This window comes from Thermophilibacter sp., from assembly GCF_966187215.1.
The window spans coordinates 1-52,557 of sequence record NZ_CBIFYV010000003.1; the positions used below are offsets into that span (position 1 = coordinate 1).

A 52,557-nucleotide genomic window follows, 5' to 3' on the forward strand; every position below is an offset into this window, starting at 1 on the left:
CCGCCGAGGCGTTCGTCGAGGCCCTCGGGGCCTACGTCCGCTGGTACCGGGAGGGCCGGCTCAAGGCCTTCAGGGAGGGCGGCGCGAACGTGTACGACACGATCAGGGGGCGCAGGAAACGGCTGGGGCTGGCCGCGTAGGCCCGTCCAAGGAAATGTCCGAGGCCCCATCCGTCATGCCGTTGCCCACAAACACACCTTTTGTGGGCAACGAAAACACAGATGTGCCTTTTCTGGTCAGCGTGCTTCTCGACGAAGCACATGTGGCGGAGCCCTTTGGCCGGTGCGCATGGGTTAGCAAGACGCTCGCCGGGCTTCTCGCCGAATACGGGGCGCCACGTGCAGCACGCTTTCAGATTCACGCGACCTCGACGACGCGGCGTTGCTATGCTCAGTGTGTGGACGCGCCTGCGGGCGCGCGAGCGTCGACCAGGGAGGAATCGATCATGTTCTGTCCTCAGTGTGGTGCCCAGCTGCCCGACGGCAGCAAGTTCTGCGGAAAGTGCGGCGCCCAGATCGGGGGCGCGGCCCCGGTGCCCGGCGCGCCCGCGTCCCAGCCGGGCCCCATCGTGACGCCGCAGCCCAAGAAGGGGCTCGACCCCAAGGTCAGGCTCGGCATCATCGGAGCCGTCGTGGTCATCGCGGTGGCGGCGATCATCTTTGGCATCGTGAGCTGCGTGAGCGGCGGGCACGGCTCGGCGCAGGGTATCGCCGACGGCGTTAACTCGGCGTTCGGCAAGATGATTGACAGCGACTTCTCGTCCTCGTCGGTCACCGAGGGCATGAACGCCCTCATCGACCTCATGCCGCAGGAGGTCATCGACCAGGAGCTCCAGCAACAGGGGATGACGCGCGACGACCTCACCCAGATGCTCGAGAGCCAGCTCGGCGGCCTCGACCAGCTCTCGTCGTACATGGGCATGGTCGACATGAGCGTCTCCACGTCGGTTGGCGACCCGCTCGACGCCGACGAGCTCGAGGACGTCAACGACGACCTGGGAGAGTACGGCCTGGCCGCCACCGAGGGCAACCGCATCGTGGTGAGCATGCAGATCAGCGCCCTGGGCCAGTCCCAGAACCAGGACATGGACGAGCTGTGCGCCGTGAAGATCGGCGGCAGCTGGTACCTGTGGGGCGGCATCTAGTCCCTCCGCGAGACCGATTCCGTCGAGGCCGCCCCCGGGACGCTCCGGGGGCGGCCTCGCCGTGTCGCGGGACATGAGGGCGTGCCGAGAAGCCCGCGTGCTCGCCGCCGTTAGCGCTCGAGCTTGCGGACGACCTCGACCGCGGGGTCCACGAGCTCGGCGAACGCGTCGGCGTTCGCGGGGGAGCCGACGATGCTGCCGTAGTGGATCGGCACGGCGACGCACGGGCGCAGGGCGCTCACGAACGCCGCGGCCTGGCGCGGGTCCATCGTGTACGTGCCGCCGATCGGCACGAGCGCCACGTCGCAGCGCACGCCCCCGTTGTCGGGGTTCTGATCGGTGTCGCCGGCGCAGTAGTAGCGCGCGGGGTCGCCGTCGAGCTCGAGCACGTAGCCGAGCCAGCCGTTCTCACGCGGGTGGAAGCCCAGGCGCGCGGGCTCCACGTTGTACGCCGCCACGGCCTCCACGGCGAGCCCGGGCAGCTCGAGTCGCTCGCCGGCGCGCATGAGGCGGGTGTCGGCGGCGCGCGCGGAGAGCCCCGCCACGTCGTCGGCCATGCTGGCGGGTGCCACGAGCACGGTCCTCTCGCCCATCACGCGCTCGGCGTCCTCGGGCGAGAGGTGGTCGTAGTGGGCATGGGTGATCAGCAGGTAGTCCGCGTCGTGCGCGGCCTCGGCATCGGTCAGGTGGAAGGGGTCGAGGTAGGCGACGGTGCCGCCCGGCCCCTCGATGCGAATGGCGCTCTGCGTGAACACGCGGACGTTGGCGAGGTCGGTCGTGGGGCTCATCGGGACTCCCTTCGGGTCTGGTCACATCTGATTCTAGGTCGCGGCGCGCCTGCTACGCGCCGCCGTCGCCGAAGCGGCCCATGAGGGCGCGCTCGAGCCCGATGAAGGCGGGGTAGGGCGCGAGCTTGGCGAGCACGTAGAAGGCGCGCATGTACGGCGAGGGCACGCAGAGTGCCCGTCCCGCCCGCACGGCGCGCAGCGCCCTTCTCGCCACGCGCTCGGGCCGCTCGAAGCCGGTGAGGGCGGCCATGCGGCGCGCCACGTCGTCGGAGCGCACGTGGTCCATGAAGGCCGTGCGCATGAACTTGGGGCAGAGCGCCGTCACCGTGATGCCGCGCGGGGCCAGCTCCACGGCGAGCGCGCGCGAGAGGTCGAGCACGAAGCGCTTGGCCGCCGAGTAGACGGCGAGCTGCGGCTGCGGCACGAAGGCGGCCACGCTGGCCACGTTGAGGACGTGCGAGCCGGGGCCCATGCGGGGAAGCACGCGCTGCGTGAGCTCCACGGGCGCGAGCGCGAGCAGGCGCACCATGTCCGCGTTGTCGCGCGCGGGGATGTCCGCGAAGTCGCCGAAGCTGCCGAAGCCGGCGTTGTTGACGAGAAGGGCCACGCGGACGTCGGGGCGCGCGTCGAGCGCGGCGCCGAGGGCGTCGGGCGCCGACGGGTCCGTGAGGTCGAGCGCGAGCGGGCGGACCATCCCGGCGGCGGGCGCGGGATGGCGGGAGACGGCCCAGATCTCGTCGAGCGGACCGAGCGCGCCGTCCCCGAGCTGGCGCACGAGCTCCGCGCCGAGCCCCGACGAGGCTCCCGTCACGATGGCGACGCTGGTCATGGCTGCCTCCCAACACGCGGACCGCCCGCCGCGGCCCCTCGCTGTGGCCGATTATGCCCCGTTCCGGCCGGCGCGCCACGCCAGATAGCCGGTCGCGTCGTCGAAGACGGGCAGGCCCGCCCCGCGCGCGGCGTCCACGAGCTCGGCGTTGCGGGCGTTGCCCGTGCCGAACGAGCGCACGCAGCGGACGAGCGCCCCGCAGCCGAGAAGCGACGCGCGGGCCTCGGCGAGCCCGGCGTCCCCGACCGGCTCGAAGTCGGGCGCGAGCACCACCCGCGCGGCCAGGCTCTGCGCGAGCAGGCCGTCGGCGTCGTGGGCGTGCAGCACGCCGGCGGCGAAGGGGACGCCGGCGCGCGCCAGCGCGCGCATGGTCGCGGCGCCCGTCCCGCCGCCGGCCACCACGAAGACCTCGGGATCGCCCTCGGGTCGCGGCAGCTCCACGCTGCCGAACGCGGGGTCGTAGCGGTAGGGGGCGGGGCCCTCGTCGCCGCGACCCAGGTCGTAGAGCTCGGACACGAGCCCCGCGGTGAGGACCTCGTCGGGCGCCCCCTGGCGGAGCACGCGCCCGTCGCGCACGCAGACCACCCAGTCGGCGGCCTTCTGCGCGAGGTCGATCTCGTGCAGGGAGGCCACCACGGCGCAGCCGCGCTCGCGCGCGAGGCGCCGCAGCAGGGCGAGCACGTCGAGCTGCGAGCGAACGTCCAGGTAGGACGTGGGCTCGTCGAGCAGGAGCACGCGCGGCTCCTGGCAGAGGGCGCGGGCGAGCAGCACGCGCTGCCGCTGGCCGTCGCTCACGTGCGCGAAGTCGCGCTCGGCGAGCGCGTTGACGCCCGTGGCCGCCATCGCCGCGCGCACGGCGTCGCGGTCGGCCGCGCCGAGCACGCCGAGCCGCCTGGTGAACGGGTGGCGTCCCGCCTCCACCACGTCGCGGCAGGTGAGAAGCTCCGTCTGCGGGCGGCCCGTGAGCATGACGGCCATCTCGCGGGCGCGCTCGCCGTCGGCCAGCGCGCCGAGCGGGCGCCCGAGCAGCTCGACCTCGCCGCCGAGGGCGCGCAGCTGGCCGGCCACCGTGCGCAGGATCGTGGTCTTGCCGGAGCCGTTGGGCCCGATGAGGGCCACCACCTGGCCGGGCCGCACCACGAGGCTCACGTCGCGCACGAGCGGCGCGGAGCCGTGGCCCACGGCGAGGTCGCGCAGCTCGAGGGCGGGCGCGCCGTCCTTCTCGCCGCCCGCCGCACCGTCCCGCGGGCGCGGGTCCCTCTCGTCGTCGGGGCGCGTCACAGCGACCGCCTCCGCAGCATCAGGGCGATGACCACGGGCGCCCCGAAGACGGCGGTGACCGCGCTCACGGAGAGCTCGACCGGCGCGAAGAGCGTGCGGGCTATCAGGTCGCAGCCGCAGCAGAAGGCCGCGCCGGTGAGGAAGCACGCGGGCGTCACATAGAGCGGCCGCGACGCTCCCACGCCGCGGCGCGCCAGGTGCGGCGCGGCGATGCCCACGAACGACACCGGGCCGGCGAACGCGGCCACGCAGGCCGAGAGCAGGCTCGACACGAGCACGATCTGGAGGCGCAGGCGCCGCACGTTCACGCCCACGCTCTGCGCGTAGGGCTCGCCGAGCTGGTAGGCCCCGAGCGGCTTGGACAGCGCGAAGACCGCCGCGGCGCAGGCGAGCGTGACGGCGGCGACGATGCCCACGTCGCCCCAGGTGGCGCCCGAGAAGCTCCCGCGTGACCAGTTGTCGAGGTTCACGATGCTCTGGTCGTCGGCGAAGGCCACGAGGAAGTTGGTGACCGCCGAGCAGATGTAGCCCACCATGATGCCGGCCACGATGAGCATGCCCCGCGCGCGGACGCGCCGGGCGATGAGCAGCACCACGCCCATCGTGGCGAGCGAGCCGGCCAGGGCCGCCGCGACCTGCGCCCACGAGCCCATGACCCGGCCCGTCCCGAGCACCGCGATCATGACCACGGCCACCACCAGCTTGGCGCCCGACGAGACGCCCAGCACGAAGGGGTCGGCGATGGGGTTGGCGAAGAACGTCTGCAGCAGCAGGCCCGACAGCGACAGCGCCCCGCCCAGGACCAGCGCCTCGAGCGCGCGCGGCAGGCGGATCTGCCAGACGACCTGGCTGGCGGTGGCGGCGTCGGTGGGCCCGGCGGCGAGGATGCGGGCCACCTCCCCCGGGGTGGTGGCCACGCTGCCCAGGCAGAGGCTTGCCACGAAGAGCGCGAGCAGGGCGAGAAGGACCGCGAGGTCGAAGGCCGCGGCGCGCGCGGGCAGGGCGCGGTCCGGGGCGGCTTCTCTGCCGCGCGCGGCGCGACCCGCGGGCTCGGGTCCTTCTCGCCGGGCGCCCACCTAGGCCAGCCTCCAGAGGAAGCGGGTGGGCTCGCCGGTGCCCTCCAGGGCGCACCTGATGTCGGAGATGATCTCGGGCATGTCGGTCATGCGCTGGTAGAGCAGGGAGTCGCAGGCCCAGACGTCGCCGCTCTGGACCGCGCTGAAGTCGGCGAGCAGGCTGTTCTTGGCCACGAGGTCGGCGAGCGTGGCCACGCCGTCGTCGATCGTGCCGTTGTAGATGATGACGTCGGCGTCGCGCGCGCCGGCGTAGAAGGCCTCCATCTCCACGGTGACCGTGGTGGGCGAGGAGTCGGCGGCTCCCTCGGCGTCGAAGCTCACGTAGGTGCCGCCGGCGGCCTCGATCATCTGCGAGAAGTAGTCGCCGGCGCGGCGGGTCACCGCGGCGCCGTCCTCGTTGATGTAGAAGAACGCGACGGTGCGGCCGCTCGCGGGCTCGTCGGAGGCCGCCTCCACGCGGGACGAGACGTCGTCGAAGACCGCGGAGGCCTCGTCGGCGCGGTCGAAGAGCAGGCCCATGAGCTTGATCCACTCCAGGCGGCCGAGCATGTCCGGCTCGCGGCTCGACTGCTCCATGAGCACGGTCACGCCCAGCTCCTCGAGCTTGGAGCGGACCTCGGGAACGTGGTCGATGTTGGTGTTCTCGATGGCGAGCGGGCAGCCGGCGGAGGTGATGAGCTCGTAGTCGGGCGCGCGGTAGAGGCCGCCGTAGGCGATGCGGCCGTCCTCGAGCCGCGCGGAGAAGTCGTCGGCGGGGGAGTCCTCGGCGCGCACGGACGAGACGCCGATTGCGTCGAGCGCGCCGATCGCGTCCACGAGGCAGATCATGCCGGTGGAGACCAGGTAGACGTTGGCGAGCGGCTGGCGGATGACGGCGACGTCGTCGGCGAGGCCGTCCGGGGCGTCGGCGCCCTCCGGAACCACGAGCAGGCGGTCGCCGCTCGCGAGGCAGGCGAGGGCGAGGCCGCCGTCGTAGGTGTCGACGGTGAACTGCGTGGCGTGGGCGAGCGCGAGCGAGCCGGTGGGCTCGAGGCCGCAGCCGAGGTCGGTGTCGCGGAACGTCGCGTCGGCGTCCGCGGCGGGCTGCGCGGCGTCGCCCGTCTCGCCGGGCGCGTCGCAGGCGGCGAGGGCCGGCAGGGAGAGCAGCGCGGCGGCGAGAAGGCCGCGGCGGGTGATGGCGTGGTGCGCGTGGGGCATGGGACTCCGTCCGACGGGTGCGTGGCCTTCCATGATACGCGTCGCGCGTGCGACGGCGCGGCCCGGCCTCCGCGGGCGCGTGGGGGACGCGGAGCTCCGCGGGCTTCTCGCCCCGGTGCGCGACAGGGCTCTGACCTGCGGAAGGCAACCGGAGGTATACCAACGGTTGCCACCGATTTGGTGAAAAAGCATATCGGCGGTTGGTAGAGTGGCGTCGTGCGCGCCCCTATGCTCGGTGGTGCCGGCAGCAAGAGACGGCGGCCGCCCGCCGCCCCGACGACGACCGAAAGGCCACGCCATGAGCTTTCGCGACAACCTCCAGCACCTCCGGGCCGAGCGCAACATGACGCAGGAGCAGCTTGCCATGCTGCTGGGCGTCTCGCGTCAGAGCGTCACCAAGTGGGAGGCCGAGAAGAGCGTCCCGGACATGAGCCGGCTCATCAAGATGTGCCAGCTCTTCGACTGCACCCTCGACGATCTGGTGACCAGCGACCTCACCGGCCGTGCGGCCCGGCCGGGCGCCGCCGTGCCGGCGGCCGTGCCCGCGGGCCCGCCCACCGACGTCTGCGGCTTCGACGACATGCAGCGGCGCATGGCGCGCCGGGTGCCCTCGGGCGTCGCGGCGATCCTGGTGGGGTGCGCGATGGGCTTCCTTCTGGAGGGGGTGTCCGTCGTCCCCGGCGGCGACCCCGACACGCTGATGATCGTCCTCATCCTCGCGGGCGTGGTGGCGGGGCTGGCGTTTCTCGTCCCCGCGGGCATGGAGTACGCGGCGTTCCAGCGCGCGCACCCCTACGTGGAGGACTTCTACACCGAGGAGGACCGGGCGCGGGCGCGCTCCTCGTTCTCGCGCGCCCTGGTGGCGGGCGTGGCGGCAATCTTCACGGGCGCCGTCTGCATCTTCGCCTTGGGGGAGAGTCCCGCCACCGAGCGGTGGGGGCTCTGCCTGCTGCTGGTCTTCATCGCGGCGGGCGTGTGGCTCATCACGCGCTACGGGATGCTGCTCGGGCGCACCAACGTGGCCGAGTACAACAAGAGCGTCGCGGAGGACCTCGAGATCGAGGACATCATGAACGCGCAGATCGACGAGGAGTGGCGCTCGGCGCTGCTCGAGACCAAGCGCGCCAACGGGCGCGTCGCGGCGGTGTGCGGCGTCATCATGATTCTGGCCACGGTCGTGGGGCTGGCGCTGCTGTTTGTCCCGGTCTTCTCGTCGAGCGACCCGAGCGGCTTCGACCCCGTGGGCACGTCTGCCATGTGGTTCTGGGTGGCGTGGCCGGTGGGCGGCATGCTCTGCGGCGTGGCGACCCTGCTCATGAAGGCCTTTGGGGGCGAGCGGTAGGCGTCGCAGCGTGTGGTGGCTTCTGCGCGGTAGAATCGCACGCAGCGTCGTTCGGCAGGAAGGGGCTGCCATGTCCGTCGACCTCTCGTCCTTCTCGTGGACCCGCGAGCCCGCCGGCTGCGCGCTCGCGGCCGACGGCGCGCTCGAGGTGACCACGCGTCCGCACACCGACCTCTGGCAGCGGACCTACTATCACTTCCGCAATGACACCGCGCCGGTGCTGCAGACCGAGACCGACGAGCGGTTCCTCTCGTTCACCGTGCACTGCGACTTCTCGCAGGCGCGCCACCGCTTTGACCAGTGCGGCATCGTGGTCTACCTCGACAGCGAGAACTGGCTCAAGGCGTCGGTGGAGTACGAGGACGGTGTGATCGCGCACCTGGGGAGCGTCGTCACCAACGGCGGGTGGTCGGACTGGGCCACAACGGAGGTCGGCGCCGACGTGCGCGAGATGTGGTACCGGCTGAGCCGCCGCGAGGACGACTTCCGCGTGGAGTGCTCGCGCGACGGCGAGCGCTTCAGCCAGATGCGCGTGTGTCACCTGGCCGCGGGTGCGGGGCGCATCCGCTTTGGCGTGTACGCGGCGAGCCCGGAGGACTCGTCGTTCACGGCGCGCTTCGACGGCTTTGATCTGGGGCCGTGCGCGTGGGCGGCCCACGACGGCCAGGCGCCGGACGCGGACTGGGACGCGTAGCGGCGTGTCCCACGCTTTCTCGTCTGCCTCGGCTGTCCAAATTTCACACCTATTGTCTCTCTACGAGTTGATTAAGGGCTTTACCTGGGATTTCTCGGGCTCCTGCTCAAAAACGAAGCACTAGCTGTGAGGTTTGGTAACCTGAAGGATCCTGGCGAGAAGGCATGAGGACACCGTGGCGTTCCCTTGCCCTGCGCCAACTGGGAATCGGAGGACGATCGTCAGTGCCGGGGCCGCCCTCACGAGACCGGTGTGGCTGGGTGACTGGACTGAGATATCAGTGGTTTTCGGGAGTCCCCCAAAGTAGCGGGGCTCCGCACTGTCGAAAACCAGCAGGTCACAAAATGACACCCTTACAGCGATACTTAATCCAGGTCCACAGAACCACTGATTTCATCGACTCTTTCGCGCTTAACGGCTCAAAGTTGGAGCTCACCTCTATTCTCATCACACGGGGCGCATCCGAGCAAGACGAGACATCCACGAGAGGCGGCTCACGGTGCGCGTGGGCGGCGAGCTTGCCGTCACGGTGTACGGCGTGCTCATGTACGCCGACGGTTTCATCCAGCCGCTGCTCTACGGCATGTGCGACTCGCTGCAGCCCTCGATCGGTGCCAACTGGGGCGCGCGCCGCTTCGACCGCGTGCGCGCGATCGAGCGCTGCTGCCTCGTGTCGGCTGGTGCGCCAGGCTCTTCTCGCTCACCTACGTCATGCGCTGGGTCTCGTTTGCGGTGCAGAGCTACTTCCTGGCGGCCTGAGCGCGCGTGAGTGCGGAGGTCGTGTCCGTGCGCGATGATAAGGGTTTTGATGCACCGACGTGCCAAGGCAATCCGTAATGGTCGAGCGCTGAGGCCGGTCAGCGAGACTGTTGCACGTCAAGCACGCAGCCCTTGTCGGGTTGTTGGGTCTGCCTGCGGGAACGCACCGATCAAAGGAGGGAAGCTATGCCTGCTGCGCGCAGAACGTCTGCGCATCCATGCTGGGCACCGACGAACGCACGTAGGCGGAGGCGTCGCGTGTGACGATGGCCTTTGCCCCGAGCAGCTCGGCCGTCGCGCGCACGATGGCATCCTCGAGGTCGGGCTCGTCAGAGGAAAACGCCGCGTCAAGTACGGGAATTGTGAGCTCGGCAATCTCGACGAGCCTTCTGAACTCGTCAAGCCGGGAGCGCACGATTTTCTCGTCACGATAATGACGGCAGAGGATGTAGTAGGCATCCTTGATGCTTCCAGCGGGAATGACCGCCATCACGTCCTCTGACGACAGGATGCACTCCAGCAGGTTGACGGCGTCGAGGTGGGACGGCCGCGTGGCGCTCAGATAGTCGAGCACGATGTTGGTGTCGAGGACGACCCTAGTCAAAGCGGCTCACCCGCTCTGCGCTGAGAAGGTCCCGGTCAGAGATGGAGGGGTCCCACATGGGCTCCGCGGTCGTATCGGCCTCGATGGCCTGCGTGAGCCTCCGGAAGCGCTCAAGCCGCTCGCGTCGGCTTGCCGCCGCCTCGTCAGCGGGATAGATGACGACCCAGGGCTGGTTGTTCCTGAGCACGGTCAGGGGCACGCCGGATGCGTTGACCTCTGCGGTCAGCTCGCTGAACCGGTTCTTTGCTTCGCGCACGCCGACGGTCTCGCTCATGGTGCACCTCCGATATAGCTACATTATGCCATATGTGGCCACATCGGAGGTGCGCTGAGAGCTTTGCTGTTTTCGCCAGTCAATTTAGCATACACTTCAAAAGAAACCTGAAATAGCTATCAGGTATTTTGCGGTCTTCATAAAACCAAATGTATGCTAATTTGCGGCCAGTGGGCGCCGACTGACCGCCGACCGGCCGCCAGCCCACCATGCACCGACATGTTTGATTGAGAACACCTGTTCTGATACACTGCCACAAAGCAGCCGAGCCGAGGAGGCGCCATGGCGTACGACTTCAAGCGCGAGTACCGTGACCTCTATGTTCCCAAGACCGCGCCAGCGCTCATTGACGTTCCGGCCATGACTTTTGTCGCGGTGGCCGGGACGGGTGACCCCAACGTGGAGGGAGGGACCTATCAGGAGGTGCTCGGCCTGCTCTACGCCTTCTCGTATACGGCAAAGATGCTCAAGATGGGCCCGTGGCAGCCCGAGGGCTACTTCGACTACGTGGTGCCGCCGCTCGAGGGACTGTGGTGGGCCGGCGCCGGGGCCTTCGACGGCTCGCGCATTGCCGAGAAGGACGCGCTCTCGTGGGTCTCGCTCATCCGTCAGCCCGACTTTGTGACGCCCGAGGTGTTCGAACGGGTCTGTGACATGGTCGCCCAGAAGAAGCCTGAACTCGGCCCGGCGCTTGCTGCTGGTGAGCTGCGGCTTGTTCGATTTGCCGAGGGTCCGTGCGCGCAGGTCATGCACAAGGGCCCCTATGACGAGGAGCCCGCGACCATCGCGCGTCTCTCCGCGTTCGTTGCCGAGAAGGGCCTGGTGCCGGACATCGCCTCGGGAGGCGAGTCGCCCGAGGGTCACGTTGCCACGGCGGCGTTCGATGGAGGGGCGCTTCTCGAGGCGCTCGATGCGGCCGGCGCCGTGCCCGCGGTTCGCCTGCATCACGAGATCTACCTGGGCGACCCGCGCCGGACCAAGCCGGAGAACCTCAAGACGGTCATTCGCCACCCCGTGCGCCCCGCCGTCGATTGATCGGCGTCCGAGCCGGGGCCGCGCGGCAGGCCGCTGACGGCAGGCGGTCGCGCCCCGGCTGCCCAACGGCGCCGCGTTTCCGCCTCAGATGGATCGATGGCGGCAGAGGTGGGCTGTGGGGTATCGCCTGCGGGTATACTGACGTGCAAGACAAAACGGAAGCGAGGCGCGATCGCATGATGTACCCGTTCATGACGCTCAATGACGGCACGGAGATCGTTCACTCTGACATGGGCGATGACGGTCGCGTGAAGGTGTATATCGAGCGACCTGACGCCAGGGATTGCTTCCACCATGTCACCTGCTACCTGCCGGACGGGACGTGGACCGACAACCTGGGCTTCTCAGATTCGGAGCTTGCGTACCTGAGGGAAGTCGTTGAGTCGACCGCAAACCTCATTCTTGAGTTCGCCGCCGACGGAGGGTTCGAGCATGCCGCAGGTTTTTAGAATCGGCTCATACTGGGTGTACTTCTGGACCAACGAGGGTGACCCGCTCGAGCCGGTGCACGTTCATGCGTTGGCTACGATGAGGCCATCTCAGGGCCCACGTTGAGGAGGCACGCGTGACGACGGATCTCTAGCCGATGCGCCACGCAACACGTTCGCCATCGGACGAGGGGACCATCATGTCAAAGATTAGGGACCTGCTGCCTTCGGAATACGACCAGCTTGATGACTTTCTCTACGAGGCCGTCTTCACGGCGCCCGGCGAGCCGCGCCCTCCGCGCGACATCGTTGGCGAGCCCGGGCTGCGCGCCTACGTCGAGGGCTTCGGCAGCCGTGCCGGTGACGTCGCGGTCTGTGCCGAGAAGAGCGGCGAGCTCGTCGGCGTTGCCTGGGCGCGCCGGATGCGCGGCTACGCCTTCGTGGACGACGAGGTGCCCGAGCTCGCCGTTGCGGTGCTGCCCGGGTGGCGCGGCCGGGGCATCGGCACCGCGCTCGTGCGCGAGCTGGTCGTGCGCTGCACGTCGGTCGGGGCGCCCGCGCTCTCGCTGAGCGTTCAGCGCGCCAACCCGGCGCGGCGGCTCTACGAGCGGCTCGGCTTTCGCGAGCTGCGCGGGGACGAGACGGAGGCCGTGATGGTGCTGCCGCTCACGGCGCCGGCTGCGCCCGTGGCACACGAGCATGCGAGGTGATTGCGCCCATCCGCTCTCCGCTGGGCCCGCGCGGCCCCGAAAACGGGGACAGTCGCCCTTGCCTTGACTTCTAAGTTTACGGTGTTAACATCCTTGGCAGCCGGCTAAGTTAACACTGTAAACTTAAAGACAAAGGCAAGGTGAGCCATGGAAGGAAAGAGGGGCACTGCGCCCGCGGTCAGTCTGCGTGGCGTCGAGAAGAGCTTCGGGCGCCATCGGGTGCTGCGCGGCGTGGACCTGGACGTGGCGCCGGGTCAGGTGCTGGGACTGCTCGGCCGCAACGGCGCCGGCAAGTCGACGCTCATCAGCATCATGTGTGGGCTCGAGCGCGCGGACGGCGGCGCGGTCAGCATCTGCGGGCGCGACCCGGCGCGCCAGCGGGTGGGTGACCTCGTGGGCTACGCCCCGCAGGACGTGGGCGTCTACCCGCAGCTCTCGGTGGAGCAGAACCTCGCGTGCCTCGGCGCGGTCGAGGGCCTTGCGCGCCGGGAGGCACGCGCCCGGGCACAGGAGGTGATGGGGCTTCTCGGTCTCACGCTGCAGGCGCATCAGCGGGCGCGCGAGCTCTCCGGCGGCCAGCGGCGCCGCCTGCACACGGGCATCGCGCTCATGCACCGGCCGCGCGTGGTGTTTCTCGACGAGCCCACGGTGGGCGCCGACGTGGAGGCGCGCCGCCGCGTGCTCGACGCCGTGCGCGCGGTGGCCGCGACCGGCACGGCTGTGGTCTACACCACCCACTACCTGGGCGAGCTCGAGGAGCTGGGCGCGGACATAGCCGTGCTCGACGAGGGGTGCATCGTCGCGGCGGGCACGCTCGGCGAGGTGGTGGACGCCCACGCCCGCCCGACGGTGCGCGTGCGCTTCTCTGGCGGCGCGGACCCCGGCGCCCCCGGCTGGGCGCCCGCAGCCGGTGGCTACCTCGAGCCCGTGGCGCCGCCGCCGGACCCCGGTGCGGCCGTGGCGGCGCTGCTCTCCCAGCCCGCCGCGCGCGGCCTTTCCCTCGACGACGTCCGCGTGGTGCACGCCAATCTGGAAAGCGCGTACCTTGCCATCGTGGGGGAGGGGGCGGTTGACCATGCGGCCTAGGCGCTACCTCGCGATCGTGCGGCTGGGCGCGCTCCTGCAGCTGCGCGATGCCGGCCTCGTCGTCCTCATGACGCTTACCCCGCTCGTGCTCATGCCGTTCATGATCCCGGCGTGCAAGACGATGCTCGCCTCGGAGGGCTACCTCACGGCCACGGGCGCCGAGCAGGCGGTCCCCGGCATGGCCACGCTCTTCTCGTTTCTCTCGGTGCAGGTCATCGTGCAGTCGTTCTTCCGCGAGCACACCTGGGGAACGTGGCCGCGCCTGCGCGCGTCGGCGGCAACGGCGGCCGACGTGGTGCTCGGCAAGGTGACGGTGGCCTACGCGGTCCAGGGGGCGCAGCTCCTGGTGGTGCTCGCGCTGGGGAGCGCCCTCTTTGGCTACCGGCCCGCGGGCGATCCGGCGGCGATCGTGGCCGTGGCGCTGCTCTTTGCCGCGGTGCTCGCGGCCTTTGGCGTGGCGCTCTCGCTCTGGGCGCGCTCGGAGGGCACGGCGCTCTCGGTGGCAAACCTCGTGGGCATGCTCGCGGCGGGCCTTGGCGGCACGCTCTGCACGGTGGCGAGCTTCCCGGAGTGGGCACGTCCGCTCGCCAAGCTCTCACCGGCGTACTGGGCGCTCGACGCGGTGCGCGCCGTGAGCCTCGACGGCGCGGGCCTGGCCGACATAGCGCCGCAGCTCGGGGCGCTCGCCGTGTTCCTCGTCGCGCTGGCGGCGCTCGCGATGATAAGATGCCTGATGGGAATAGACGGCAGGAAGACCGAGTGACGGGAAGAGGCGGGCAGGAGGCGGCATGGCGGACGGCGTGACGACGCGGCGGCGCACCCTCACGCGCGAGGCGATCCTCGCGGAGGCACTCGCGCTGGTGGACGCCGAGGGGCTGGACGCGCTCTCGCTGCGCGCACTCGGCGGCCGGCTCGGCGTCTCGCAGACGGCCGTCTACCGGCATGTCCCGGACAAGGCCGCGCTGCTCGACGGCGTCGCCGAGCGCGTCTGGGCCGAGGCGCTCGCCGCGCTCGACGCCCACGCGGCCGACGACGCGCCCGCCGACTGGCGGGCCGCCGGCCGGCTCTACGCCGCCACGCTGCTCGCCACGCTGCGCGCCCACCCCAACGCCGTGGTCCTCATGCTCACGCATCCCATCTCGACGCCGGGGCAGTTCGCCCTCGTGGCCCGCTCGCTCGCGCGGCTCGCCGCCGCGGGGGTGACCCTGCCCGCGGGCGCGCTCGACCTCGTCTGTGCGCTCACCGTCTACACGACGGGCTTTGCCGCCGCGGAGGTGGCCCCGCCCGCCGGCGGCGAGGCCGACGAGCCGGGCGCGGGCCTCGCCGAGGCGTTGGTGGGCCTCACGGACGCCGAGCGCGCGCAGCTCGAGGACCTTCTCGCCCCCATGCGCGCCGACGGCTGGGACCTCGCCGGCCAGTTTGGCGTCGGGCTCGAGGCGCTTCTCGCCGGGTGGCCCGACCACGCGTGATCGCGCGGGAGGCCCCGTCCCGCTACAATACGATGGTTTGCAACGTCAGGACACGCGCCGCCGCGCCGCGGCGGGGGAGGAAGACCATGCCGAGTCTCGCGGACCAGATCTCTTCGCGCCGCACCTTTGCCATCATCTCGCACCCGGACGCGGGCAAGACCACGCTCACCGAGAAGCTCCTGCTCTACACCGGCACCATCCAGAGCGCCGGCTCGGTCAAGGGCAAGTCGAGCGCCAAGCACGCGGTCTCGGACTGGATGGACATCGAGAAGCAGCGCGGCATCTCCGTCACCTCGTCGGTCCTGCAGTTCACCTACGACGGCTGCTGCGTCAACATCCTCGACACCCCCGGCCACCAGGACTTCTCGGAGGACACCTACCGCACGCTCATGGCCGCCGACGCCGCGGTCATGGTCATCGACGGCGCCAAGGGCGTGGAGGCGCAGACCATCAAGCTCTTCAAGGTCTGCACGCTGCGCCACATCCCGATCTTCACCTTCGTCAACAAGCTCGACCACGAGACGCGCGACCCCTTTGACCTCATGGAGGAGATCGAGTACGTGCTCGGCATCGGGACGTACCCCATGAACTGGCCCATCGGCAACGGGCGCACGTTCCGCGGCGTCTTTGACCGCGCGAGCCGCCACGTGCTCGCCTTCGAGGGCGACGGCCGCGCCAACGCCACGCGCCGCGTGGAGGAGGTCGAGGCCGAGCTCGGCGACCCGGCGCTCGACGAGCTGATCGGCGAGGAGAACCACCGCACGCTCGCTGACGACATCGAGCTCCTGGACGGCGCGGACAACGAGTTCGACCTCGACGCCGTCCGCACGGGGCGGCTCACCCCGGTATTCTTCGGCTCGGCGCTCACCAACTTCGGCGTGGAGCCGTTCCTCAAGGATTTCCTGCGCCTGGCCCCGCCGCCCGCCGCGCACGTGGACGCCGAGACCGGCGAGCCGGTGGACCCCGCGAGCGACGACTTCAGCGGCTTCGTCTTCAAGATCCAGGCCAACATGGACAAGAACCACCGCGACCGCGTGGCCTTCCTGCGCATCTGCTCGGGCCGCTTCGAGCGCGGCATGGACGCCTGGCACGTGCAGGGCGAGCGCAAGGTCAAGCTCGCCACCGGCACGGCGATGATGGCCGACGACCGCGCCACCGTGGACGAGGCCTTCGCCGGCGACATCGTGGGCCTGTTCGACCCCGGGATCTTCTCGATCGGCGACACGCTCTGCACGCCGCGCCGCCACGTGCGCTACGCGGGCATCCCCACGTTCGCGCCGGAGCACTTCGCGCGCGTCTCGCAGGTGGACACGCTCAAGCGCAAGCAGTTCGTCAAGGGCATGGAGGAGCTCGCGCAGGAGGGCGCCATCCAGATCTTCCGCGAGCTGGGCGCCGGCATGGAGAGCGTGATCGTGGGCGTGGTGGGCGTGCTGCAGTTCGAGGTGCTCGAGCAGCGCCTGCGCAGCGAGTACCACGTTGAGGTGAGCCGCTCCTCGCTGCCCTACACCGACATCCGCTGGATCGAGAACCCCGACGAGGTGGACGTCCGCGCGCTCAACCTCACGCACGACACGCTGCGCGTGGAGGACATGCGCGGCAACCCGCTGCTGCTGTTCCGCAGCCCCTGGAACCTGGACTGGGCGGTGGAGCACAACGAGGACCTGCGCCTCACCGAGTTCGGCAACGTCACGTTCTAGCGCGCGACGCGGCGGCGCATGGCGGCGTAGGCGCAGACCCCGGCCGCGGCCAGCATGACGGCCGCGCCGATCGAGACCGCCGCGGCGCCCCAGTTGCCCTCCGAGGCAAAGCCCGCCGCGAGCGTGGAGGTCACGATCGAGGGGACGCGCCCCACCGTGGTGATGGCCGCGATGCGCCACCAGGCGCTGTCGGTGAGGCCGGCCACGTAGGTGAGCACGTCCTTGGGCGAGCCGGGGATGAGGAACACCACAAACAGCAGCAGCTCGAAGCGGCCCGAGTCCCGGAGCCACGCCACGCCGTCGAGCTGCTCCTGCGAGAAGAACGCGCGCACCACGCGCACGCCCACGCAGCGCACGAGCGCCGTCACCGCGACCGTGGCGGCGAGGGAGCCCACCAAGCAGATCGCGGTGCCCTCCCAGAACCCAAAGAGGTAGCCGGCCGCCAGCTCCACGGGCTCGCCGGGCAGCACGGCGATCACGACCTGCGCGAAGACGAGCGACCCCATGGCCACGGGCGCCAGCGGGCCCTGCGCGTCCACCCAGGCGCGGACCTTCTCGCCATCCGAGAAGAAGCCCCAGAGCGTCGGGCCAAAGACCACCGCGGCGGCAACGAGAGCCGCGACCGCCGCCGCGGCGCCGATCACCCTGCGCGCCGTCCAGACCCGCCTCGTGTCCGCCATGTGCGCCTCCCTCGTCGTGCGGCCGTCGTGCCTGACCCATACGAGACTAGGGGACCAACCTCAAGAAAGGCTCAACGTTTGGTGACAGTTTCGTACGATTTGACGGGAGCCGAGAAGCGCGCGGCCGCGACGGCGCCGCCCTCGGGCGCGTTTGCCATGCGAAGCTCGCCGCCGTGCCGCTCGGCGAGAAGGGCACAGACGTAGAGGCCGAGTCCCAGGTGGGAGCCATCCGTCGGGGCGCCGTCCCGCGCGGCGTCGCGACGCGCCTCGCTCCAGAAGGGCTCGGCGGCGTGGGCGAGCGCGGCCTCGCTGAAGCCGGGCCCGTCGTCGGCGACCGTCAGCGTGAGCGTGCCGTCCGACCAGCTCGCCGAGAGGCGCACCGTCGCGCGGGCGTGGCGCGCGGCGTTTGCCACGAGGTTGTCGGCCACGCGCGCGAGCGCCGCCGCGTCGGCCTCGGCGCGCTCGGGCAGGCCCTCGGACGCGACCGCGAGCTCCACGCCGGCGGCGCGCGCCACCTCGCGCGCGTCCGCGGCCGCCTGCGCAAACCATGCGCGCAGATCCAGCGGCGCGGGGCTCACCGTGGTGGCGTCGAGCGTGTCGAGGTCGCGCATCGAGTCCGCGTAGGCGCTGAGGCGCTCCGCCTGGCGGGTGATGGCCGCGGCCGCCTCGCGCACGGCCCCGTCCGCGGCCAGCCGGCCGATCAGCTCGGCCTGGCCGCGCACCACGGTGAGCGGCGTGCGCAGGTCGTGCGCGAAGGCGGCGTTCACGCGCCGGCGGTTCTCGGCGGCGAGCCACAGCTCCCGCTCGGAGCGCTCGAGCTCGGCGCGCATGTCCTCGAAGCGCGCGCAGAGCCGGCCGAGCTCGTCGGCGCGCTGCGGCGGCACGCGGAAGTCCAGGTCGCTCGCCGCGATGCGCTCGGCCGCCTCGCCCATGGCGTTGATCGGGCCGGCCAGGCGCCGCCGGTAGAAGAGCCGCCCGGCTACGGCGAGGCACGCCACAAAGACGACGGGCACCGACGCGATGGCCAGGTTGGCGATGGTCCGGTAGGGCTCGGGGTCACCGGGATGGGGGAGGTAGTAGCCCACGTTCGAGACCACGGGCCGCGCGCCGTCCGCGTTGGGCGGCAGCGACGCGGCGAGCTCGGCGGCCGCCTCGGCGCCCGGGCGCTCGGAGGCGGCGGCCGCGTCGTAGGCGGGGATCTCGGCGAGGCTCAGGGTTCGCGCGCCGTCCTCGCTGATTGCCCAGGTGAGGTCGGTGACGGCCGCGTCGCGCACGTCGGCCGGCGGGTCGGCCAGCGAGACGGGCGCGGCGTCCGGGCGCGCGGCCGACTCCACGTAGAGCACCACGGGCTCGCCGTCCCTCTCGCTGGCCTGTCCGTCGGGTGCGACGGCGGCGTCGACGGCCGACGTTTCGTACCACGAGAGCGCCTCGGCGGGCACGAGCTGGCCCGCGTCCGCGTCGAGCACGTAGGTCCCGGAGTGGGCGAGGAGGTCGTCGGGCAGCGTCGCGTTGGCGAGAAGCCCCAGAAGGCCGGTGGTGACGAACGAGAGCACGAGCGCCGCGAGCAGAGCCACGGCAGCGTAGAGCGCGAAGGCGGTCCGAATCGAGCAGTTGGCCATGCGCGCTCTGAGCCGGCGCGCGGCCGCGGTCAGGCGCGCCACGCGTACCCCACGCCCCACGCCGTGGAGATCGGGTCCGTCTCGCAGCCCGCGGCCTCGAGCGCGCGGCGGATGCGGCGCACGTGCTCGGTCACGACCGTCGAGTCGCCCGGCTCGCCCCAGACGCGCTCGTAGATCGTGTCGCGGCTGAGGACCTGGCCCGGGCGGCGTGCGAGCAGCGCCACGATGTCGAAGTCCTTGCGGGCGAGCTCGCAGGCCCTCTCGTTCACGCGCAGCTCGCGGGCCGCGAAGTCCACCGCGATGCCGCCGCCAAAGCGCACGGTGGCACGGTCGAGACGGCGCTGGTCGCGCGCGAGCTGGGCGCGCACGCGGGCCCCGAGGACGTCCAGCGAGAAGGGCTTGGTCACGTAGTCGTCACCGCCCGCGGCAAAGCCGGCGATGGCGTCGGCGTCCTCCACGCGGGCGGTGAGGAAGATGATCGGGCAGCTCACAGCCTCGCGGATCTGGCGGCAGACGGTGAAGCCGTCGGTGTCGGGGAGGTTCACGTCGAGCAGGATGACGTCGGGCGCGCGACGAGCGGCCGTCACGGCCTGGGCGGCGCTGGCGGCCGTGAGCGTGCGGTAGCCCTCGAGGCGGAAGTACGCGTCGAGCATGCCGGCGATGTCCGGCTCGTCATCGACGATGAGCACGAGCGGCGCGTCCTCGGCCATGGCCCTCCCTTCGCTGCCGCGAGGTTCCAGCATAGCGGGTGACTCTCAAGAAAGTCTCAACTCGGCGGGCGGCGTGCGGGGCCGTGGCGCGTGCGGATACGTGCGCCCACGGCTGTTGCGTACACCCACGGCGGTTACGTACACCCACGGCGGTTGCGTACACCCTTCAGGGTTTGATGGAAGGGACCGCAGGCCCGCGACCTGCGGTTCTTCTCGCCCGCCAGGCGATATGAGAATCGAAAGTGTGTACGTAACCGCCGCGGGTGTACGTATCCACCCGCCGGACTAGCCCGCCAGCAGGTCGAGCAGGGCGCTGCCGACGTATCCGACGAAGGCGCCCATGGCCAGGCCGAGCAGGATGAGGCCGGCGGTTCTGACCACGCGCATCCAGGCGGGGATGAGGCGCCCGCGCCGCCCGCGCTCGGTCTCGCGGTCCACGGGCTTGCCGCGCAGGAAGCTGAGGATCTCGTGGTAGGTGACGAGGTCGTGGTCGCGCTTGATGCGATCGGCTCGGCACGAGGCGGCCAGCGCGATGCCCCACAGCACGAGCGCGAGTACGGCGGTGGGGGCGGTCTGGGCGAGCGGCCAGTCCCAGACCACGAGCTGGAGGGCCAGCCAGGCGAGCGCCGCCACCATCAGGGCGAGAAACCCGGTCATGGTGAGGCTCATGTGCCGCATGGTGCGGACGTCGGCGTCAACGGTCTTGGTCATGGTCTCAACGTCTCCTTCGATCAGGGAGTCCACGGTCACGCCGAAGATCCTGGCGAGAAGGACCAGGCTCTGGAGGTCGGGATAGGTCCTCGCGTTCTCCCAGGAGCTGATCGTCTGGCGGCTCACGTACACGCGCGCCGCGAGGTCGTCCTGCGACAGCCCGAAGCGGCCGCGCAGCTCGCGGATGTGGCGCCCGACCTCCATGTCGTCCCCCTCTCCCGTCTTGCGGCGTGACCCTTGCGTCGACCATGCCTCGCCGGGCGGCATCGTACCATCAAAAGGCCCCGACGATGCCTCATCGGGGCTGTCAAGAGATCTTTACAGGGCGTCTGAGCTGGGCGAGAAGGGCCTCAGCTTGCTGGGTTCGCGGGGGCCGCCGGAGCCGCCGGTACAGCCGAAGCTGTGGGCGCCGCCGGTGCGGCGGGGGCCGCCGGAGCCGCTGGCGCGCTCACATCGATCGTGCCCAGCTCGTGAATCTGCTCGACGAGCGGCAGGTCCGTGGGGTCGTCCACGGTCACGCCACCGAGCACGACGGTGTCGTCGCGCAGGTCGATGGTGGTCGTGAACACGCTCGAGTCAAAGCCGGCGAGCGCCCAGCCCAGGGCCAGCAGCACGGCGCCCAGGGCGACGAATCCGCCGCTCACGGCGAGGAAGCCGCGCCTGCGGGAGGTAGACGCTGCGGGGGCGACGGCCTCGCCGGCCTCGCCGTCCTTCTCGCCGCGGTCCTTCCTGAACGGCGAGAGCGCCTTTCTCGCCCACAGCGCCGAGAGGCGCACGACCTGCTTGGACACCGCCCACGCGCCCGCGCCCACGAGCAGCCCCACGCCGAGCAGCGCAAACGCCGAGCCGCACGAGGCCACCACGAACGCCGGGTGTCCGATCACCGCTCCGTCGTAGGCCAGCACGAAGAGAACCGGCGCCATGCCCACGAGCGCCGCCGCCACGATCCACACGCACAGCGCGAGCACCCAGATGCAGACGTAGACCGTGAAGGCCACGGCGGCGAAGGCGAGCAGCAACACGATCCAGAGCGGCGAGCCCACGATCGCGAGCGTCCACAGCAGGGCGTTGCTGCGCCGGCGCGTCTTGACGATGGCGCGCGGCACGACGGGCAGCTCGTCCAGGATGGCCTCGGCCACCTGGCCGGGCGTGCCGAGGTCGGCCACGGCCGCCTCCTCGCTCATGCCGTCCTCGATGCGGTCGTCGATGGCCTCGGCGTAGAACGCGCGCGACTCGGCCACCTGGTCGGCCGGCAGGCAGCTCAGAAGCCTACCGAGCCGGTCCAGAAACTCCTGCTTGGTCATGACTGCGCCCCCTCGACGTAGCGATAGATCTCCTGCACGGCCGGCCACTCGGCCAGGAACTCCCCGATGCGCGCGCGGCCGGCGTCGGTGATGCGGTAGTAGCGCCTGAGCCGACCGTTGTGCTCCGCCGAGCGCGCGGTGATGCAGCCGGCCCGCTCGAGCCGCTTGAGCAGCGGATAGAGCGTGGACTCGGTGAGTCCCAGCGACGCCGGCACGTCCTTGACGATGCGGTAGCCGTAGGACTCCTCCCCGCTCACGGCAGCGAGCACGCACGCCTCGAGGAAGCCGCGCTTGAGCTGCGCCTCCATGTGCATGCCTCCTTTCGCGTGATACCTTGCGATGCATACTATATGACGCAAGGTATTACGCGTCAACTATGGCTTTGCGCGTGCTGAGAAGGACGGCGCGAGGTCAGACGGGGACCGCGAGACGGGCCACGGCGCCGTGGTCGTTGGAGAGCTCGAGCGCGCCGCCGTGCGTGCGGGCGGCCTCGGCGGCGGCGAACAGGCCGATGCCGTAGTGCGGCCGGCCGTCGCGTGCGGCGCGGGAGGCGTCGTCGGTGAAGAGGCGCTCCCGCCCGTGCTCGAGCGCGGCGGGCGAGAAGCCCGGGCCGTCGTCGCGCACGGTGATCACGAGCCGCCCGCCCTCGAGCGAGCAGCTGAGAAGGACGCGGCCGCGCGCGTGCTCGACCGCGTTGGCCACGAGGTTGCCCGCGGCCCTCGCGAGCTCGTCGGCGTCGAGCGGGGCCTCGGGCGCGGAGGCGACCTCGGTCGCGACCTCCGCCGTCAGCTCGACGTCGGCGGCGCGGGCCACGGCCTCGGCCTCGCGGGCCACGCGCGCGCAGAGCGCCGCCGGCGAGACAGGCCGCGCCTCGTGGGGCTTCTCGCCGCGCGAGGTCTGGATGAGGAGGTGGACGTAGCCGTCCAGGCGCTCGGTGGCAGCGGCGATGTCGGCGGCCGCACCCGCAAGCTCGGAGCGCGCGTCCGCGTCCGGCGAGCCCGGCCCGGCGAGCCCCTCGGCCACGAAGTCGGCGTTGGCGCGCACCACGGTGAGCGGCGTCTTGAGGTCGTGCGCGAGCGACACCACCTGCTCGCGCTGGGCGCGCTCGGCGGCCCAGCGGGCCTCGAGCGACGCGGCGAGCTCGGCGCGCATGGCGTCCATGGCGTCGAGCACGTCGTTGACCTCGCGCACGTTGGTGCGCCCCACGGCAAAGTCGAGCTCCTGGCGGCCCACGCGCGCGGCTGCCTGCGCGAGCGGGGCCATCTTGCGCGCGATGACGCGGCTGGCCCGCCGGGCGAGCAGCGCGAGCGCCAGGGCGCTGAGCAGCGCGCCGGTCGCCAGCATGAGGTTCTGCGGGTTGGGCAGCGCGTCCCGCCAGGCGCGGTCGGCCCACTGGGGGAGGTACTCGCTCACCAGCACGCACGCGCCGCCGTCGGCCAGCGAGAAGGACGCGTAGGTCGCGCCGCCCGCGCCCTCGATCGTGACCTCGTCGGCTCCGGTGGTGCGCGCAGCGAGCGTGGCCTTGGCGGCCGCCTCGGCGCGGTCGCGCTGCGCGCCGGGCGCCAGGTCGGACTCGAGCACGGCGCCGTACGCGTCCGTGCGCAGGTAGCGATAGGCGGTCGGGACGTCCGCGGCGTCGAGGGGGCTCTCGGCGGCGAGCGCGGCGGCCACCTCGCGCGCGTGGGCCGGGCCCCAGCTGGCCTCGTACACCTGGCCGGTGTTGATGGCGGCGGAGAGCAGCACGAACGCCGCCAGCCACGCGACGACGACCGCGGCGAAGGCATAGGCGAAGTAGCGCGCGATCACGAGCGAGAGGGGCAGGCCGCGGCGGCGGGCGCTCACGTCGGCCCGCGCGTCGCGCCCGTCCTTCTCGGCACACCGTCCTAGAGCTGCCACTTGTACCCCATTCCCCAGACGGTCGCGATGGGGTCGGTCCCGGCCGCGGCCAGCTTGCGGCGCGCGCGGCTGACGTGCATCGATATGGTCGAGTCGTCGGCGTCGCTGTCCCAGCCGAGCACGGCCTCGCGGATCTGCGCGCGGCTGAAGACCTGGCCTGGCCGGCGCGCGAGCAGCTCGCAGATCTGGTACTCGGTGGGGGTGAGCGGGACCGCGGCCCCGCCGGCCTCGACCTCGCGGCCCGTGAGGTTCACGCGCACCGCGCCGAAGTCGAGGGCGTGCGCGTGCTCGCGGCGCTCGCGGCGGAGGTGCGCCGCCACCTTGGCGCGCAGCTCGGCGGCGCCGAAGGGCTTGCGGACGTAGTCGTCGGCGCCGAGGCCGTAGCCGGTGACGGCGTCCTCCTCGGCCACGCGCGCGGTGAGGAAGACGATGGGGCCGTCAAAGCGCGGACGGATGCGGCGCACCAGCTCAAAGCCGTCGAGGTCCGGCATCATCACGTCGCAGAGCACGAGGTCGAAGCGGGAGAGGTCGGCGTCGAGCGCCGCGCGCGGGTCGGCGAGGCAGCGGACGTCGTGGCCGCCCGCGCGCAGCACGCGCGCGAGGGCGTCGAGGATGGGCTGCTCGTCGTCTATGGCCAGGATGTGCGCCACTTTGCCTCCGTGCCGTCGGTCCGTCGTACCCGGCCATGATACGCGCGGTTTCTAACGAAGTCCTAACGGGTGATGGGCCATCCTCGCTTCCTGCTGGGAGCAAATAGCGGAAGCGAACTAGATTTCACTTCCGCAATCTTGAAATAACGGAAGTGAATCATAGTTCACTTCCGTTATTCTCTAGACAAAGGAAGCGAGCAACGTTGAAACGAGGTGGATGCCGTGTGGCCTCGTGTGACCTATGAGGAGGTGCCGTGGCACCTCGACCCCGATGAGCGCCAGCTCATTCCCAAGAGCGCCCGGCGCAAGATCGCGTCGACCTATCAGGCGGCGGTTCCCGCGTGTATCTCGTCGGCTTCGTTGAGCGTGCCCGAGGCATTGTCTGCGCGTGTCTCGGAGCTTCTGGTGGGCCTCGCGCGCTTTGACGAGGAGCAGGCGGCGCGCGGCTACGACCTCCCTGCGCTTCTGCTGCGTAGCGAGTCCGCCGCCAGCTCGCAGATAGAGCGCCTCACGTCGAGCGTGCGCAACGTCGCGCTTGCCGAGCTTACCGACGACGCCCCGGCGAACGCGCGCATCGCACAGGGCAACGTCGCCGCCATGCGCACGGCGCTCTCCTTGCCGCCCGAGGTGTCCAAGCAGCGGATTTGTGCCGTGCATGAGGCATTGATTGCTCCCACGGGAGAGACGTTTGGCGGACAGATACGAGACGAGCAGGTCTGGGTGGGCGGAACGCCCTACAGCCCTCACGGGGCGCTGTTCGTACCGCCCGTTCCGCAGCGCATCGACGCGTGCCTCGACGATCTTGTGATCTTTGCCCAGCGAGACGATGTGAACGCTATCGCAAAGGCAGCGATTGTCCACGCGCAGTTCGAGACCATTCACCCGTTCATCGACGGCAACGGTCGCACGGGACGGGTCCTTCTGCATCGCGTCCTGTGCCAGGAGGGCGTCCTCAGGCGAAGCACGCTTCCCGTCTCGGCTGGGCTGCTCCATGACGTGGATGCGTATATGGCGGCGATACGGGCGTATCAGCAGGGCGACCCGCTGCCAATCGTCCAGAGCTTGGTGGGAGCGCTTGAGCTCGCCTTGGTCATCGGACAGCGGGTCGCAACTGCCATTGACGGGGTGATGGAGGGGTGGCGCGCGTCCATCACGGAGCGCACCGGCTCCGCAATCTGGCGATTGCCCCAGCTCCTGGCGGAGCGACCCGTGGTCACGGCCTCCCTCGTGGCAGAGCGGCTGGACATCACCCCGCGCGCCGCGACGAACCTTGTCAAGCGAGCCTGCGAGTACGGCATGCTGCGCCCCCTGGGCTCGCGGCGGCGGGGTGACTTCTATCAGAGCGACGAGCTGCTGGATCTGCTCGAGGAGATCTCGAGCATGCCGGGGATCAGGCGGGTGCTCGCGAGTCGACCGTGAGCGCCGTGCGGGCGGGCTCGGGGACGTCGGCGGCGTCGACCGAGCGGTAGTGCACCCCGGAGCCGCCGCGGGCCTCGATCTCAAGCCATTCCGTGCCGTCCGACTCGCGGCCAAAGTAGATGAGCTGCAGCTCGCGGGTGGCGCCGTCGGCGTCGGCCGCCTCCACGACGTAGACGTAGTTGGTCCCGGCGCCGGTGGCGTCGGCGTAGGACTCCGCGTGGGTGCCGGGCTCGGGCGCGCACGCCCACATCGTGACCTCGGGATAGGGGAGCACGCGGTCCGCGAGCGAGCGCAGCGCCGGCCCCCACCCGGCGCCGAGCAGCGCGCATCCGCCCAGCGTCGCGCAGACGGCGAGAAGCACGATCGCAGCCGCGCGGCCGACTCGTCTCCTAGGCATCGTCCCTCCCGTCCTCGAAGCGGCCGAACCACAGCGCGAGCGCCACGAGCGCCGCGACCGAGAGCACCGCCGCGGCGGCGACGAGCGGTCCCGCGGCCGCGGCCACGCGCGCCGTCTCGACGGCGCCCCGCCCTGCCGCGATGGTCGACTCAACGCCGAGCGAGCCGAGCCGCGCCGCCCACGACGTGGGCACCCAGCCCAACAGACCCGCCGGCGCGGCACCGGTGAGCTGGCCGGTCATGAGGCCGTGCGCCAGCCCTCCCACCGAGAAGAACGCGAGCAGCGTGCCCGCCGCGCCCGCGCCCACGGCGGCGTTGCGGCCCAGTCGCAGCGCCAGCGCGAGCATGAGCGCGTAGAGCGGGACGCTTCCCATGAGCGCGCCCGCCCAGGCGAGCGCGAGCGGCGCGGGCCCCAGCGCCAGCCGTCCGACGGCGGCCATCGCGGCGCCATAGACGCCGAGTGCCACGCCCAGCGCGAGCCCGCCCATCGCCACGAGCGCGGCCAGCTTGGCGAGAACCGCGCGCCCGCGCGACGGCACCGCCGTGAGGTTGGCCAGCCGGCCCGCCGCGCGCTCCTCGTCAACGGCCAGGCCGCAGGCGACGCCCACCATGAGCGGCATCAGCGCGCCGAGGCACTGCGCCACCGCGTCGGCCCCGAGCGCGGGGTCCCACGCGGCCACGGAGAAGTACGCGCCGCAGGCCGCGCCGCCCGCCAGGGCGCAGGCCAGGTGCGCCGCGGCCAGCGGCGACCGGGCGAGCCGCGCGAGCTCGGAGCGCAGGGTGCGCGGGAGGGTCATGCGGGGCGCGACGGCGGCGGCGACCGCGGCCGCCCCGGTCCCGGCGTCCGCCCCGGCCTTCACGATTCTTCTCGCCACGGCGATCACCTCTCCTCCGAGCGCGCGAACCACGCGGCCGTCAGCGCCGTGAGGGCCACGAACGCGGCCGCGCACACGGCGAGCCCGGCCCAGGTGAGCGCCCTGCCCGCCGCCAGCGCGCCGCCGAGGGCCGCGTCGGCCGCGAGCGGCTCGCCGCTCGGCAGCACGGGGATGAACGAGGTCGGGATCACCATCGAGGCCGACGGCGGGAACAGCTGCGGCAGCGGCACCACCGACCACGCGAAGCCGCCCACGAGCTGCGCCGCCAGCGGGCAGAAGATGCCCGCGAGCAGCCCGGCGCGCACCGTGAGAAAGAGCCCCGCCGGGATCATCCACGCCGCGCAGACGGTGTTGGCGAGCGCGCAGGAGAGCATCGTGAGCGTGCCGGCGGCGGTGACGCCCTGCGTCGTGAACGCCGAGCCGACCAGATAGATGGCAAAGACGACCAGGTTGGCCAGCGCCAGCAGCGCGAGGCACCAGAGCGCCTTGGCCCACCACGCCCGCGCGAGCGACGCGCCCAGGCCGCGCACGGCCCGCATCCTCGTGCGCGCGTCGGCCTGCGCCACGCAGCCCGTGACCAGCGCCAGCGCCACGGGCAGAAACAGCGCGTACCAGTAGTTCCATGCCGAGAAGGACTGCGCGCCGCGGTACGGCATCGCGCCGAGCAGCGGCATCGGCAGCGCCATCAGCACGGCGACGCGCACCGGTGCGGCGTGGCGCGACTTGAGCGCCTCGGCGGCCACGGCGGCCGCGAGCGCGCCCCGGCCGCGCGCCCTTCTCGCCTCGCTTGCCGCGCTCATGCCGCCACCCCCTCTGCGCGCCCGGCCCGGCAGACGTCCATGAAGAGCCGCTCGAGGTCCTGGTCGGCCCGCAGGTCGTCCTCGTAGGCCAGCCGCCCCGCGCAGATGATGCCCACGCGGTCGGCCATGAGCCGCACCTCCGAGAGGATGTGGCTGGAGACGAGCACCGTGGTGCCGCCGGCGGCCAGCGCGCGGATCTGCCCGCGCAGCTCCTCGATGCCGAGCGGGTCGAGGCCGTTGGTGGGCTCGTCGAGCACGAGCAGCCGCGGGCGGGCGAGCAGCGCCAGCGCCAGGCCCAGCCGCTGCCGCATGCCCATCGAGAAGCGGCCGGCGCGCTTGCGGCCGGTGTCGGCGAGGCCCACGGCGGCGAGCACCTCGTCGATGCGGCGCTCGGGCAGGCCGAGCAGCGTGGCGCGGACGCGCAGGTTCTCGCGGGCGGTGAGGTTGGGGTAGAGCGGCGGCTCCTCGATGAGGCTGCCGATGGCATAGAGGTCGTCGCGGCGCCAGGGGTGGCCGTCGAAGACGATCTGGCCGGAGGTGGGCCGCAACATGCCGCAGAGCATCTTGAGGGTGGTCGACTTGCCGGCGCCGTTGGGGCCGAGAAGCCCGTAGACCCGGCCGGCGGGCACGCGGAGGCTCACGTCGGCGACGGCGGTCTGGGCGGCGCCGCCGCGGCCGAAGCGCTTGGTGAGCCCGCTCGTCTGGAGCAGGTAGTCCATGGTGCGTCCTTTCTCGTGCGGTGCGCGCGTTCGCGCGCGGGACGCATCCCATGGTGGGGCGGGGTGCTAACGAAGCCGTAACGGTCGTGGGGCGGGCGCGTCGGCGGCCTGGCGTGTCTGCCCACATCCGGCAGTTTGACGTTTGTGGGCAGGTGCCGGGGCGCCCGAAGGTGTGCCGTGCGAGTCAGCCTTCACGTTCTGGGCGGTTTTTGAGAGGCCATCCGAGTAGCGAGGCACGTGCCATCAAAGAATCCGCAGGTAGAGACGTTGGTCCTCAAGCGGCTACTTTTGCACCCTCCAAAAAACCGCCCAACTTGTGAAGCACCCCCTTGCCTTGACGAATAAGAACATATGTTCTATACTTTGAATGTGGGAGAGATAGTAATGTTTGACGTTATTAACGCGAGGTATTACTATGATCCTGTCGTTCGCTGACGAGGACACAAGGCGGCTGGCCCAGGGGCACCGGGTGCCCCGCTTTCGCTCCTTCGAGCGCGTCGCCCTGAGAAAGCTCCGACAGCTCGAGATCGCGGGCGCGTTGCAGGACCTGCGCGTGCCTCCCGGCAACAGGCTTGAGGCGCTCAAGGGGGACCGGCAGGGCCAGTACAGCATCCGCGTCAACGACCAGTATCGGATCTGCTTCAGCTGGACGGAGGGCGGTGCGGAACATGTCGAAATCGTTGACTACCACAGGTAACGGCGCCTCCGCCGAGCTGCTCGACCCGGTCACGCCGGGAGAGCTTCTCAAGGAGGAGTTCCTCGAGCCCCTGGGCATCTCCCAGTATCGTCTCGCCAAGGAGACGGGCATTCCCGCCCAGCGCATCGGGCAGATCGTGCTCGGGCGCAGGTCGGTGACAGCTGATACAGACCTGCGCCTCTGCCGCTTCTTTGGGTTGAGCGACGGGTACTGGCTTCGCGCGCAGGCCGCCTACGACACCGAGATGGCGCGCCGTCGGCTCGAGCCCGAGCTGCGCAAGATCAGGCCGTGGAGCAAGATCGCCGCGGCCCTGTGACTGAGCCGGCCTCTTGCCAGCTCCGCGGTTGACGCGTGCCGGCAAAGGTCAACCAGCGCTCCGTTGTGTCCACTGTCGCGCGACCTCATACTGAGGTCAGCAGCCGGCTGCTCCTGCCTCGCGCATGTGCGCACACGAAGGGAGCCATCATGGGTGGACACATCAACATCGGTAGCGTCATCGCCGAGCGTCGCCGCGCGGCGGGCGTCACGCAGGACGCCCTCGCGCAACACCTCGGCGTGACAAAGGCCGCGGTCAGCAAGTGGGAGCTCGGGCAGAGCGTGCCCGACGTGACGCTGCTGCCGCGCATCGCCGCGTACTTCTCGCTGAGCCTGGACGAGCTCTTTGGCTATCGGGCCGAGCTGCCCGAGTCCGAGGCGGCGGCCCTCTACGCCGAGCTCGCCGCGGAGGGCGAGAGGGACCGGGCGGCCGCGCACGACCGCCTCATGCGGGTGGCACGCGAGCACTACGCAGACGCGCGGCTTCTCGTCATGCTGGCCTCGCTGCTGACCGTCTGGGCAGGCGACTCGCTCGCGCCGGTGGGGGACGACGCCCCGATACCGGCCGACGCGCCCGCGCCGGGCGAGCCGCGTGCCGAGGCCCTCGAGCTTCTCGACCGCGCGCTCCAGATCACGAGCGACCCGGCGCTCGTCTTTGCCGCACGGCAGGCCAAGGCCACGGCGCTCTTCCAGGCCGGCGAGGTCGAGGCGGCGGCCGAGCTGCTGGAGCCGCTGGTCAAGCGGCAGGACGCCGCGGCGGTGACGATGCTTCTGGCGTCGTGCTACCGCCGGCTCGGCCGCGAGGACGAGGCGTGGGAGCTGCTGCAGCTGCATCGTCTGCAGGCGGCGACGTTTCTGCTCTCGGCGCTGCTGCAGGAGGTCGGGACGACGGGCGACGCGGCGTACGTGCGGGCGGCGGGTGCGGCGGCGCGCGGGGTCTTCGGGGCGCTCGGCATGGCGGCCGTCATCCCGAGCTACCCGCCCACGCTCTCCTTTGAGCTCGCCGAGTCCTTCCTGCGCCTGGGCGAGAAGGACGCGGCGCTCGATGAGCTGGGCCGCGCTGTGGACGAGCTGACAGGCCTGACGTCGGTCGCGCCCGACGCGGCCGCCTCGCCGCTCTTCGACCGGCTGGCGGACCGCCTTGACCCGGAGCGGGTCGGGGAGGCGTGGGCCGCGCACAAGGAGGGACGGGCTGAGCGGCTGCTGGGGCTGCTGCGCCTCGGCGCGGCCGAGCGCGTGACGGGCCCCTCGTGGGCCGAGTTCGTCGACGATGTCCGCTACCAGGACATCTGTCGCCGCGTTCGCGAGCTGGGGTAGCGCCTCGACGTCGCGGGGCGCGCGTCCGCGGCGTCCCCCCAACCGTTCGCGGCACTCATTGACACGGCCGACGCGGGTACTAGAATCCGCTGCATGTTTGGTTGCGCGTCGGTCGCGGACCGGCGCGCCGCGTCACGGAGGCGGTCATGGAGACGCTCATGGGAGCCGTCATCGGCGGGCTCATCATCCTGCTCGGTGCGTATATGCTGGTGACGGGGGACGTGCGGCTGCTGCACTCTTACCATTACGCCACCACGCCCGAGGCCGAGCGGCCGCGCCTCGCGCGCGAGACGGGCGGCTGCCTGGTCGTGGCCGGGGCGAGCACGGCGTTGATCATCCAGGCGGCGCTGCCCGACTGGGCGACCATCGCGGGCGTGGTGCTGCTGGTGGCGAGCGTCGCGGGCATGCTCGTGGCCATCGTCCGTCACAACGGCGGGCTCATCACCGGGGCGCCGGGTCTGGGCATCGCCGGGTTCGGGCCGCGCGGGACGATGGTCGTGTGCGTCGTCGTGGGCGCGCTGCTCTCGCTCATCGGCTTCGTGCCGGGCGTGTACATGCTGGTCACGGGCGACGTGAGCATGCTCCATGGCTATCACTACGTCAACGTGGCGGCTTCGGACATCCCCGCGCTCGCGATGGGCGTGGGCCTCGCAGCGGTGGGCTTGGGCGTCTCGCTGCTGCTCGGGGCGGCGGCAATCGGCGGCTCGGCTGCGCTGAGCCCGGCGCCGCGCTGGTCAAGGGTGCTGACGGCCGTGGCTGGCGTGCTGCTCCTGGCGAGCCTCGTGGCCATGCTGCTGGTCATCATGCGCTACAACGGCTCGCTCATGGGCGAGTGACGGCTGGGCCCGCCCCTGGAGGGGCCGCTCTCCCTACCGAGGGGGCGACTTTCATTTTGTCTGCAGTTCAACGCCGGTCTCTCAAGTACAGACAAAATGGGCAGCGTCGATACCAGCGGTTTAATCCATAAAACTTTTGTCTGTACTTTGGGATCCCGGTTTGAACTACAGACAAAATTGAGGAGGGCTCCGGATGGGCGACAGATAGGGCCCGGACGGGCCGCAACGGGCTCCGGACGGGCCGCGGGAGGGCTCGTAGGCCCCCGCGCGGCGCCGCCCTCCCTATAGCTCGCGCCGCTCGTACAGTCGCAGCGACACCGCGGCGCTCACGGCCAGCACCACCGCCGATGCTGCCAGCAGCGCCGCGCAGGCCGCCACCGTGCCGGCCGGTGTCCCCACGAAGTCGAGCAGCGCGCCCAGCGACTCGAGGCCCGGCACCACGCCGTCGAGCAGCCCGTTGTTGCCGAGGAACACCACCGGCATCACGAAGACCAGCACGATGAGCGTGGGCAGGAGCTGCGTTGCCTTGGTCTGGCCCAGCCGGAAGTAGATCGGCGTCACCACGGCCGCGCACGTCGAGCCGATGAGCACGCAGAACGCCGTGGCCACGAACATCGCCGTCACGAGCCCCGCGTCGAGCGAGAGCGCCTCCGAGAGCCCGTCTGGCAGCTCCACGAGCGAGGCCGCCGTCGAGAGCACGAACGCCGTTGCCAGCCCGCAGAGCATGCCGCCGAGCCCCAGCGTCGCGATGGCGGCGTAGCGGCCGAGCACCACGTCGCGACGCGACAGCGGCATCGTCAGACGGTAGAGCGCCCAGTTGCTCTGCTCGTCGTAGGCCGCCGCGCCCATGGCGCCCATCATGAAGTACATGCACGAGAGGATCGCCGGCGCGGCCACCACGGTCCGCATCCCCGTGCCCACGAGCAGGGAGACGAGAAGCCCCATAGCCAGCAGCTGGGCGCCGTAGTCACGAAAGACCGCGAGCTCGATCAGATAGGCGCGCTTCATCAGCGGACACCGCCTTTCAGGGTGAGGGTGAGGTAGTCGTCGATGGTCATGCGGTCGCACGGCACGTCGGGGAAGCACCGCGCAAACTCGAAGCGGTCCGGGACCAGCACGTCGATGCCGTAGTCGTGGCGCAGGTAGCGCAGTTCGGCCTCGGGCACCAGGCCCGCTGCGGCCACGCGCTCGAAGTCGGCCACGCGGCAGCGTGCGACGCCCATCTCGTCGGTGATGACGTCGCGGGGCAGGTCAAAGGCGATGCGTCCGTCGTCGATGCAGACCACGCGGTCCGCCACGCGCTCGAGGTCGCTCGTGATGTGGCTGCTCATGAGCACGGCGTGCCCCGGCTCGGCCACGAAGGCGCGCAGCCGGTCGAGCGCCTCGTCGCGCGCCATCGGGTCGAGCCCGGCCGTGGCCTCGTCGAGCACGAGCAGCCGCGCGTCGTGCGACAGCGCGCAGGCCAGGGAGAGCTTCATGCCCATGCCGCGCGAGAGGTCCTTCACGCACTTCTCGCCCGGCAGCTCGAGCTCCGAGCAGAGCTGCCGGAAGCGGCGGCTGTCCCAGGTGGCGAAGGCGCGCGCGTGGATGCGACCTACGTCGCGCACGCGCAGGTGCCCGGGCAGCGACACGGTGTCAAAGACCACGCCCACGTGCTCCTTCGTCGCGGCGCCCTCGGGGCGCGCGAGCGTCTCGCTGGGCGTGCCGAGCAGGCGGGCCTGCCCGCCGTCGGTACGGATCAGGCCGAGCAGCGCCTTGATGGTGGTGGACTTGCCGGCCCCGTTCTTGCCGACAAAGCCCACGATCTCGCCCTCGTCCACGCAGAGGTCCACGCCCCTGAGCGAGAAGCCCTCGTAGTGCTTGGTGAGCCCGCGGGCCCAGGCGAGCGCGGTGGCCGGGGCGTCCGGGTCGGATGTGCTGGTCATGGCAAAGCGTCCTTTCAGCGGGCGCCCGGCGCGCGGCCGGGCGCTACTCCAGCTCCAGCGCGAACATCTCGGTGAGCTCGGTGTCCGTGAGCCCCATCGCGCGCCCGGCCTCGACCGCGCGCGCCATGTGACCCTCCACCTGGCGGAGCTGCTCCTCGCGGATGAGCTCGGCGTTGCCGCCCGCGACGAAGCTGCCCTTGCCCTGCACCGTCTCGATCAGGCCCGCGTCCTCCAGGTCCGCGTAGGCGCGCTTGGTGGTGATCGCGCTCACGCGCAGGCTGTTGGCGAGGGCGCGGATCGAGGGGAGCTGCTCGCCCTCGGCGAGCTCGCCCGAGACGATCGCGGCCCTGATCTGGTCGCAGATCTGCTCGTAGATGGGCTTGCCGCTCGAGTTGGAGATGATGATGTCCACGTCTTCCCTTCCTGCTCCCCGCCGGGGCGTCCCCCGACGGGCGACCGGGCGCGGGACGTCTCCCGCCGCCGGCCCGGACAGTGTGCATGTCCGATAAATACAGTATATACACACCTATACACAGTGCAAGCGAGAAGCGCGACTTTTTGAGCCGGCGCGGCGGCGCACCGGCTCCCGGTGGGCGGCCTAGCCCCTCTCGCCGCCCGCGGCCTCGCGACGGTACGCGCCGGGCGTCACGCCATAGGCGCGCAGGAACATGCGGTTGAAGTAGCTCTGCTGCGAGAACCCGCACGCATGGGCGACGGCGGCCAGCGAGTCGTCGGTCTCGCGCAGGCGCGCCGCGGCAACCTCGAGACGATAGTCGATGAGGTAGGCCACCGGCGAGCGTCCAGTGTAGCGGCCAAACAGCCGCGAGCAGGTGCTCTTGCTCACGCTGCCCGCCGCGGCGATGTCCTCGAGCCGCAGGTCCTCGGCAAAGCGCTCCTGCACGTGGGCCATCATGCGCCGGAGCGTCTCAAGGCTGGCGTCCACGGGCTCGGGTGCCGCGTCGCGCTCGGCCAGCGCGCAGCTGAGCTGGCGGAAGATCTGGAAGCAGCGCGCCATGACCTCCAGCTCAAAGGCGTGCGGGCGCTCGCGCAGCATGAGCTCGACGTCGGCCACGTGGGCGCGGATGCGCTCGGCGCGCTCGTGGGAGGCGCGCAGCAGGACGTGCGCGAACGCGGGATCGTCCAGCACGGGGCGCACGTGCGTCTCAAAGATGCGCGGGCTCTGCGCGAGGATCGACGTGTCGATGACGAGGGTCACGCAGTCGCCCTCCGCGTCCCCGGCGCCCATGAGGTGGTGGACCTGCTGGCGGTTGACAAAGCAGACGTCGCCCTTGGACAGGAGGAACGTCTTCCGGTTGGTCTGGCAGCGCAGCCGCCCCCGCGTGACGCAGACCAGCTCGACGGCGTCGTGCCAGTGCGCGAGCTCGCCGCCCGCGGGCATGTGCGCGGCATCGGTGCGTTCCAGGATGACGGGCAGGTCATCGGGGGTGTGGGCAAGGGCGTTCACGGGACCTCCGTAGGGGCGGGTGCCGCACGTGGTGGCGCGCGACGTATCTGGGCTTTTCACTATGCGCAGTATTGAGAAGATAATGCAATCAGATGAGCAGGAAGTACTATATCAAATCGCATTACAAGCATATCGTACTAATCAGCAAAGGCAACCCCAGAAAGAAGGGACACACCATGGAAGCCAAGATGAACGCGTTCCTGTCCGACCTCGTCGTGGAGTACCACAAGCTCCAGAGCCTGCACTGGTACGTGCGCGGCCCGCAGTTCTTCCAGGCGCACGCGCAGCTCGAGGTCTACTATGACGAGGTGCGCGACATGGTCGACGACGTGGCCGAGGCCATGCTGATGGAGGGCCTGCACCCGGTCTCGCGCATGGGTCAGTTCCTCGAGCTGTCCGGCATCGAGGAGGCGCCGGGCGACTTCGTCGACGTCCCCGCCGCCGTGGAGCTGGTGCTCGCGGACTTCAGCCGGCTGCTCGCGTCGGCAAAGGAGCTCAAGCGCGCGGCCGAAGAGGCCGGCAGCGACCTCGTCGCCGCCAAGGCAGACGGCTACATCGAGGGGCTCGCGAAGGCGGTCTGGATGCTCGGTCAGAGCCGCTGACCAGGGCGCTCGACGCTCAGCCGAGCTGACGAGAAGGACCCGCGGCCGGGGGAGTGCCGCGGGTCCTCTTTCGTCGTGTCACGTGCCGCGCTGGCCGCCGCGCGCTACTTCACCGTGAGCACCGGCACGTCCACCGAGCGCAGCACGCCAAAGCTCACGCTGCCGAGCATGCCGCGCAGCGCGCCGAGGCCGCGCCGACCCATGACCACGAGGTCAATGTCGTGGCTCTCAACGAAGTTGGCGATGCCCTCAACCGGCGAGCCCGCGATCACGGCGTCGGCGACCACGTCGCACCGCTCCTCCTGGCGCGTGGCGTCGATGACGGCGCTCGCCTCGGCGCTGGCACGCTGCACCGCCACCTCCATGATGTGCTCGTAGCTCGAGGAGCTGCCCACCGCGAGCGGCGCGGTGAAGCCGTCACCGAGCAGCGTGGGGTCGGGCAGCGTCGCGGAGGGGATGACGGTCACCACGTACACCGTGGCGTCGGCGTCGGCGCCGGCCAGGTCGAGCGCGCAGCGCACGGCGCTTCTCGCGTGCTCGGACTCGTCGTAGGGGACCAGGATCTTCTTGAACGGCATGACGACCTCCCTCTGACGGACGCTCCCTACTGGCGTTATACCCCGCGGCCGCGGACGTGGCGCGCGCGTCGGCGAGCGCGGGCGAGAAGCCCGTGGGCGCGCGGGCCGCCCCCCGTTAGGCCCCGCAGAGGGCCTGACGGACGAGGTCGGTGTAGGCGCTCATGCCCGTGGGGGTGAGGTGGATGCCGTCGTCGGTGAGGTACTCGGGGTGACCCGCGCTCGCGCCGTTCCAGTCGATGATGCCCACGTTGGGGTGGTTGGCGGCATAGGTGCGCAGGATCTGGTTGTTGGGGTCCTGGAGCGGCAGCGGGCAGCGAATGGTCACGAAGTACACCGGCCGGTCGCCCGCCGCGTCGATGAGCGGCTGCACGATGGACTCGTCGCGGATGACGCCGTTGGTGCCCAGCGCGTAGATGACGACGTCGGGGTCGAAGCCGTCCGCGACGTCGGCGGCGTAGACGTCCTGGCCCACGTAGAACTGACGGCTGACCTTGCCGTCCACGCGCGCGTTGGGCAGCAGGGCCTGCAGGGACGGCGCGGCGCCCGCCGTAACGGAGTCGCCGATGATGAGGGCCCGGGCGTCGCAGGTGCCCGCCGCGGCGTCGTAGGTCCACGACTGCCACGGCAGGTTCTCGGGGACCTTCTCGGCGATCGGCTTGGCGGCCTCGTCCGCGGCATCGCCGCCGCCCTCGTCCGCGGCCGCGTTGGCGCCGTCGTCCGCCGGGGCGCTCGGGTCGACGACCTCGGGCTGGTCGGCCGGCTCGGCCGGCGCGGGCGCGGCGAGCTCGGGCCGCAGCTCGACCGAGCGCTGCCACACCACGTCGTCCCAGTTCACGGGAGCCCAGGTGAGCATGACGACCGCGACGGCGCCCGCCGCCCCCAGCACGGCCGGCACCGCGGCGGCGGGGAGGACCCGCGCCGCGGCTCGGGACTCGCCGCGGGCGGAGAGGCGCCGCGCGAGGGCGGCGGACGGCGCCTCGACGAGGCGGTAGAACAGCTCGGACGCGAGCAGCACCACGACGAGCTGCGCCACGAGCTCCCACCAGGCGGGAGCGGTGGTCCTCGTCGCCGGGTTCATGAACGTGAGCAGCGGGTAGTGCACCAGGTACACCGAGAAGGACCGCGAGCCGAGCCAGCGCAGCGGGGCCGCGTCCAGACGGCGCGCGAGCGCGCACCCCGGGAGCTGCACGCAGACGAGGAGCACGGCGACCACAAGCGCGACCGCGAGGTAGCCGCCCCGGTACATGACGGCGCTCTGGCCGTCCGCGACCACGAGGCAGATGAGGAGCGCGACGAGGCAGCAGCCCCCCGCGACGGTGCTCGCCGGTCCCACGAGCTTGGGGAGCGGGCCCTTCTCGCCACCGGCGCGACGCTGGAGCGGGGGCAGCGCGAGCGCCGCCAGGGCGCCCGCGAGCAGCTCCGCGGCGCGCGCGTCGGTGCCGTAGTAGACGCGCGCCGTGTCGCCGGCGGGGTCGAAGAGCAGGGCCATGACCGCGGCGGACAGCGCCATGCCCGCCACGGCGACGATCGCGGTCAGCGAGCGTGCCCGCGCGCCCCCGCGGCGCGCCACCACCATCAGCACGAGCGGCCAGATCAGGTAGAACTGCATGACGACGCCCAGGTACCACAGGTGCGTGAGCGGGGAGGGCAGGCCGGCGGCGTCGAAGTAGGAGACCTGGCGCAGGATGTAGGACCAGTTGGAGAGGAACAGCGTCGCGGGGAGCGCGTCCGCGCGCGCCTTCTCGAGCAGGCTCGGGGCCACGAGGTAGGCGCCGAGCGCCGTGAGCGCCACGACGATCAGCACCGCGGGCAGCAGGCGCACGACGCGGCCGAGCACGTAGCGGGCGTACGAGAAGCTCCCCTGGTCGAGCGCGCGCGTGACGGAGCGCGTGGCGAAGAAGCCGGTGAGCACGAAGAAGATCGTGACGCCGACGAACCCGCCGGTCAGCAGCGACGGTCGCGTGTGATAGAGCACCACGCCCGCGATGGCGAGCGCGCGCAGGGCGTCGATGGCCCCGTTGCGCTGGGTCTTGGGGACGCCGGCCCCCCGCGACGGCGCGCGGCGGACGGTTCTCGAGTGCGGACGCATGTGAGCTGCCGCGCGGTGCGTGGCGGCGGGGGAGGTTGGCATGATGGTCACCATCTCGGACGGCTCGTTTCGGTTGGCTCGGTCGCGGGCCCGTCTGCGGTCGCGGGCCCCGCCGTCTCGCATTCTCGCACAGACGGGCGTCGCGCGCGCTACGCGCCGACCTCGTGCACCGCGGCGTTGACCCACTGCGTCTGGCTCACGCCCGCGCCCGTGAACAGGCCGATGTCGATCTTGGTGTCACGATAGTCGCGCCCGTGCCCGATCACGATGTAGGTGTCGCCGGCGAGCCGGTCGTGCGTGGGGTCCAGCCCCACCCAGACGCCGCGCTCGTCGTAGACCTCCACCCAGGCGTGCGTGGCTCCCTCGCCGTCGAGCATCCCGGCGATGTAGCGCGCCGTGAGCCCCAGGCTCCGGCAGACGGCCAGCATGACGTGCGCGTAGTCCTGGCAGACGCCGCGCCCCTGGGCGAGCGCCTCCTCGGCGGTCGTGTCGACCGTGGTGCTCCCGGGCGCGTACGTGAACGCCGAGAAGACCGCGTGCATGACCTCCTCCGCGCGCGCGACCGCTCCCGCCCCCGGCCCGAGCGCCGCCACGCGCGCCCGGCACGCCTCCGTGAGCGCCGCGACCCCGGGCCCGGGCGCGGTCAGCGTGGTGGGGAAGCGGTAGAGGGGCTTCTCGGGGTCAGACTTGGCGTTGGCCGTGTCCACGAAGGCGATGCCGGTCACGGCGTACGAGAACGAGTCGTGCGGCTCGGGCAGGTAGCCGGTTGCCACCACCGAGCCGAACGAGTCCACCTGCATGTCGAGGTGGCACGACGGCCGCACGTCCAGCCGCACGTCCACCACCTGCTGGCGCGCCCGCGTGGCGGGAACGCAGCGCAGCTGGAAGCGGTGCTCGGTCACGGGACCGCTGAACGTCAGCATCATCTCGTAGTCAAACGACAGCTTCTTCACACGGGCCCCTGTTCCGACGCGCCGGCACGACCTGCGTCCCGCGCGCCGACGGGCGCGCGTCCGGACATCATACACCCGGGTTGGCCAGCATCTCGCACAGGCGGCCCTCCGCCTCGGCGTAGCCCCGCGCCGCGAGGTCGACCGAGAGCTGGCGCAGCCCCGCGGCGATGCAGTCGGGCAGCGGCGCGGCCGCGAGCGAGGTCGAGTAGCTCGCGAGCTTGCGCAGCGGCGCGTCCAGCAGGTCCGCGGGCAGCGAGAAGCGCGTGTAGAGGTCGATGCGCTCCACGTACTTGCTCAGGAGCAGCAGCGCCTTGAACGCGGGGTCGGCCGGTGAGTTCTCGATGCCGCCCCAGAAGGCGAGGAGGTCGTCGGTGATGTCGCGGCGGTCAAAGAGGTCGGCGGCCGAGCTGGCGCGCGCGGCGGCGTCGTCGATGTTGGCGGCGGCGAGCTCGAGGTACTGCAGGAGGCGCGTCCCCAGCTCGGGCCGCAGGACCGTGGCGTTGTTGAACGCGGCCGTCACGGAGCTTCTCACCGAGTTGGGTTCGTTCTCGTCGTAGAGCAGCCGGTAGACGAAGCCGTCGAGGTCGTCGAAGTCCTCGGGCAGGTCAAGCGCGCGGGCCAGCGGCCGGAAGGCGTCCGCTCCCGCGTCCATCATGCGGTCGTAGTACGGCGTGCTGAAGACGAGCGTGGTGTAGACGCGCTCGGTGTAGCGGCCCAGCCAGTAGAGGTTGTCGGCCTTGGAGGGCGTGACCAGGGAGAGCGCGTGGGGGCGCGGCGTCACGAGCGAGCCGGGCGTGGTGCCGGGCGCGGCGTCGCGCGCGGGGCCGCCGGCGGGCGCGAGCACCCAGGTGTCCTTGAAGCCGCCGCCCTGGGACGAGTTGACGATCATCTGTCCGGGCACGGACGAGTAGCGCGTGAGGCCCGAGTACCAGACGTGTGTGTGCTTGCCCGTGAGCACGAAGGCGCGCAGGTCGCACTTGCGCGGGCTCGTCTCGCCGGTCGTCGGGTCCACCACGTCGATGTCGCGGAAGTGGATGACCTCCTGCGCGATGAAGCGGCGCGGCTCGGCCTCGATGCGCGCGGCGAGCTCGGTGCGCCTCTCGGCGCTGAGCGACGACCCGAAGACCACGCCGTACCCGCCCGCCTCAGAGACGTCCTTGATGACGAGCTCGTCCAGGCGCGCCAGCACCTCTCGCCGGTCCTTCTCGAAGAACGGCAGGTAGGTGGGAGCGTTCTGCAGGATGGGCCCCTCGTGCAGGTAGTACTCGATCATCTTGGGCACGAAGTAGTAGATGCCCTTGTCGTCGGCCACGCCGTTGCCGGGGGCGTTGACGATGGCCACGTTGCCGGCTCGGTAGGCGGCGAGTATCCCGGGCACGCCGATCAGCGAGTCCGCCCTGAACGCGAACGGGTCGAGGAACTCGTCGGACAGGCGCCGGTAGACCACGCCCACGCGGTGGTGTCGCCCGGCGTAGTCGCGCAGGTAGACCTTGTTGCCCATGACCTCCAGGTCCTCGGGGAAGGCCAGCGTGGCCCCGGTCTTCTCGGCGAGGTAGGCGTGCTCGAAGAAGGCCGAGTTGAGTCGGCCCGGCGAGAGCACCACGGCCATGCCCTGCGTGGAGACGAAGTCCATGGTCTTGCGCAGCAGGCGCGGGTAGTCGCGGTTGTCGCGGATGTCGTGGTCACGGAAGAGGCGCGGGTCGGCGTGGCGCTCGATGTCGCGGACGAACAGCGGGTAGCTGGCGCCCGAGGGAATGCGCAGGTTGTCCTCGAGCACCCACCACCGGCCGTCCTCGCCCTGCACGAGGTCCTCGCCCGCGATGTGCGCGTAGATCCCCGCGGGCGGCGTGACGCCGTTGACCTGCGGGAGGTAGCCGGGCGAGCTGTAGACGAACTCCTCGGGCACCACGCCGTCGTGCACGATGCGCTTGTCGGAGTAGACGTCGCGCAGGAAGGCGTTGAGGGCGTTCACGCGCTGCCTGAGCCCGGCCTCCAGGCGGTCGAACCCCTCGGAGTCGATGACGCGCGGTATGGGGTCGTAGGGAAAGAGGCGGTCGTGGTACTCGCCGTCCTTGTAGATGCCGAAGCGCACGCCGTTGCGCGCGAGCTCGCGGTTGATGGCAGCCTGGCGCCCCACGAGGTTGGTGGCCAGGCGTTCAGCGGTGGTCTTGGTCATGCCGGCTCCCCTCCGGGGCAGACTGCCCCTCTTGCCAGCGTAGAGGCGCATTGTTGCGGGGAGCGCTCAGGTTGGTTGCGGGGCGGTTTTTCTCGCGCGGGCCGGGGGACGAGGGGTCCGGGAGGCTGCTGACGTGCAAGAAACGGCTCTTATTGCGGCGCCGGGCCCGCGCGTTGCGAGAAATGTCTTCTATTGCGAAGCCCTTTTGTCAGCTTCGCCGGAATTGATTCGATGAATTTTCTCTTTCCTGGGCGTTTGTGGAAACCTTTGAACTAAATTGTCTTGGATCCCAAATTTGGCGTCGCAATAGCGGGCAAATCTTGCATTCACGTTGCTCGGCTTCGCAATAGCGGGCAAATCTCGCACGCGTGCCGTTCCGCTGCGCGACAGGCGCCGCCGGACGCGCATACTTGTGGCGAGGAGCCGCGTCACGAAAGGGGAGGGCATGGCTACGCCCGAGTTCATCCTGCGCCTGCGCGAGAAGATCGGCCACGACCCGCTGTGGCTGATCGGCGTGACCGCCTACGTGGAGGACGGCGCCGGCCGTCTGCTGCTGGGGCGGCGCGCCGATACCGGAGAGTGGGCGCTCGTCTACGGCATCAACGAGCCCGGCGAGGAGCCGGCCGCTACGGTGGTGCGCGAGGTGGCCGAGGAGACGGGCGTGGACGTGGTGCCCACCGACCTCGTGCGCGTGCGGGCGCAGCGCGAGCTCACGGTCTACGCCAACGGCGACCAGACGCAGTACCTCGACCTGATGTTTCTGTGCCGCGTCGCGGAGGGTGGCCGAGCGGAGCCGCACGTGGCAGATGACGAGAGCCTTGCGGTGGGGTGGTTCGCGCCGGACGCGCTGCCCGAGCCGCTGGCCGCCTCGACGCGCGAGCGCCTGACCGCGATGGCCGCCTGGCGGTCGGCGGGCGCGAGTCGCGCCCTCTTCGCACTGGAAGAGTGATTCTTTCAGTCGGTCAGTCTCCCCTCATCGTCGGTCTCTGCTGGGTGAGCAGGAGGAGTGATTGACTTGAAGATTTTCGTCTTGGTCATATTGCAGCGGTTCTCGAGGCTCAGACAAAGTTCTTCGGCGTCGAGGCGATTCTTCAGAGCACTGTCAACGGTTGCCCTTGGGAATATGCCCGAGTAGATGTACTCGTCAACCTCGTCTCCAGCCTTGTTTTTCCGCAGCGTGTGGGCTGAACTTGTGACCTGATGCAGCGTGGGGCTCATATTGAGCAGCTTTGACGACAGATAAGAGAGAAGACTGAAAACGTAACAGGCATAGTCCTCGCGTAATCTCTTTTGAGTTTTTGCTTTGACCTTGGTTTTGCCGCTTTTTAGTGTAACTAGCTCTTCGGCTGGCAAGTCCTCAATGGGAGGCAGTGATACATCCAGAAACAACTCGTTGGAGGCGCGCAGTACGGAACACGAGCAAGTGAGGTGGTCTGATAGAGGGACATCTAGGTTGGAGATAATTCTGCGGGACTCAGAGGACATGAAAATAGCGTTGCCCTCCAGCCGATTCTTGATGTTCTCTACTTGCTTGTCATACTGTTTGTCAAACGCTTTGTTCTGCTTGCGCTCTCGCTCCGATTCCTCGGCTTCGAAAGACTGGCGTCTCTTATCCCAAGCGTCAAATGCAGCTGAGTACCGCTCCTTGATACGCTCCTTTACATAATCGTTTTTGAGACGATATGACTTCCAGAACGCAAGTGTTTTAACTTCGCTGTCCGCTTCCCGAGAGATTTCTTCAACAAGCTCATCAATCTGCGGCTTAGGAACGTTAAAGACCTTCCTGTCGTATCGAAGTGGGACAAGCTGTTGCAGGTCATCGTTTAGCGTACTCGTGGTGCACAACATGGGAGCGGATTTCCAAATCTCGGCCATACGAGAGGACGGGTCTGAGCTTAGCTGCTCGTGCAGGGAAGGGGTTGTTTGCATCGCTGCTCTACTCCTGGGGCTTTCGGGGTGTATTGGGAGGGAATCGAGGCTGGCGCCTGCCGAGGCTGCAATGGCGGTTGATACGCAGGTCTTCCGTTCCGGGGATGCGTGTCCGTCGGCTATTTTGTCCCTGCGGTAGATTCTTGTTCCTGGGATGGACAAGTTGCGGTATACACCACGTTTTCCGATATTTACCGACGCGCCCCTTGTTCCGATGGTGGTGCTCACCCCCGATTTGGAGACGTTAAGCTTTACACCCGGAGCGATTTTGATTGTCTTTCTGAATCTCCAACCCATCGTGCCTCCCCGTGAGAGACGCAGCGCTTCGATCATTTCGTAGACTAGTATAGTTATAAGTATTGAAGTAGCAGCAAAATGCGTTGCCAGCCAGTGGTGAGGTTGACATGGGTACAGACGATAACAACCAGCATGGAGCATGTCCTGAAGACGGAGATGGCCGGCTCACGGACTCCGAGCTCGAATCAGTGTCGTATCGCTATCCCTCGGGCAAGTCATTTGTCGTGCCATTCGTTCTTAGTGTTGTGGCGTTGGTAGCCGGCTTGTGCGGCCAGTATCTGCCGTTCGTAGGAGCTGTTATCGGCATCGTCGCGTTGCTGCTTCGACATGTGTCCGGCGTTCCGCGTGATTGTCAGAAGGCTCCCAGGGCGGCAACCGTTCTTGCCATTGCGGGCATACTCGCCTCGTTTGCCCTGTCTTTGTATGATCCGCGTCCTGGTACCATCTCCCTCACAATTGACGCACCGGAATGGCGAGCCTCCTACGGAGATATAACCGTGCGGGTGACGGGGGAGACTGACCAAGGCAGCGAGTTCCAAGACACTCTCGAGGTTACCCCGAATACACCTCATGAGATTACGGATTACGAGACGGGAACCTATTCCTTCTCGATTGACGACGACGATCTCGAGATGACAGATGTTTTGTTCGAGTCCAAGGCGAGCGGTTCTGAACCAGACGCCGAGTGCACACTTGGGCTCGAGCAAGACGTCAATGTGTCCATTCCCCTTGTAATGGTTCCCTTGGACGGAGAGCTTACGTTCTCGTTGGGTGACGGAGACGTTCCAAACGATACGAACGTGGCATCCGTGAGTGTCTCCGGAACGACGGAAGAGGGAGAATCGTTTAGCGATTCGTTCCAGATAGCCTTCGGGGAAACCAAGGACCTGAGCTCTTACCCAAGCGGAGACTATACGTTTACTGTTGAGCCAGGGTCTTTTACGGTCGACGATACGGTCTATGTTATCTCGTCGTATCACGTTGCCTACAACAAGCGTGATGACGTGCCCGTTCTGATCTCAGCAAAAGTGGACGAGCAGGCAACACAGGAGCTCGCCCAGCAACGCGCTGCTGAAAGGGCGGCTGCTGAGGAAGCTCAAAGGCAACAGGAAGAGGCGGCTGCTGCGGAGGCGCAGAGGCAGCAAGAGAGCTACACCCAGCCCGTTGAGCAGACGGTATACATCACTGATACAGGGTTGAAGTATCACCGGAGCGGATGCCGCTACCTGCGGCAGTCATCTCATCCCATCTCGCTCTCCTCGGCTAAGGCGCAGGGCTATACCGCATGCAAGGTGTGTAGTCCGCCTCAGTAGACACCTTTCTCGCCCGAAGCTAGGCAGGGCCCGGCGCTGCCGCCGTCCTACTACGTTTCGCGAGTGCAAGAAGATAATTTATCGAATGGTTTCTCGGCGGTCTCTCTTTCGCACAAACTTGTGTTTTGTTGATGAGAAGGGCTGGTGGGAAGGCTGAATATCAAAAAATTCGTGCGCTCGCGAAATGCGAGCCGTCTGATTGCACGTCCTTGCCGTCGATACATACTAATGGTATGTTTTCGCCAAGGCACCACGAGGAACGGGAGGCAGCCATGGCGCGCAACGCGCACCCCGAGGAGACCGTGAGGCGCATCCTCGACGTGGCCGAGGAGCTCTTCTGCACGCGCGGCTACGAGCACACCACGATGGCCGACATCGTCGACGGCCTCGGCGGGCTCACCAAGGGGGCCGTCTACCACCACTTCAAGAGCAAGGAGGACATCTTCGAGGCCGTCTTCGAGCGGGCCAACCGCCCGCTCATCGAGCGCTGCGACCGCGTCATGGCCGACCGCTCGCTCACGGGCCTTGAGAAGATCCGCGCGCTCGATCAGGCGTCCGCCGAGGGTCCCTCCGCCGAGCTCTGGTCCGCCATGCGCCCCTCGCCCGACCCCGTCCAGAGCGCCCGCATCCTCGCGCGCGAGTACGCCGACGCCCTCGAGACCGCGCGCGGCTACGTGGAGCCGGCCATCCGCGAGGGCGTGGCCGACGGCTCGATCACCTGTGACTTCCCGCGCGAGACCGCCGAGGTCATGCTGCTCGTGGCCAACCTCTGGATGGTGCCGCTGTTCAATCCCGTGGCAGACGAGGAGCAGTTTGCCCGCCGCGTCGAGGTGTTCCTGCGCGTGTGCCGCGCGCTCGGGGTTGAGCTCGGGGAGTGGGAGTCGCTCGACCCGGGCCGCATCCTGCGCGAGGCGTGGAGCCCGTTCGCCATGGCCGAGAAGGACCCGGGCGTCGAGAAGGACCGGGGCGCCGCGCCCGCCGCGCCCGCCGGTTGCCCGCCCGAAAAGCAACCGCCGGTTGGTGGAGGCAACTGCTGAGCTTTGCCTACGCTCGCCTGAGCGGGGAGGGCCGCCGCGCGCGGCTTTTCTCGGCTCGAAGATACATACCAACCGAACGTATGAAAGGAAGGATCGATGGGAGTCAAGAAGGACGGAGCCGCGACGCGCCTGTTCACCCCCGGCTTCGCGGCCGTCACGGCTGCGCAGGCCCTCTCGCTGCTTGGCATGGAGATCCTGCAGTTCGTGCTGCCGCTGCATCTGCTCGCGCTGACCGGGTCGGGAGCGCTCTACGGCGCGGTCATCGCGCTCGGCAACGTGCCGTACCTCGTGCTCGCGCCCATCGGCGGCGTGGTCGCGGACCGCACGCGCAAGCGCGCTGTCATGGCGGCGTGCGACCTCGTCCTTGCCGCGGCGCTTCTCGGCTACCTGGCGCTCTCGGGCACGCCCGCGCTCGTGCCGGCCACCGTGGGCGTGCTCATGGGCGCGTTCGCCGCCCAGGCGCTCTACCAGCCGTGCATGCAGTCGGCCGTGCCGCGCCTCGTGGCGCCGGAGCGCCTCGAGCAGGCCGTGGCCGTGACCAACCAGGTGGGCATGCTCACCGGCATGGGCGGCCCGGTCGTGGGAGGGCTCGTCTACGGCTTCCTCGGTCTGGGGCCCCTGACGGCCGCGGCCGCGGCGTGCTTCGCGGCGTCGGGGGCGGTCGTGCTCGCCCTGGTGCGCGTGCCCTACGAGCCGCCGGCGCGCACGGCCGGCGCGCTCGCCACGGTCCGCGGCGACCTGGCCGAGGCGCTGGCCTTCCTGCGCGTGCGTCCGACCATGTGGCGCGTCATCATGGCGGCGACGCTCGTCAACCTCTTTGGGTCGTCGTTCTTCAACGTGGGCTCGTCCTACGTGGTCACGCAGACGCTCGGCCTGTCCAGCCAGCTGCTCGGAGCGCTGCAGGCGACGCTCGCGGTGGGCGGTCTCGTTGGCGGCGCGGTGGTGGCGTTGCGCCCGGGCGGCCTCGGCCTGCGCAGCGTGCCCGCCCTCCTGGGCTCCGCGGCGGCGGGCATCGCGGCGATCGCGCTCGTGCTGGCCGCGCCGCTGCCGCCGCTCGGCGCCTACGCGGGCCTGGTGGCGTGCTACCTCGTCTCGATGGCGCTTTGCGCGGCGCTCTCGATCGTGGTGACGTCGCACCTGCAGCGCGAGGCGCCCGAGACCCTCACGGGCAAGGTCATGGCGCTCGCGGTCATGCTTGCCAACCTCGTCACGCCGCTCGGGCAGGCGGTCTACGGCGCCGCGTTCGACCTCGTGCCGGCCTGGGCGGTGGCCATTCTCGCGGCAGCCGCGCCCGCGGCGGGCGCCGTCTGGCTGCGCCGCGCCGTGTGCCCGCCTCGTCCGTGACGCGCCCCATCAAGTGCGCGCTATTCCGAGTATGTCATGGCAAACAGTAACCAGCGAACTGGGAAAACGCTGGCGAGAAGGACCCGTTTCTCAAAAACTCGCCCCGAATAGTGCGCACTCGATTCACGGGGCGCGCGACAGCCCGCCAAGGCCGCGCACCCCCCCGACGCCGCGCCCCGCGCTTCTCGTCCGGCGGCTACGCCTGCGCGCGACGGGCGAGGCACATGCCGATGAAGTCGGCCATCTCGGCGCGGAAGTCCGGCGCGTACGGGCTGATGCCCAGCTCGTCGAGGGCCTGCGTCACGAGCGGGTTGCTCCAGCAGTACCCCGTGATGCCCACGGCGTGGTAGTAGGTCGCCGAGATCGCCCACGAGGCGTCCTCGGCCGACATCGGCAGGATCTGCGCCAGGCGCCCGGACATCCGCTCGACGTAGTCGTAGTAGCCGCGCTTGAAGCCCTTGAGCCGCTCGAGGCCGACGTTGGTCTCAACGATGGTGGGCAGCAGGTCGCCCAGGCGGAAGTACTCGCGGTGCGCGTTGGCGATGCCGGCCCACACCTCGGCGATCGTGGGCGCGGCGAGCCCGCAGCCCTCGGGGAGCGCGGCGAGAAGCGCCTCGAAGTAGGCGCCCATTTCGTCCTCCGCGAGCAGCAGGAAGACCTCCTCCTTGGTGCTCACGTACTTGTAGAGGTTGGCGCGCGACCAGCCCAGCTCGTCGGCGATCGTGGTGAGCGTGATCTCGTGGTAGGGGCGCTCCGCGAACTGCCGGCGCACGGCCCCCTTGATCTGCTCGAGGCGCTGCTCCTTCTGCTCGGCGCTGCGCGCCCTGATGAACTCTGCCATGGGTCCCCCTGTGCTTCTCGATAGGCAGATTATATCCCGCCTTATCCCAAAAATAAAAGAATCGGCGTCACTTGACCCTTTACAAAATACGTGACGTTGCGTAACCTAAAGTCGCACAGAGAAACGCGACGAAGGGAATACGACATGAAGAAGGACCTCGGGAGCCTGCTCGCCCTCTATCCCACGCCCGCCTGCCTGGTGGGCGCGATGGTGGACGGCAAGCCCAACTGGATGCAGGTCGCGCACGTGGGCATCATCGGCCACGACCGCATCATGATCAGCTGCATGTCCAACCACCACACCAACAAGGGCATCCGCGAGACGGGCGTGGTCTCGGTGAGCCTGTGCGACCGCGCGATGCTGACCGAGCTCGATCGCGCGGGCGGGGCGTCCGGGGCGAAGGTCGACAAGTCGGAGCTTCTCGCCTGGTCGCCGGCGGACAACGGCGCGCCGGTGCCGGACAAGGCGCCGCTGACGCTGGCCTGCCGCGTCGTGGACACCTACGAGACCGAGAAGTTCGACAACTTCGTGCTGGCCATCGACGCCACGCTCGTGGAGGAGGACAAGCTCGACGAGGCCGGCAAGCCCGACTACGGCAAGATCAGCCCGGTGCTCTTCGAGTTCCCCACCTACTCCTACTACGCCACCGGCGAGAAGATCGGCACGTGCCTGAGCTTCAAGTAGGCGCGCGCTGACCGAAACCGCAACACGAGAAGGGACACCAATGAGTCAGATCGCCTATCCGTCCGTGGCGCTCGGCGCCTGGGCCTGGGGCAACGACGGCACCTTTGGCGGCGGCCTTTCGCCCGAGGACGTGCGCCCCGTCTTCGACGCCGCCCGCGAGCGCGGCCTCAACCTCTGGGACACCGCCTTCGCCTACGGCATGGGCACCTCCGAGCGCACACTCGCCGGCTTCCTCGCCGACCTGCCGCGCGACAGCTACCTCGTGTCCGACAAGTTCACCCCGCAGTGCGCGGACGCGAGCTCGGACACGCCGGTGGCCGACATGATCTCCCGGCAGCTCGAACTCATGGGCCTCGACCGCTTTGACATCTACTGGATCCACAACACGGTGGGCGCGCCGCGCTACACCGAGGAGCTGGCCCGCTACTTCGAGGGCCGCGACGACGCGCCGGTGATCGGCGTCTCCAACCACAAACTCGCCGAGATCCGCCAGGCGGGCGAGATCCTGCGCGCGCACGGGCTGCGCCTGGGCGCCGTGCAGAACCACTTCAGCCTCATCAACCGCTCGTCGGAGGCCTCGGGCATCCTGGACTGGTGCCGTGAGAACGACGCCACGTTCTTCGCGTACATGGTGCTCGAGCAGGGCGCGCTCACGGGCACGTACACCACGGCCAACCCCATGCCGGCCGACTCGGCGCGCGGCCAGACCTACAACCCCATCATGGACAAGCTCGAGGTCATCAACGCCGAGATCGCGCGCGTGGCCGAGGTGCACGGCGTCAAGCCCGCGCAGGTGCCGGTGGCCTGGGCCGTGGCCAAGGGGACGCTGCCGCTCATCGGCGTGACCAAGCCGGGCCAGGTGGCCGACGCGGCCGAGGCGGCCGCGGTGCGGCTCGCCGACGAGGAGGTCGCGGGTCTGGAGCGCGTGGCCGACTCGCTCGGCCTCGACGTGATCCGCTTCTGGGAGAAGGTCATGGACTAGCCGCGCGTGCGGGCCGGGGCGCCTCGGGCGTCCCGGCCCCGCGGCAGACGGCGGAGAGGAGCAGATATGAGCAGGGTGCTGGTGGCGTACTTCTCGGCGAGCGGGACCACGGCGCGCGCGGCGCGCGAGGCGGCCGCGGCGGTGGGCGGCGAGCTCCATGAGATCCGTCCCGCCGACCCCTACACGACGGCGGACCTCGACTGGCGCAACAAGCGCAGCCGCAGCTCCGTCGAGATGAACGACCCCGCGTGCCGCCCGGAGCTGGCCGAGCCGGCGCCGGACGCGTCCGGCTACGACGCGGTGCTGCTGGGCTTCCCGATCTGGTGGTACGTGGAGCCGCGCGTGGTGGACTCGTTCGTGGAGGCGGCGAACCTCGCGGGCGTGCGCGTGACGCCGTTCGCGACCTCGGGCGGGTCCGGGATCGACGGCGCCGAGAGGAGCCTTGCCGAGAAGTACCCGGACGTCGCGTGGCAGCCGGGCGCGCTGCTCAACGGCCGCGATGTCGCTGCCTGGGCGCGCGGTCTGGGCCTGTAGGTACCGCCGACGGATGCTCGGGCGGTACGACTATGTACACCCCATCCGACTATGTACACCCGAGTGATGGGTAGCGTGTATCAGCGCAACCTCTGAGCTGGGGTTTTGTAAATGGCCATCCCGCTGGTGGTGTACATAGTCGTCGAGGGTGTACATAGTCGGAGCGAAAAGGCAGACAAAACCCGGAATCCGGCGCAAGGTGGCGGGCCCGCGCGGGCCGCCCGGAGAGGAGACGCACGTGAACATCATCATCCTGCAGGGGAGCCCCAACCGCGACGGCTCCACGGCCATGCTCGCGGAGGAGTTCGTGCGCGGCGCGCGTCAGGCGGGGCACAGTGTCGAGCGCATCGACGTGGCGCACGCGGGCGTGCACCCGTGCACGGGCTGCGTGACCTGCGGCTACGGCGCCCGGCCGTGCGTGCAGCGCGACGGCATGGCCGCCATCACCGAGAAGATCCTGGGCGCCGACATGCTCGTGCTGGCCACACCGCTCTACTACTACGGCATGACGGCCCAGCTCAAGACCGTAATCGACCGGTTCTGCTCGGACAACTCGGCCATCTCGGGCCGGCGGCTCGACGCGGCGCTTCTCGCCGACGCGTGGAACGCCGACGACTGGACCTTCGACGCGCTGGTCGCGCACTACGAGACGCTCTGCCGCTATCTCAACATGCACGACCGCGGCCGGGTGCTCGGCTACGGGTGCGGCACACCGGGCATGACGCGCGCCTCGCGGCACCTGCGCGAGGCCTTCGAGCTCGGCGCGTCGCTGTAGGATTGACATGTGGAAAAGGGACTGTCCCTTTTCCACGGCAGAGGGAGGGAACATGGCCATCACGATGAACCTGTACTACACCGGCGAGAACGGCGCGGCCCGGCGCTTCGCGGAGGAGATGGAGGCCACGGGCACCGCCGACCAGATCCGCGCGCGCGAGGGCAACCTCTGCTACCGCTACTTCCAGCCGCTCGACGACCCCGAGACCGTGCTGCTGATCGACTCCTGGTCCGACCAGGCGGCGCTCGACGCGCACCACGCCTCGCCGGCCATGGCCACGATCGCGGAGCTGCGTGACAAGTACGACCTGCACATGCGCGCGGAGCGCTACGTGAGCGACGACGCCGGCGTGCCCGACCACGACGCCGCGTTCCTGCGGGAGTAGGGGGCCGGCATGGCACAGATGAGCTACGCGCCGCTGGGGCGCTCGGGGATCGAGGTCAGCCGCGTCTGCCTGGGCGGCATGAGCTTCGGCGAGAAGATCGCGGGTGGCCACCAGTGGGTCGCCGACTACGAGGCCACGCGCGACGTGATCGCCCGCGCGCTGGAGCTCGGCGTGAACTTCATCGACACGGCCAACTGCTACGCGGCGGGCACGAGCGAGGAGTTCATCGGGCGCGCCCTGCGCGAGCTCGGGGTGCCGCGCGAGAAGGTCGTGCTGGCGAGCAAGGTCTTCTTCAACGAGGGGCGCCTCTCGGCCGCGGCCATCAGTCGCGAGATCGACGGCACGCTGCGCCGCCTGGGCACCGACTACCTGGACCTCTACATCATCCACCGCTTTGACTACGGTACGCCCATCGAGGAGACCATGGGGGCGCTCGACGCGCTGGTGCGCGCGGGCAAGGTGCGCGCCCTCGGCGCGAGCGAGATGTACGCCTACCAGCTGCACGACATGCAGGTCGTGGCCGAGAAGAACGGCTGGACGCCGTTCAGCTCGGCCCAGATCCACTACAACCTGCTGTACCGCGAGGACGAGCGCGAGATGATCCCGGTATGCCGCCAGTACGGCATGGCGCTCACGCCCTACAGCCCGATGGCCTCCGGGCACCTGTGCCGCCCCACCTGGGAGTCCCCCAGCGCGCGCGGCACCACCGACGAGACGGTGCGCCAGAAGTACGACGCCGACCGCGAGCGCGACCTGCCGATCGTGGAGCGCGTGGCGCGGGTGGCGCAGGCGCACGGCGTGCCCATGGCGCGCGTGGCGCTGGCCTGGCACTGGGCGCGCGGCGTGACGGCGCCGATCGTGGGCTGCTCCACGCCGGCGCGCGTGGACGACGCGGTGGCGGCGCTCGACGTGACGCTCACCGCCGACGAGCTGGACCTTCTCGAGAAGCCCTACGTGGCGCACGAGCTCGTGGGCCCGCTCGCCCGTCCCGGCGAGAAGCCCCTCGCGGGCACCAACGACCCCAACAGGAAGTAGCCCGCCGCGCCGGCGCGGGCCGCGGGGCCCCTAGAGCGCGAGCTCCATGAGGCTCGAGACGTGCGTGAACTCGCCGTTGTGCTCAAGCGTGAACGCGCCGAGGTCGGCGAAGCCGCAGGCGCGGTAGAGCGCCGCGGCGGGCGCGTTGTTGTCAAAGACGTCCAGGCGCAGCGAGCGCGCCCCGCGCATCCGGGCCTCGGGGGCGGAAGGCGACCCCCCCCCGCCACCCACTCACCACCCCCCCACACCCCTCGCG

Annotated in this window: 56 protein-coding genes; 26 read left to right on the forward strand and 30 right to left on the reverse strand. The window is 70.0% G+C overall.

Annotated features, from left to right (window positions below; translation table 11 throughout):
- Nucleotides 1-445: 445 nt before the first annotated feature.
- Complete coding sequence (locus ACWTSU_RS00355; protein ID WP_455137916.1) at nt 446-1,144, forward strand: zinc-ribbon domain-containing protein; 699 nt, start codon at nt 446-448, stop codon at nt 1,142-1,144.
- A 110-nt stretch (nt 1,145-1,254) separates the two neighbouring features.
- On the opposite strand, the gene ACWTSU_RS00360 is transcribed toward ACWTSU_RS00355, so the two are convergent.
- The 5 genes from ACWTSU_RS00360 to ACWTSU_RS00380 are packed head-to-tail and all read right to left on the reverse strand — an operon-like array spanning nt 1,255 to nt 6,315.
- The gene (locus tag ACWTSU_RS00360) at nt 1,255-1,932 is read right to left on the reverse strand and encodes an MBL fold metallo-hydrolase (protein ID WP_455137917.1); all 678 of its coding nucleotides are present in this window, start codon (nt 1,930-1,932) and stop codon (nt 1,255-1,257) included.
- A 52-nt stretch (nt 1,933-1,984) separates the two neighbouring features.
- Nucleotides 1,985-2,761 (reverse strand): SDR family NAD(P)-dependent oxidoreductase, encoded by a 777-nt coding sequence (locus ACWTSU_RS00365; protein WP_455137918.1) that lies wholly within the window; start codon nt 2,759-2,761, stop codon nt 1,985-1,987.
- A gap of 51 nt (nt 2,762-2,812) precedes the next feature.
- On the reverse strand, nt 2,813-4,042 hold the full coding sequence (locus tag ACWTSU_RS00370; protein WP_455137919.1) for an ABC transporter ATP-binding protein: 1,230 nt from the start codon (nt 4,040-4,042) through the stop codon (nt 2,813-2,815).
- Nucleotides 4,039-5,118, reverse strand: coding sequence for a FecCD family ABC transporter permease (locus tag ACWTSU_RS00375; protein ID WP_455137920.1), 1,080 nt, complete (start codon nt 5,116-5,118; stop codon nt 4,039-4,041). The genes ACWTSU_RS00370 and ACWTSU_RS00375 overlap by 4 nt, the downstream gene beginning before the upstream one ends.
- On the reverse strand, nt 5,119-6,315 hold the full coding sequence (locus tag ACWTSU_RS00380; protein ID WP_455137921.1) for an ABC transporter substrate-binding protein: 1,197 nt from the start codon (nt 6,313-6,315) through the stop codon (nt 5,119-5,121).
- A gap of 298 nt (nt 6,316-6,613) precedes the next feature.
- Here ACWTSU_RS00380 and ACWTSU_RS00385 point away from each other — a divergent pair, with 298 nt between their 5' ends.
- Together ACWTSU_RS00385 and ACWTSU_RS00390 are read left to right on the forward strand one after the other, a co-directional pair.
- A complete protein-coding gene (locus ACWTSU_RS00385; protein WP_455137922.1) occupies nt 6,614-7,657 on the forward strand; it encodes a helix-turn-helix transcriptional regulator in 1,044 nt (347 codons plus the stop codon).
- Nucleotides 7,658-7,727: 70 nt separating this feature from the next.
- Nucleotides 7,728-8,351, forward strand: coding sequence for a DUF1349 domain-containing protein (locus tag ACWTSU_RS00390; RefSeq protein WP_455137923.1), 624 nt, complete (start codon nt 7,728-7,730; stop codon nt 8,349-8,351).
- 943 nt (nt 8,352-9,294) lie between these two features.
- Here the strand turns inward: ACWTSU_RS00390 and ACWTSU_RS00395 are convergent.
- Both ACWTSU_RS00395 and ACWTSU_RS00400 read right to left on the reverse strand, forming a co-directional pair.
- Complete coding sequence (locus tag ACWTSU_RS00395) at nt 9,295-9,714, reverse strand: type II toxin-antitoxin system VapC family toxin (protein WP_455137924.1); 420 nt, start codon at nt 9,712-9,714, stop codon at nt 9,295-9,297.
- Complete coding sequence (locus ACWTSU_RS00400) at nt 9,707-9,988, reverse strand: type II toxin-antitoxin system Phd/YefM family antitoxin (protein ID WP_455137925.1); 282 nt, start codon at nt 9,986-9,988, stop codon at nt 9,707-9,709. The genes ACWTSU_RS00395 and ACWTSU_RS00400 overlap by 8 nt, the downstream gene beginning before the upstream one ends.
- 282 nt (nt 9,989-10,270) lie before the next feature.
- Between ACWTSU_RS00400 and ACWTSU_RS00405 the strand changes: the two genes are divergently transcribed.
- The 7 genes from ACWTSU_RS00405 (at nt 10,271) to ACWTSU_RS00435 (ending at nt 16,413) form a co-directional block, all read left to right on the forward strand.
- Nucleotides 10,271-11,023 (forward strand): GyrI-like domain-containing protein, encoded by a 753-nt coding sequence (locus tag ACWTSU_RS00405; protein ID WP_455137926.1) that lies wholly within the window; start codon nt 10,271-10,273, stop codon nt 11,021-11,023.
- 176 nt (nt 11,024-11,199) lie between these two features.
- Nucleotides 11,200-11,472, forward strand: coding sequence for a hypothetical protein (locus tag ACWTSU_RS00410; protein WP_455136056.1), 273 nt, complete (start codon nt 11,200-11,202; stop codon nt 11,470-11,472).
- A gap of 179 nt (nt 11,473-11,651) precedes the next feature.
- Complete coding sequence (locus ACWTSU_RS00415) at nt 11,652-12,161, forward strand: N-acetyltransferase family protein (protein ID WP_455137927.1); 510 nt, start codon at nt 11,652-11,654, stop codon at nt 12,159-12,161.
- A 147-nt stretch (nt 12,162-12,308) separates the two neighbouring features.
- Nucleotides 12,309-13,247 carry an ABC transporter ATP-binding protein gene (locus ACWTSU_RS00420; RefSeq protein ID WP_455137928.1) on the forward strand — a complete coding sequence of 313 codons (939 nt, stop codon included), beginning with the start codon at nt 12,309-12,311 and terminating at the stop codon, nt 13,245-13,247.
- On the forward strand, nt 13,237-14,010 hold the full coding sequence (locus ACWTSU_RS00425; RefSeq protein ID WP_455137929.1) for an ABC transporter permease: 774 nt from the start codon (nt 13,237-13,239) through the stop codon (nt 14,008-14,010). The genes ACWTSU_RS00420 and ACWTSU_RS00425 overlap by 11 nt, the downstream gene beginning before the upstream one ends.
- A gap of 25 nt (nt 14,011-14,035) precedes the next feature.
- Complete coding sequence (locus ACWTSU_RS00430) at nt 14,036-14,716, forward strand: TetR/AcrR family transcriptional regulator (RefSeq protein ID WP_455137930.1); 681 nt, start codon at nt 14,036-14,038, stop codon at nt 14,714-14,716.
- 86 nt (nt 14,717-14,802) lie between these two features.
- On the forward strand, nt 14,803-16,413 hold the full coding sequence (locus ACWTSU_RS00435; RefSeq protein ID WP_455137931.1) for a peptide chain release factor 3: 1,611 nt from the start codon (nt 14,803-14,805) through the stop codon (nt 16,411-16,413).
- Here the strand turns inward: ACWTSU_RS00435 and ACWTSU_RS00440 are convergent.
- From ACWTSU_RS00440 to ACWTSU_RS00475, 8 genes are all read right to left on the reverse strand, one after another.
- The gene (locus ACWTSU_RS00440) at nt 16,410-17,093 is read right to left on the reverse strand and encodes a TVP38/TMEM64 family protein (RefSeq protein ID WP_455137932.1); all 684 of its coding nucleotides are present in this window, start codon (nt 17,091-17,093) and stop codon (nt 16,410-16,412) included. The genes ACWTSU_RS00435 and ACWTSU_RS00440 overlap by 4 nt on opposite strands.
- Before the next feature lie 71 nt (nt 17,094-17,164).
- Complete coding sequence (locus tag ACWTSU_RS00445) at nt 17,165-18,754, reverse strand: HAMP domain-containing sensor histidine kinase (protein WP_455137933.1); 1,590 nt, start codon at nt 18,752-18,754, stop codon at nt 17,165-17,167.
- Entirely contained in the window at nt 18,742-19,422 is a 681-nt protein-coding gene (locus ACWTSU_RS00450) for a response regulator transcription factor (RefSeq protein WP_455137934.1), read from the reverse strand. The genes ACWTSU_RS00445 and ACWTSU_RS00450 overlap by 13 nt, the downstream gene beginning before the upstream one ends.
- Before the next feature lie 285 nt (nt 19,423-19,707).
- Entirely contained in the window at nt 19,708-20,337 is a 630-nt protein-coding gene (locus ACWTSU_RS00455; protein WP_455137935.1) for a helix-turn-helix transcriptional regulator, read from the reverse strand.
- A 146-nt stretch (nt 20,338-20,483) separates the two neighbouring features.
- Entirely contained in the window at nt 20,484-21,437 is a 954-nt protein-coding gene (locus tag ACWTSU_RS00460; RefSeq protein ID WP_455137936.1) for a DUF1700 domain-containing protein, read from the reverse strand.
- Nucleotides 21,434-21,745: a PadR family transcriptional regulator gene (locus tag ACWTSU_RS00465; RefSeq protein WP_455137937.1), complete on the reverse strand. Its 312-nt coding sequence runs from the start codon at nt 21,743-21,745 to the stop codon at nt 21,434-21,436. The genes ACWTSU_RS00460 and ACWTSU_RS00465 overlap by 4 nt, the downstream gene beginning before the upstream one ends.
- Before the next feature lie 103 nt (nt 21,746-21,848).
- A complete protein-coding gene (locus tag ACWTSU_RS00470; RefSeq protein ID WP_455137938.1) occupies nt 21,849-23,333 on the reverse strand; it encodes a sensor histidine kinase in 1,485 nt (494 codons plus the stop codon).
- Nucleotides 23,321-23,983, reverse strand: coding sequence for a response regulator transcription factor (locus ACWTSU_RS00475; protein WP_455137939.1), 663 nt, complete (start codon nt 23,981-23,983; stop codon nt 23,321-23,323). Before ACWTSU_RS00475 ends, ACWTSU_RS00470 begins: the two co-directional genes overlap by 13 nt.
- A 234-nt stretch (nt 23,984-24,217) precedes the next feature.
- Between ACWTSU_RS00475 and ACWTSU_RS00480 the strand changes: the two genes are divergently transcribed.
- Nucleotides 24,218-25,402, forward strand: a complete 1,185-nt coding sequence (locus ACWTSU_RS00480) for a Fic family protein (RefSeq protein WP_455137940.1) — start codon at nt 24,218-24,220, stop codon at nt 25,400-25,402.
- Here the strand turns inward: ACWTSU_RS00480 and ACWTSU_RS00485 are convergent.
- The 4 genes from ACWTSU_RS00485 to ACWTSU_RS00500 are packed head-to-tail and all read right to left on the reverse strand — an operon-like array spanning nt 25,374 to nt 28,192.
- Nucleotides 25,374-25,799 carry a hypothetical protein gene (locus tag ACWTSU_RS00485; RefSeq protein ID WP_455137941.1) on the reverse strand — a complete coding sequence of 142 codons (426 nt, stop codon included), beginning with the start codon at nt 25,797-25,799 and terminating at the stop codon, nt 25,374-25,376. The genes ACWTSU_RS00480 and ACWTSU_RS00485 overlap by 29 nt on opposite strands.
- Nucleotides 25,792-26,673, reverse strand: a complete 882-nt coding sequence (locus ACWTSU_RS00490; RefSeq protein WP_455137659.1) for a lantibiotic ABC transporter permease — start codon at nt 26,671-26,673, stop codon at nt 25,792-25,794. The genes ACWTSU_RS00485 and ACWTSU_RS00490 overlap by 8 nt, the downstream gene beginning before the upstream one ends.
- A 5-nt stretch (nt 26,674-26,678) precedes the next feature.
- Nucleotides 26,679-27,473: a hypothetical protein gene (locus tag ACWTSU_RS00495; protein WP_455137942.1), complete on the reverse strand. Its 795-nt coding sequence runs from the start codon at nt 27,471-27,473 to the stop codon at nt 26,679-26,681.
- The gene (locus tag ACWTSU_RS00500) at nt 27,470-28,192 is read right to left on the reverse strand and encodes a lantibiotic protection ABC transporter ATP-binding protein (protein WP_455137943.1); all 723 of its coding nucleotides are present in this window, start codon (nt 28,190-28,192) and stop codon (nt 27,470-27,472) included. Before ACWTSU_RS00500 ends, ACWTSU_RS00495 begins: the two co-directional genes overlap by 4 nt.
- A 415-nt stretch (nt 28,193-28,607) precedes the next feature.
- Between ACWTSU_RS00500 and ACWTSU_RS00505 the strand changes: the two genes are divergently transcribed.
- The 4 genes from ACWTSU_RS00505 (at nt 28,608) to ACWTSU_RS00520 (ending at nt 31,357) form a co-directional block, all read left to right on the forward strand.
- Nucleotides 28,608-28,889, forward strand: a complete 282-nt coding sequence (locus ACWTSU_RS00505; RefSeq protein ID WP_455137944.1) for a type II toxin-antitoxin system RelE/ParE family toxin — start codon at nt 28,608-28,610, stop codon at nt 28,887-28,889.
- A complete protein-coding gene (locus ACWTSU_RS00510; protein WP_455137945.1) occupies nt 28,861-29,205 on the forward strand; it encodes a HigA family addiction module antitoxin in 345 nt (114 codons plus the stop codon). The genes ACWTSU_RS00505 and ACWTSU_RS00510 overlap by 29 nt, the downstream gene beginning before the upstream one ends.
- A gap of 149 nt (nt 29,206-29,354) precedes the next feature.
- Complete coding sequence (locus ACWTSU_RS00515; RefSeq protein ID WP_455137946.1) at nt 29,355-30,521, forward strand: helix-turn-helix domain-containing protein; 1,167 nt, start codon at nt 29,355-29,357, stop codon at nt 30,519-30,521.
- A gap of 146 nt (nt 30,522-30,667) precedes the next feature.
- Nucleotides 30,668-31,357: a hypothetical protein gene (locus tag ACWTSU_RS00520; protein WP_455137947.1), complete on the forward strand. Its 690-nt coding sequence runs from the start codon at nt 30,668-30,670 to the stop codon at nt 31,355-31,357.
- A gap of 282 nt (nt 31,358-31,639) precedes the next feature.
- On the opposite strand, the gene ACWTSU_RS00525 is transcribed toward ACWTSU_RS00520, so the two are convergent.
- The 4 genes from ACWTSU_RS00525 to ACWTSU_RS00540 form a co-directional block, all read right to left on the reverse strand.
- The gene (locus ACWTSU_RS00525; RefSeq protein ID WP_455137948.1) at nt 31,640-32,365 is read right to left on the reverse strand and encodes an ABC-2 transporter permease; all 726 of its coding nucleotides are present in this window, start codon (nt 32,363-32,365) and stop codon (nt 31,640-31,642) included.
- Entirely contained in the window at nt 32,365-33,282 is a 918-nt protein-coding gene (locus tag ACWTSU_RS00530) for an ABC transporter ATP-binding protein (protein ID WP_455137949.1), read from the reverse strand. Before ACWTSU_RS00530 ends, ACWTSU_RS00525 begins: the two co-directional genes overlap by 1 nt.
- A 43-nt stretch (nt 33,283-33,325) precedes the next feature.
- Entirely contained in the window at nt 33,326-33,694 is a 369-nt protein-coding gene (locus ACWTSU_RS00535; RefSeq protein WP_455137950.1) for a GntR family transcriptional regulator, read from the reverse strand.
- Between the two features lie 186 nt (nt 33,695-33,880).
- Nucleotides 33,881-34,747 carry an AraC family transcriptional regulator gene (locus ACWTSU_RS00540; RefSeq protein WP_455137951.1) on the reverse strand — a complete coding sequence of 289 codons (867 nt, stop codon included), beginning with the start codon at nt 34,745-34,747 and terminating at the stop codon, nt 33,881-33,883.
- Nucleotides 34,748-34,923: 176 nt separating this feature from the next.
- Here ACWTSU_RS00540 and ACWTSU_RS00545 point away from each other — a divergent pair, with 176 nt between their 5' ends.
- Nucleotides 34,924-35,349 (forward strand): Dps family protein, encoded by a 426-nt coding sequence (locus tag ACWTSU_RS00545; protein WP_455137952.1) that lies wholly within the window; start codon nt 34,924-34,926, stop codon nt 35,347-35,349.
- Nucleotides 35,350-35,453: 104 nt separating this feature from the next.
- Here ACWTSU_RS00545 and ACWTSU_RS00550 read toward each other — a convergent pair whose 3' ends face one another.
- The 4 genes from ACWTSU_RS00550 to ACWTSU_RS00565 all read right to left on the reverse strand — a co-directional run bounded on the left by ACWTSU_RS00550 (nt 35,454) and on the right by ACWTSU_RS00565 (nt 41,145).
- Nucleotides 35,454-35,927: a universal stress protein gene (locus ACWTSU_RS00550; protein ID WP_455137953.1), complete on the reverse strand. Its 474-nt coding sequence runs from the start codon at nt 35,925-35,927 to the stop codon at nt 35,454-35,456.
- 115 nt (nt 35,928-36,042) lie between these two features.
- On the reverse strand, nt 36,043-38,058 hold the full coding sequence (locus ACWTSU_RS00555; protein ID WP_455137954.1) for an acyltransferase family protein: 2,016 nt from the start codon (nt 38,056-38,058) through the stop codon (nt 36,043-36,045).
- 107 nt (nt 38,059-38,165) lie between these two features.
- Nucleotides 38,166-38,969, reverse strand: coding sequence for a transglutaminase family protein (locus ACWTSU_RS00560; RefSeq protein WP_455137955.1), 804 nt, complete (start codon nt 38,967-38,969; stop codon nt 38,166-38,168).
- Nucleotides 38,970-39,036: 67 nt separating this feature from the next.
- Nucleotides 39,037-41,145 (reverse strand): circularly permuted type 2 ATP-grasp protein, encoded by a 2,109-nt coding sequence (locus ACWTSU_RS00565; protein WP_455137956.1) that lies wholly within the window; start codon nt 41,143-41,145, stop codon nt 39,037-39,039.
- Nucleotides 41,146-41,590: 445 nt separating this feature from the next.
- Between ACWTSU_RS00565 and ACWTSU_RS00570 the strand changes: the two genes are divergently transcribed.
- Entirely contained in the window at nt 41,591-42,094 is a 504-nt protein-coding gene (locus ACWTSU_RS00570) for an NUDIX hydrolase (RefSeq protein ID WP_455137957.1), read from the forward strand.
- A 5-nt stretch (nt 42,095-42,099) separates the two neighbouring features.
- On the opposite strand, the gene ACWTSU_RS00575 is transcribed toward ACWTSU_RS00570, so the two are convergent.
- Entirely contained in the window at nt 42,100-43,371 is a 1,272-nt protein-coding gene (locus ACWTSU_RS00575; protein WP_455137958.1) for a DUF4236 domain-containing protein, read from the reverse strand.
- A gap of 107 nt (nt 43,372-43,478) precedes the next feature.
- Here ACWTSU_RS00575 and ACWTSU_RS00580 point away from each other — a divergent pair, with 107 nt between their 5' ends.
- The 3 genes from ACWTSU_RS00580 (at nt 43,479) to ACWTSU_RS00590 (ending at nt 47,065) form a co-directional block, all read left to right on the forward strand.
- Nucleotides 43,479-44,684 (forward strand): DUF4190 domain-containing protein, encoded by a 1,206-nt coding sequence (locus tag ACWTSU_RS00580; protein ID WP_455137959.1) that lies wholly within the window; start codon nt 43,479-43,481, stop codon nt 44,682-44,684.
- 272 nt (nt 44,685-44,956) lie between these two features.
- On the forward strand, nt 44,957-45,721 hold the full coding sequence (locus tag ACWTSU_RS00585; protein ID WP_455137960.1) for a TetR/AcrR family transcriptional regulator: 765 nt from the start codon (nt 44,957-44,959) through the stop codon (nt 45,719-45,721).
- Nucleotides 45,722-45,817: 96 nt separating this feature from the next.
- Entirely contained in the window at nt 45,818-47,065 is a 1,248-nt protein-coding gene (locus tag ACWTSU_RS00590; protein WP_455137961.1) for an MFS transporter, read from the forward strand.
- A 196-nt stretch (nt 47,066-47,261) separates the two neighbouring features.
- Here the strand turns inward: ACWTSU_RS00590 and ACWTSU_RS00595 are convergent, their stop codons facing one another.
- Nucleotides 47,262-47,906 carry a TetR family transcriptional regulator gene (locus ACWTSU_RS00595; protein WP_455137962.1) on the reverse strand — a complete coding sequence of 215 codons (645 nt, stop codon included), beginning with the start codon at nt 47,904-47,906 and terminating at the stop codon, nt 47,262-47,264.
- A gap of 144 nt (nt 47,907-48,050) precedes the next feature.
- Here ACWTSU_RS00595 and ACWTSU_RS00600 point away from each other — a divergent pair, with 144 nt between their 5' ends.
- The 6 genes from ACWTSU_RS00600 (at nt 48,051) to ACWTSU_RS00625 (ending at nt 52,301) form a co-directional block, all read left to right on the forward strand.
- Nucleotides 48,051-48,590, forward strand: coding sequence for a flavin reductase family protein (locus tag ACWTSU_RS00600; RefSeq protein WP_455137963.1), 540 nt, complete (start codon nt 48,051-48,053; stop codon nt 48,588-48,590).
- 40 nt (nt 48,591-48,630) lie between these two features.
- Nucleotides 48,631-49,572, forward strand: coding sequence for an aldo/keto reductase (locus ACWTSU_RS00605; RefSeq protein WP_455137964.1), 942 nt, complete (start codon nt 48,631-48,633; stop codon nt 49,570-49,572).
- 66 nt (nt 49,573-49,638) lie between these two features.
- The gene (locus ACWTSU_RS00610) at nt 49,639-50,106 is read left to right on the forward strand and encodes a flavodoxin (protein WP_455137965.1); all 468 of its coding nucleotides are present in this window, start codon (nt 49,639-49,641) and stop codon (nt 50,104-50,106) included.
- A 238-nt stretch (nt 50,107-50,344) separates the two neighbouring features.
- Entirely contained in the window at nt 50,345-50,881 is a 537-nt protein-coding gene (locus ACWTSU_RS00615; RefSeq protein ID WP_455137966.1) for a flavodoxin family protein, read from the forward strand.
- Between the two features lie 52 nt (nt 50,882-50,933).
- Entirely contained in the window at nt 50,934-51,266 is a 333-nt protein-coding gene (locus ACWTSU_RS00620) for a putative quinol monooxygenase (protein ID WP_455137967.1), read from the forward strand.
- Nucleotides 51,267-51,275: 9 nt separating this feature from the next.
- Nucleotides 51,276-52,301: an aldo/keto reductase gene (locus ACWTSU_RS00625; protein WP_455137968.1), complete on the forward strand. Its 1,026-nt coding sequence runs from the start codon at nt 51,276-51,278 to the stop codon at nt 52,299-52,301.
- A 30-nt stretch (nt 52,302-52,331) separates the two neighbouring features.
- On the opposite strand, the gene ACWTSU_RS00630 is transcribed toward ACWTSU_RS00625, so the two are convergent.
- Entirely contained in the window at nt 52,332-52,532 is a 201-nt protein-coding gene (locus ACWTSU_RS00630) for a hypothetical protein (RefSeq protein ID WP_455137969.1), read from the reverse strand.
- Nucleotides 52,533-52,557: the final 25 nt, after the last annotated feature.

What these genes read in the sequence shown, in the direction of transcription:
- ACWTSU_RS00355 (WP_455137916.1), top strand. Translation starts at nt 446, where the DNA reads ATGTTCTGTCCTCAGTGTGGTGCCCAGCTGCCCGACGGCAGCAAGTTC.
- ACWTSU_RS00360 (WP_455137917.1), bottom strand. Translation starts at nt 1,932, where the DNA reads ATGAGCCCCACGACCGACCTCGCCAACGTCCGCGTGTTCACGCAGAGC.
- ACWTSU_RS00365 (WP_455137918.1), bottom strand. Translation starts at nt 2,761, where the DNA reads ATGACCAGCGTCGCCATCGTGACGGGAGCCTCGTCGGGGCTCGGCGCG.
- ACWTSU_RS00380 (WP_455137921.1), bottom strand. Translation starts at nt 6,315, where the DNA reads ATGCCCCACGCGCACCACGCCATCACCCGCCGCGGCCTTCTCGCCGCC.
- ACWTSU_RS00385 (WP_455137922.1), top strand. Translation starts at nt 6,614, where the DNA reads ATGAGCTTTCGCGACAACCTCCAGCACCTCCGGGCCGAGCGCAACATG.
- ACWTSU_RS00390 (WP_455137923.1), top strand. Translation starts at nt 7,728, where the DNA reads ATGTCCGTCGACCTCTCGTCCTTCTCGTGGACCCGCGAGCCCGCCGGC.
- ACWTSU_RS00400 (WP_455137925.1), bottom strand. Translation starts at nt 9,988, where the DNA reads ATGAGCGAGACCGTCGGCGTGCGCGAAGCAAAGAACCGGTTCAGCGAG.
- ACWTSU_RS00405 (WP_455137926.1), top strand. Translation starts at nt 10,271, where the DNA reads ATGGCGTACGACTTCAAGCGCGAGTACCGTGACCTCTATGTTCCCAAG.
- ACWTSU_RS00410 (WP_455136056.1), top strand. Translation starts at nt 11,200, where the DNA reads ATGATGTACCCGTTCATGACGCTCAATGACGGCACGGAGATCGTTCAC.
- ACWTSU_RS00415 (WP_455137927.1), top strand. Translation starts at nt 11,652, where the DNA reads ATGTCAAAGATTAGGGACCTGCTGCCTTCGGAATACGACCAGCTTGAT.
- ACWTSU_RS00420 (WP_455137928.1), top strand. Translation starts at nt 12,309, where the DNA reads ATGGAAGGAAAGAGGGGCACTGCGCCCGCGGTCAGTCTGCGTGGCGTC.
- ACWTSU_RS00425 (WP_455137929.1), top strand. Translation starts at nt 13,237, where the DNA reads ATGCGGCCTAGGCGCTACCTCGCGATCGTGCGGCTGGGCGCGCTCCTG.
- ACWTSU_RS00430 (WP_455137930.1), top strand. Translation starts at nt 14,036, where the DNA reads ATGGCGGACGGCGTGACGACGCGGCGGCGCACCCTCACGCGCGAGGCG.
- ACWTSU_RS00435 (WP_455137931.1), top strand. Translation starts at nt 14,803, where the DNA reads ATGCCGAGTCTCGCGGACCAGATCTCTTCGCGCCGCACCTTTGCCATC.
- ACWTSU_RS00440 (WP_455137932.1), bottom strand. Translation starts at nt 17,093, where the DNA reads ATGGCGGACACGAGGCGGGTCTGGACGGCGCGCAGGGTGATCGGCGCC.
- ACWTSU_RS00450 (WP_455137934.1), bottom strand. Translation starts at nt 19,422, where the DNA reads ATGGCCGAGGACGCGCCGCTCGTGCTCATCGTCGATGACGAGCCGGAC.
- ACWTSU_RS00455 (WP_455137935.1), bottom strand. Translation starts at nt 20,337, where the DNA reads ATGGAGGTCGGGCGCCACATCCGCGAGCTGCGCGGCCGCTTCGGGCTG.
- ACWTSU_RS00460 (WP_455137936.1), bottom strand. Translation starts at nt 21,437, where the DNA reads ATGACCAAGCAGGAGTTTCTGGACCGGCTCGGTAGGCTTCTGAGCTGC.
- ACWTSU_RS00465 (WP_455137937.1), bottom strand. Translation starts at nt 21,745, where the DNA reads ATGGAGGCGCAGCTCAAGCGCGGCTTCCTCGAGGCGTGCGTGCTCGCT.
- ACWTSU_RS00485 (WP_455137941.1), bottom strand. Translation starts at nt 25,799, where the DNA reads ATGCCTAGGAGACGAGTCGGCCGCGCGGCTGCGATCGTGCTTCTCGCC.
- ACWTSU_RS00495 (WP_455137942.1), bottom strand. Translation starts at nt 27,473, where the DNA reads ATGAGCGCGGCAAGCGAGGCGAGAAGGGCGCGCGGCCGGGGCGCGCTC.
- ACWTSU_RS00500 (WP_455137943.1), bottom strand. Translation starts at nt 28,192, where the DNA reads ATGGACTACCTGCTCCAGACGAGCGGGCTCACCAAGCGCTTCGGCCGC.
- ACWTSU_RS00505 (WP_455137944.1), top strand. Translation starts at nt 28,608, where the DNA reads ATGATCCTGTCGTTCGCTGACGAGGACACAAGGCGGCTGGCCCAGGGG.
- ACWTSU_RS00510 (WP_455137945.1), top strand. Translation starts at nt 28,861, where the DNA reads ATGTCGAAATCGTTGACTACCACAGGTAACGGCGCCTCCGCCGAGCTG.
- ACWTSU_RS00515 (WP_455137946.1), top strand. Translation starts at nt 29,355, where the DNA reads ATGGGTGGACACATCAACATCGGTAGCGTCATCGCCGAGCGTCGCCGC.
- ACWTSU_RS00520 (WP_455137947.1), top strand. Translation starts at nt 30,668, where the DNA reads ATGGAGACGCTCATGGGAGCCGTCATCGGCGGGCTCATCATCCTGCTC.
- ACWTSU_RS00525 (WP_455137948.1), bottom strand. Translation starts at nt 32,365, where the DNA reads ATGAAGCGCGCCTATCTGATCGAGCTCGCGGTCTTTCGTGACTACGGC.
- ACWTSU_RS00530 (WP_455137949.1), bottom strand. Translation starts at nt 33,282, where the DNA reads ATGACCAGCACATCCGACCCGGACGCCCCGGCCACCGCGCTCGCCTGG.
- ACWTSU_RS00545 (WP_455137952.1), top strand. Translation starts at nt 34,924, where the DNA reads ATGGAAGCCAAGATGAACGCGTTCCTGTCCGACCTCGTCGTGGAGTAC.
- ACWTSU_RS00550 (WP_455137953.1), bottom strand. Translation starts at nt 35,927, where the DNA reads ATGCCGTTCAAGAAGATCCTGGTCCCCTACGACGAGTCCGAGCACGCG.
- ACWTSU_RS00555 (WP_455137954.1), bottom strand. Translation starts at nt 38,058, where the DNA reads ATGCCAACCTCCCCCGCCGCCACGCACCGCGCGGCAGCTCACATGCGT.
- ACWTSU_RS00565 (WP_455137956.1), bottom strand. Translation starts at nt 41,145, where the DNA reads ATGACCAAGACCACCGCTGAACGCCTGGCCACCAACCTCGTGGGGCGC.
- ACWTSU_RS00570 (WP_455137957.1), top strand. Translation starts at nt 41,591, where the DNA reads ATGGCTACGCCCGAGTTCATCCTGCGCCTGCGCGAGAAGATCGGCCAC.
- ACWTSU_RS00575 (WP_455137958.1), bottom strand. Translation starts at nt 43,371, where the DNA reads ATGGGTTGGAGATTCAGAAAGACAATCAAAATCGCTCCGGGTGTAAAG.
- ACWTSU_RS00580 (WP_455137959.1), top strand. Translation starts at nt 43,479, where the DNA reads ATGGGTACAGACGATAACAACCAGCATGGAGCATGTCCTGAAGACGGA.
- ACWTSU_RS00585 (WP_455137960.1), top strand. Translation starts at nt 44,957, where the DNA reads ATGGCGCGCAACGCGCACCCCGAGGAGACCGTGAGGCGCATCCTCGAC.
- ACWTSU_RS00590 (WP_455137961.1), top strand. Translation starts at nt 45,818, where the DNA reads ATGGGAGTCAAGAAGGACGGAGCCGCGACGCGCCTGTTCACCCCCGGC.
- ACWTSU_RS00595 (WP_455137962.1), bottom strand. Translation starts at nt 47,906, where the DNA reads ATGGCAGAGTTCATCAGGGCGCGCAGCGCCGAGCAGAAGGAGCAGCGC.
- ACWTSU_RS00600 (WP_455137963.1), top strand. Translation starts at nt 48,051, where the DNA reads ATGAAGAAGGACCTCGGGAGCCTGCTCGCCCTCTATCCCACGCCCGCC.
- ACWTSU_RS00605 (WP_455137964.1), top strand. Translation starts at nt 48,631, where the DNA reads ATGAGTCAGATCGCCTATCCGTCCGTGGCGCTCGGCGCCTGGGCCTGG.
- ACWTSU_RS00610 (WP_455137965.1), top strand. Translation starts at nt 49,639, where the DNA reads ATGAGCAGGGTGCTGGTGGCGTACTTCTCGGCGAGCGGGACCACGGCG.
- ACWTSU_RS00620 (WP_455137967.1), top strand. Translation starts at nt 50,934, where the DNA reads ATGGCCATCACGATGAACCTGTACTACACCGGCGAGAACGGCGCGGCC.
- ACWTSU_RS00625 (WP_455137968.1), top strand. Translation starts at nt 51,276, where the DNA reads ATGGCACAGATGAGCTACGCGCCGCTGGGGCGCTCGGGGATCGAGGTC.